The organism is Rhizobium sp. WYJ-E13, from assembly GCF_018987265.1.
In the GTDB taxonomy this organism is placed as follows: Bacteria; Pseudomonadota; Alphaproteobacteria; order Rhizobiales; family Rhizobiaceae; genus Rhizobium.
On record NZ_CP076853.1, the window covers coordinates 4137844 to 4193095 of the forward strand.

Here is a 55252-nt window from a genome sequence, read left to right on the forward strand (position 1 = left end):
AACGAGGTAGCCCGAGGTGGAGTCCGGATCGGCGTAGCCGAGCTTCTTGCCCTTGGCGTCCTTGATTGTCTTGATGCCGGAGGACTTCAGAGCGAGACCGATCGAGTAGTAACCCGTGGAACCGTCCTTCTGCTGCGTCGTCAGGATCGGCGTAACAGCCTTCGGGTCCTTGATATAAACGGACGCGTAGCCGGAAGCGCCGAGTTCGGCGAAGTCGAGCGTGCCGCCGAGGAGACCCTGGATGACGCCGTCATAATCGGCGGCCGGGAAGAGCGAAACCTTCTCGAAGCCGAATTCCTGCTTCAGGTGGTCTGCAAGGCAGGCATAGTTGCGCAGGCGGTCGGTTTCGTTTTCGCCGCCGAGGATGCCGACGCGGAATTCCTTGAGATCAGCGGCATTGGCGGCGCCAACTGCGAGGGACAGGATCGCCGTAGCCGCAAAAAGTGCTTTCTTCAACATGGGTTCTCTCCAGAATGACCGGGGTTCGGTCGTTTTGTTACGAAGAAATCTGCCCTTGACGCGGGCGTTCGATCGCGGCCGCCCCTCTCACAGACCGGCCAGCGCCAGCGGTTGATTGCCGGCGGATTGGTTTTCGGCTCCTTCCGGAGCCATGTTGATTGCGGTCGAGGTCATCGTTTCGTCGATGCCCGCACCGTCCTTGTCCATGCCGTAGATTTCTTTCACGGCCTCGGCGGTCAGCTCGGAGGGCTTTCCGTCGAAAACGACGCGGCCGCCTGCCATGCCGATGATGCGTTCGCAGTAGTTGCGGGCCGTATCGAGCGTGTGCAGGTTGGTGATGACGGTAATGCCTTCGCGCTCATTGATGTCACGCAATGCATCCATGACGATTTTCGCGTTCAGCGGGTCGAGCGAGGCGATTGGCTCATCGGCTAGAACCATCTTCGGGTTCTGCATCAGCGCGCGGGCAATCGCCACGCGCTGCTGCTGACCGCCCGAAAGCGTGCCGGCAGCCTGCAGCGCCGTCTGCTCGATGCCGAGGCGTTCCAATGCAGCAATCGCGTGGATGCGTTCTTCGCGGCTGAAGACGTTGAGCAGGCTAAGGATCGTCGAGCGGTGGTTCAGGCGGCCGAGCATGACGTTGGTGAGCACGTCGAGGCGCGGCACGAGGTTGAACTGCTGGAAGATCATGGCGCAATCGCGCTGCCAGTTGCGCAGTGCCTGACCCCGAAGGCCGGAAACCTCGACACCACCGAAATGGATGGTGCCGGAGGAGGGTTCCTGCAGTCGGTTGATCATGCGCAGGAGCGTGGACTTGCCGGCGCCGGAACGGCCGATGATGCCGACCATCTGACCCTGAGGAATGTCCAGCGTTACGGAGTCGACAGCGAGCTTTTTTCCGAACCGGCGTGTGACATTCTTCAGCTCGAACATCATGCTCTTCCCTCGCATTGCAGGCTTGCTTCCGGGGATCGCATTAGTCCCGCTTCATGAACCTCGCATGTCAGTTTTGTGTAAGTCCTGTCACAAAACCCTGCGCTGCAGCATTCTGCTCAGCCGCCGTATCGGGAGAGGAAGTCTTCGGCGCCAAGTGCCCGGAAATCAGGCAATGCATCGCGCAGCCGGTCGTGTTCCCAGTCCCACCAAGCAAGCCCATCCATGCGCTCGCCGATCTCCTTCGGAAATCGCTCGCGGATGAGCTTGGCCGGCACGCCGCCGACGATCGTGTAGGGAGCGACATCCTTCGAGACGACTGCGCCTGCACCGATCACGGCCCCGTTGCCGACAGTCACGCCGGGCAGGATCGTCGCGCCATGACCGATCCAGACATCATTGCCGATGACGACCCGGTTGGAGCGGCGCCATTCGAAGAATTCCGTCTCCATGTCGGCATCCGGCCAGTAGTCGATGGCACGGTAGGTGAAGTGGTGCAGCGTCGCGCGCCAAGTCGGATGGTTGGTGGCGTTGATGCGCACCGCAGCGGCGATGTTGACGAACTTGCCGATCGTTGCGCACCAGATGGAGCCGTCCTGCATGATGTAGGAATAGTCGCCGAACTCCGCCTCGCTGATCCGGCAGCGCTCGGAGACTTCCGTATAGCGGCCGAAGGTCGAGTTGGAGACGGAGGCGGTCTCGTGGAAATAGGGCTCGATGCCCAGCTTGCGGCTCATGCGGCGATCGCCTTTCGCGGAGAGAATTGCTGAACGTCGAGAATGCGGTCGGCGGTTGCCTCGCGCACTTCCTCATCGTGGAAGATGCCGAGCAGGGCGACGCCCGCCTTCTTCTTTTCCTCGATCATGCCGACGACGACGGCCCGGTTCTTCGCGTCGAGCGAGGCGGTCGGCTCGTCGAGCAGCAGGATCGTATGATCGGTGATGAAGCCACGGGCGATGTTGACGCGCTGCTGCTCGCCGCCGGAGAACGTGGCGGGCGGCAGCTGCCAGAGCGCTTCCGGCAGGTTGAGCTTATCGAGCAGCGCCGCGGCCTTTTCCCTGGCGCTCACGGCATTTTCACCACGAGCGAGCAGGGGTTCGGCGACGACGTCAATCGCCGCAACGCGTGGAACCGTGCGCAGGAACTGGCTGACATAGCCGAGCGTCTGGCGCCGCACGTCGAGAATGGTGCGCGGGTCGGCGGCGGCGAGGTCGACGATCTTGCCGTTGTGATCAACGAGGATCTGTCCGGTATCGACGGCATAATTGCCGTAGATCATCTTGAGCAGCGAGCTTTTGCCGATACCTGAGGGGCCACCGAGCACGACACATTCGCCCGATGCCACCGAGAAGGAGACATCCGAGACAACAGGCAGCTTGATGCCGTCGCGCAGATGCATGATGAAGCTCTTGGCGACTTCTGAAACGACGAGGGGCGTTGCCATGGTTCTTAAACCTGCAGGATCGAGGAAACGAGGAGTTGGGTATAGGGCTCGCGCGGGTCGTCCAGCACGCGGTCGGTCAGACCCTGCTCGATGACAAAGCCGTCCTTCATCACCATCATGCGATGAGAGAGAAGGCGGGCGACGGCGAGGTCATGCGTGACGATGATGGCCGAGAGGCCGAGATCGTTGACGAGGCCGCGCACCAGATCGAGCAGACGCGCCTGCACCGAGACGTCGAGACCGCCGGTCGGCTCGTCCATGAAGACGAGGCGCGGGCCGGTCACGAGGTTGCGGGCGATCTGCAGGCGCTGGCGCATGCCGCCGGAGAAAGCGCGCGGCTGGTCGTCGATGCGGCCGGTATCGATCTCGACACGCTCCAACCAATCGATAGCGGTGGAGCGAATCTTGCCGTAGTGACGGTCGCCGATCGCCATCAGGCGTTCGCCGACATTGGCGCCGGCAGACACCGTCATGCGCAACCCGTCAGCCGGGTTCTGATGCACGAAGCCCCAGTCCGTGCGCATCAGGAAGCGGCGCTCGGCCTCGCTCATGTGGTAGAGGTCGCGGTAATTGCTGTCGCGCATGTGATACTCGACACTACCTGTTGTCGGCATCAGCCGGGTGGAGATGCAGTTGAGCAGCGTCGTCTTGCCCGAGCCGGATTCGCCGACGATGGCGAGCACTTCGCCGGGCCAGAGCTCAAAGGAGACGTTCCGGCAGCCGATGCGGTTGCCGTAGAACTTTGAGAGGTCGTTGACTTTGAGAAGCGGTGTATCGGTCATTCTGCAGCCTCCCGGGCCAGCATTTCGCCGGCATGTCCGTGTGCACGGCGGTCTTCGCAATGGTCGGTATCGGAGCAGACGAACATGCGTCCGCCCTTGTCGTCGAGGATCACCTCGTCGAGGTAGACCTCTTCCGCGCCGCAGAGTGCGCAGGGCTTGCCGAAGCGCTGGATTTCGAAGGGATGGTCTTCGAAATCAAGGCTGACGACGTCGGTGTAGGGCGGCACGGCATAGATGCGCTTTTCGCGGCCGGCGCCGAAAAGCTGCAACGCTTCCGACCTGTGCATTTTCGGATTATCGAATTTCGGCGTCGGCGAGGGATCCATGACATAGCGGCCATGAACCTTGACCGGATAGGCATAGGTCGTGGCGATACGGCCGTTGCGGGCAATGTCCTCGTAGAGCTTCACGTGCATGAGGCCGTACTCCTCAAGCGCATGCATCTTGCGTGTCTCCGTCTCGCGCGGTTCGAGGAAGCGCAGCGGTTCCGGGATCGGCACCTGATAAACGAGCACCTGGCCTTCGCTGAGTTTTTCCTCAGGGATACGGTGGCGCGTCTGGATGATCGTCGCATCCTTGGTGTGGGTCGTAACCGCGACATTGGCGACCTTCTGGAAGAAGCCGCGGATGGAGACGGCATTCGTCGTGTCGTCGGCGCCCTGGTCGATGACCTTGAGAACGTCGTCAGGCCCGATGATGGCGGCCGTTACCTGCACCCCGCCGGTGCCCCAGCCGTAAGGCATCGGCATTTCTCTGCTGGCAAAGGGCACTTGATAGCCGGGAATGGCGATCGCCTTCAGGATCGCGCGTCGGATCATGCGCTTGGTCTGTTCGTCAAGATAGGCGAAATTGTAGGTGGCGAGATCACTCATTCGGCGGCCTCCTTTTGGGTCTCGCCGCTGTTGCGGGCGGCTTCGAATTCGCGGCGCATGCGGCGGACGAGGTCGAGTTCGGCCTGGAAGTCCACATAATGCGGAAGCTTCAGGTGCTCGACGAAGCCGGTCGCCTGTACGTTGTCGGAATGGGAAATGACGAATTCCTCGTCCTGCGCCGGCGCGGTAATGTCCTCGCCGAGCTCTTCAGCCCGCAGCGCACGATCCACCAGCGACATGGCCATCGCCTTGCGTTCGCTCTGGCCGAAGACCAGGCCGTAACCGCGGGTGAACTGCGGCGGCGCCTTGGCCGAACCCTTGAACTGGTTGACCATCTGGCATTCGGTAAGTTGGATCGTGCCGAGCGAGACGGCAAAGCCGAGTTCGGCCACGTCGAATTCCACCTCGACCTCGCCGATGCGGATTTCGCCGGTGAACGGGTGGTTGCGGCCATAGCCGCGCTGGGTCGAATAGCCGAGTGCCAGCAGGAAACCTTCGTCGCCGCGGGCAAGCGCCTGCAGTCGAAGATCCCTGGTCATCGGGAATTCCATCGGCTCGCGCGTCAGGTCGCCCGTCTCGTGATCCTCGGGAAGCTCGCCGTCGTTTTCGATCAGCCCTTCCTGGCCGAGGATTTCGGAGACGCGCATGACGCGGCCGCTCTCCGCCTCGCGCTGCGCCGGCTCTTCCACGGCCTCGTCCGAAAGTAGCGAGGGATCGAGCAGGCGGTGCGTGTAGTCGAAGGTCGGCCCAAGCAGCTGTCCGCCCGGAAGATCCTTGTAGGTGGCGGAGATGCGGCGTTCGATCTGCATATTGGCGGTATCGAGCGGCTTCGAATAGCCGAAGCGCGGCAGCGTCGTGCGATAGGCGCGCAAGAGGAAGATCGCCTCGATCATGTCCCCGCGCGACTGGCGCACGGCAAGGGCGGCGAGCGTCCGGTCATAGAGCGAGGCCTCGGCCATGACGCGGTCGACGGCGAGCGCCAGCTGTTCGACGATCTGCTCGATGCCGATCGCCGGCACGGAGCGGTCGCCGCGCCGGCGGTCGGCGAGCAGGCGGTGGGCATTGGCGATGGCGGCCTCGCCACCCTTGACGGCAACATACATTAGCTCAGATCTCCGTTGCTGTGATCTTGGTGGTGCGCGGCAGGCAAAGGAATCGCTTGCCCGCCGTCAGCACGATGTCGACGCCGCGCGGGAAGAGCGCGCGGTTTTCCGTCCACAGACGCAGGAAGGTCTCCGGCAGGCCAACAGGCGAGATCTCGGTCACGCTCTGGATGCCGGGACCCATCAGGGTGAGCCGGCGGCCGCCTTCGAGGTCGGAGAGTTCGATCACGACAGTCGTGGAACGGTCGGGATATTCTTGCGTGCCGGCGGCAAAGAGGCCGAAGGTGGAAAGCGTCATGCCGGCTTCGACGAAAGCGAAGCGCGCTTCGGCCTTTTCACTGGTCAGCGGTGCGCCGGCGTGGAAGCCCAACCATTCCGGAACCGCCGACTTGGCGAGCCCTGCGGAAAGCCAGACGGGGGTGTCGTGGTCGCAGAGCGTCAGGCCGATCGCGCCGGCGGCGATTCCGAGCGGCGCAGGAGGCACAACGTCAGGCGTGACAGACTGGATCGTGCCGGGCCGGGCCATGCCGTCCATCAGCATCTTGAACACGCTCTGCGCATGGAAAACCGGCTCAGCGAAGCCGCCGGTCAGAACGTCGGTCTTGAGGCCCATCAGTCTTCTCCCCGAACCATGGTGAAGAAGTCGACGCGGGTTGCGGACGTTTCTTCAGCCTTGCGATTGGTGTCATCGGCGACCCGCCGGGCGATCGGCGAAAGCAGCCTTTCCTCCACGAAGCTCCTGGTCGCCTCTTCCTGCCAGAGGGCGTCGAAGATCGCGGAAAGCCGCGCCTTTTCGCGGTCGGTGCCGAGCGCCTGCGCGTGGCCGACCGAGCCGGAGGCAAGGCGCACCGTTGCGCGCGTCACCGTTACTTCGCCGAGGTTGAAGGGCGCCCCGCCGCCGCCGATGCGGCCGCGAACCATGACGAGGCCCGTCTCCGGGCCGCGCACCGGCTGAACGACCGGCTGTTCGGCAAGCGCATCCCACGCCGCCCGCAATTCCTGTGTCTCGGCGCGGGCGAGCAGATCGACGGTGCGTTTACGCCCGTCATCCGTTCGCGCCGCAGCTTCCGTCTTCTCCGCTGCCGCCATCATCTTTTCCTCAAAAATGTCTATTGATATAGACAACTATACAAGCTATATCTATCCCTAAATCGGCGACGTGACAAGCGTGTGACACGGCGCGTCCGAAAATGCTGGGCAGGGGTGCAATGGCAGGAATAAAGCAGCTGCAGCGGCAGACAGGGGTGGCGCTCTGGCGGCAGATCGCCGACAGGATCCGCGAGGCGATCAGCAGCGGTGCCTATGACGAAACGGGCATGGTGCCGCCGGAAACGGCTCTGGCGCTGCAGTTCGGCGTCAACAGGCATACCGTGCGGAGTGCACTTGCCGCCTTGGCACAGGAAGGCATCGTGCGTGCGGTTCAGGGCCGCGGTACGCTGATAGAACGCAAGGAGCGTCTGAATTTTCCGATCAGCCGCCGTACCCGCTTCACCGATGGTATCAGGGATCAGGCGCGTGAGACGCGCGCGCTCCTACTTGGCCATGCCGAGGAGGCGGCGGATTCAGAGGTGGCCCGCTGGCTGCACCTGGAGCAGGGCACGCCGGTGATCCGGCTGGAAATGGTGCGCGAAGCGGATAAACGTCCGGTTTCTCGGGCCACGAGCTGGTTCCCGGCCGCGCGCTTTGCTGGTATCGGGGAAGCCTACCGGACAGCGGGATCTATCACCAAGGCCTTTGCTGCCCTGGGCCTGTCGGATTATGTACGCGCCACGACGGAGATCACCGCCGCTCACGCCGATTCCGGTGATATCGCCGATCTGGGACTGGCGCCGGGCGCTATCCTGCTGATCACCAAGGCGATGAACACCGATCTGGAAGGCGTGCCGGTGCAATATTCGATCAGCCGTTTTGCGGCAGACCGGGTCCAGTTCACGATTGAGAATTGATGGTGGGGTGGGGACGAAAAGGCCGGACGCGTGTTGGATGCCACATATCGAACGACTGACATGCTCGCTCATGTCCTCCGAACAGCAAGTAGCCAGTCACTAAGGGCTCAAAACGACGTCGTCGAGAGCGTCGTGTTTTCACAGCTTCAAGCTCCAAATGATATAGACAAACAGACTGAACTTCTCGACGTAAGTGCCGCCAAACTCGGTGGAGAATATGATGGTTGGGAGACGACTGTTCATCGAGGCAAATAACCACAAACGGCTACCGCCGCCTTCGCCAGATCGGGCCAGACCTGAAAGACTATTTGATGATCACAGCAGCAACCAAGCTGTTCACGAAGAACTATTCAGGAGCATCAAAGCCGGGAATAGGGTTGCCGTCGGCACCCATCGCCACTCCGCCGCTCACGACGACAACGTAGGTGTTTCGTTTGGATGGTACCGGGTCATCCGGATCGCCAGCGAAAAACCTTACACCATTGCCTGAATTATCCGGATCATCCCAACGCCAGCCACGAGAGCTGGATGTTGGCTTCCCGACCCAGTGTGATGGAATTTGCGGCGGTCGGACCTTTCCCGACAAAATATCATCATCCATAAAGAGGTTCCAATTTCAAACGGCGGGAAGAATTTATGATGATGGCATCGGGGGGGCAGCGGCTAGTTTCGCCGCCACCGGCCGGGCATCCGCGCCCGGCCTCGACCCTCATCGCAACTCCGATCGCGTTCAGTGCGCGCCAGACATGTCGCCGAGCACTTCCTTGGAAGCGACTGTGGAATCGGCCTTCAGCTTGTAGACCATCGGCACGCCGGTCGCCAGATTCAGCGAAAGAACCTGCTCGCGGGTAAGGCGGTCGAGAACCATGACGAGCGAACGCAGCGAGTTGCCGTGCGCGGCAACCAGCACCTTTTCGCCACGCAGGACGCGCGGAAGGATTTCCGTGAGATAGTAAGGCCAGACGCGGGCGCCGGTGTCGCGCAGGCTTTCGCCGCCCGGAGGCGGAACGTCATAGGAGCGGCGCCAGACATGCACCTGTTCTTCGCCCCACTTGGCGCGAGCGTCGTCCTTATTGAGGCCGGAGAGATCGCCGTAGTCGCGCTCGTTCAGCGCCTGGTCGCGGATCGTCTCGAGATCAGGCTGGCCGACCTTGTCGAGGACGAGCTTCAGCGTGTGCTGCGCACGCACCAGCGCGGAGGTGAAGGCGATATCGAACTTGATGCCGTAATCGGCAAGCGCCTGGCCGCCGGCCCTCGCTTCCTGGATGCCGAGCTCTGTCAGATCAGGATCCTTCCAGCCGGTGAAGAGATTCTTGAGATTCCAGTCGCTCTGGCCGTGGCGAACGAGGACGAGGGTACCGCTCATGAAAAATGCCTCCGAGAAATGGTCAATGGGAAGAAAGCCCGAGAACGTCGAGCATGGAATAGAGCCCCGGCTTCTTGTCGCGCGCCCAAAGGGCTGCCTTGATGGCGCCACGCGCAAAGATCGAACGGTCGGTCGCGCTGTGGGACAGGGTAACGGTCTCGCCTTCGCCGGCAAAAAGCACGGAATGCTCGCCGATGACGGAGCCGCCGCGCAATGTCGCAAAGCCGATCGTGCCGGCTTCCCGTGCGCCGGTATGGCCGTCACGCACGCGTACGGACTTCGCGCCAAGATCGATATTGCGGCCCTTCGCGGCTGCCTCGCCGAGCAACAATGCCGTACCCGAGGGTGCATCGACCTTGCGCTTGTGATGCATTTCGAGAACTTCGATATCCCAGTCGGCTGAGTCGAGCGCCTGGGCGGCCTGCTGCACGAGAACGCTGAGCAGGTTGACGCCGAGGCTCATATTGCCAGATTTGACAATGCGGGCATGGCGCGCGGCCGCCGCAATCTTTGCATCGTCCTCCTGCGAGCAGCCGGTCGTGCCGACCACATGAACGATGCGGGCCTGCGCCGCAAGACCGGCGAATTCTACCGAACCATCCGGCGAGGTGAAGTCCAGTACGCCCTCGGCATGAAGGAAGGCTGCCAGCGGATCGTCGCCGATAATGATGCCAGTGGCGCCAAGCCCGGCGATTTCACCGGCGTCCTTGCCGACGAAGGGCGAGCCGGGACGCTCAATCGCTGCGTGCAGCGTCACGCCGTCGATGGAATGGATGAGACGGATGAGCGTCTGCCCCATGCGCCCCGCCGCTCCAACCACCACCAGTTTCATCGCAGCGTCGCTCATGTCAGTCCATCATCCCGATCAGTATGAATCAGAAGCCGAAGGCCTCTGCAGATTGTTGAGGCGAGCGTAAAGTCCGTCGTTGACCTTCGCAAGCGTCTCGTGATTGCCTTCTTCGACGACGCGGCCCTGCTGCATCACGATGATCTTGTCGGCGCGCACAACGGTCGAAAGCCGGTGAGCGATGACGACGACCGTTCGGCCGGTCATGGCTTCGTCGAGTGCCTTCTGCACGGCCGCTTCCGATTCCGTATCGAGTGCGGAGGTCGCCTCGTCGAGAAGCAGGATCGGTGCGTTGCGCACCAGCGCACGGGCGATCGACAGCCGCTGGCGCTGGCCGCCGGAAAGCGTCACGCCATTTTCGCCGACGGGCGTATCGTAGCCCTGCGGCTGCGCGAGGATGAAGTCATGCGCATAGGCAAGCCGCGCTGCCTTCTCGATATCCTCGTCCGTGGCTTCAGGGCGGCCATAGCGGATATTGTCGCGGATCGTGCCTTCGAAGAGGTAAGGCTGCTGCGAGACATAGGCGAGCTGCCGGCGCAGCGACTGCTTGGTGATATGGGCGATATCCTGCCCGTCGATCAGGATCTGGCCTTCCTTCGGATCATAGAAACGCGGAATGAGGCTGATGACGGTGGATTTACCGGCGCCGGACGGGCCGACGAGCGCCGTTGTCTTGCCGCCCTCGGCCGTCAGCGTCACGCCATCAAGCACGCGTTCATTGCCATAGGCAAACGAGACGTTGCGGAATTCGATCTTCGCTTCGGTGACAACAAGCGGCTTGGCATCCGGCAGGTCACGCTGGCGCGGTTCCATGTCGAGCAACTCGTAGATCATCCGGGCGTTGACGATGGCGCGCTCCATCTGCACCTGCAGGCGGGCAAGGCGCCGGGCCGGATCGTAAGCGAGCAGCAGCGCCGTGACGAAGGAGAAGAAGGCGCCCGGCGGCACGCCCTGATAGATCGAGCGATAGGCGGCATAGGCAAGCACGCTCGCGACGGCAAAGCCGGCAAAGCTTTCCGTCAGCGGCGAGGTACGCTCGGAAAGCCGCGCGATACGGTTCGCCCGGCCCTCGGCAGCGCCGATCAGCTTGTTGACCTTGTTCTCCAGCGCTTCTTCCATCGTGAAGGCCTTCACGATGGAGATACCCTGGATCGTCTCCTGCATGGCGCCGAGAACATGGCTGTTGAGGTCGACGGCCTCGCGGGTGGCCGAGCGCAGGCGTTTGGAAACGTAGCGCAGTGCATAAAGCAGCGGCGGCGCCAGAATGAAGACGGCAAGGCTCAGCAGCGGATCCTGCAGCACCATGACGCCGATCAGCGAGACGAAGGTCAGGAGATCGCGCACCGTCGAGGTGATGGTGAGGTTCAGGACATCGCGGATGCCGCTGACATTCTGGCTCACCTGGGCCGCGATTTGGGCCGAGCGCGCCTCGTTGAAGAAGCCGACGGAAAGCGTCATCAGGTGCGAATAGAGCCGGCGCTGGTAGCGGGCGACGATGTCGTTGCCGATCCGCGACAGCGCCACACCCTGTCCGTAGCTCGCAAAACCGCGCAGCATGAAGGCGATGAAAATGGAAAGACAGATGATCCAGACGACGTCCGCGCGCCTGTTGGCGAAGGCCTCGTCGATGATCGCCCGCATGATCCAGGCGGTAAATGCCGTCGAAAGTGCCACGATGACAAGGCAGGAGATCGCGAAGACATAGCCCCAGAGATGGTCCCGGCCGTTTTCCGCAATGATGCGCTTCAGGATTCCGGTCACGGTATCGCTGTTGACGTGTGGCTTTCTGCTGGCGGCGGCTTCCAAAAATAGGCTTCCTGTTTCAGGGCCGCATGCCGCAGGCGCGGCACGCATATGCGCGGGCTCTATAAAGAGTTGAGGGGGCTTTGGCTATAGCGCCGTGCGTCCCATGGGGGCGCACAAAGGCCGCTCTAACGCCTTGAAACCATGCTTCAGGCTCAGGCCAGCCAGCGCCGTCCATCCGTCGAAAGGCCGAAGTTTGCAGGCATCCGCGCATAGGAAGAAAGCCCGGCAAGAGCAGCCAGCGGATGCGTCACGACATAGGTCGGGATCGTGCGCAGCAGGGCCGAATGCGGCGCTTTGTCCTCGAAGGCTGCCCGGAATTCCGGCTTTTTCAGCGCCGGAAGGATCTTCTGCGAGATGCCGCCGGAGAGGTAGACGCCGCCGCGGGCCATGAACACCAGTGCCATGTCGCCCGCCACGCGGCCGAGATAGGTCGCAAACAGCGAGACGGTTTCGACGGCGACCTTATCGCTGCCGGCAAGCCCATGCGAGGTGATGTCCGCCGGGTCGCTCATTTCAGGCTCGACGCCATCTGCCGCACAGATGGCGCGGTAGAGGTTGACGATGCCGCGCCCGCAGAGGATCTGCTCGGCCGAAATGCGGCCCTCGATCGTTTCGACATGCGGGAAGATTTCATAGTCGCGTTTGCTGCGCGGCCCGAGATCGACATGCCCGCCTTCGCCGGGAACCGGAATCCAGGTCGACTGGGTGTGAACCAGACCGCCGACGCCAAGGCCGGTGCCGGGTCCGAGCACGACGCGGGACGCCACCATATCGCCCGAGACATTGCCGATGCGCTCGCGGTTTTCGTCGGAGAGTGCCGCGATCGCCAGCGCCTGTGCTTCAAAGTCGTTGACGACGAGTACGTCGACGAGGCCGAGGCCCTCGATCATCCTCTTCGGCCGCACTACCCAGGGGCAGTTGGTCAACGGGATTTCATCCGCCTTGATCGGGCCGGCGACGGCCAGGATCGCGGCGCGCGGCTGTACGGAGGTCTTGTCCAGCACACCCTTCTGGATCGCTTCGTCGATCGTTGCGTAATCGGCCGTGCGGACATTGGGAAACTGCTTCGGCTCCGCATAGGCATCCGTCAGGATGGAGAAGCGGGCATTCGTGCCACCGATGTCGCCGATCAGGATCGGAAAGGGCAAGGGAGTAGAGGATGCAGTCATGGCCGGTTCCGTGCTGTAGCCCGAGGGATCAGGCGTTAAGGGTAGGGAGAAGCTTTTCGGCTGTCGATTCGTTCAGCGCCATCGGAATGTCGTAGACGATCGCAAGCCGCATCAGCGCCTTGACGTCGACATCATGCGGCATTGGCGTCAGCGGGTCCACGAAGAAGATCAGGGCACTGACCTCGCCGGTGGAAATCAGTGCGCCGATCTGCTGATCGCCGCCGAGCGGACCGCTTTTCAGCCTGACAACGTGAAGGTCGGGCGCGGCGTCGAGCACGCGCCCGCCCGTCGTGCCGGTGGCGACGATTTTCCATCGGGAGAGGAGATCCCTGTTACGGCGGGCAAACGCCGCCATGTCGTCCTTCTTCTGGTCATGCGCAATCAATGCGAGGCATTTGTCGCCGGCCATGAACGGGGTTCTCCACGCACGTAATTCAATCGATTTGACCGCTTCTACACCAGGCGTTTGTGATTTGAAAGACAGCCGTCCGCCCCCTGTTTGGCCTGTTCAGCCTATTGCACGACCGGCTTGTCGCTTGGAACCGGGCCGACGGCAGGAAGCGCGCTGCCGGTATCGACAGGTGGTGCGGCCGCCGGGACTGCCGTCAGCGCACTCGCCGCTGAAGGACCGCCATAGGTCCCGGCTTCCGCAGAGGCGATGGACGGCGCGTCGACAACGGCAGAGCAGGCCTTCGGCAGGTCGGAGACCATGACCTCACGCGGCGGCTTCGGCGGCTTTGCACTGGGCTTCGGTGCCGCCCACGGCTCTTTCGTAAACCACCAGGCGAGCGACTTGTCGCAGCCGTCGCCGGCCGCCACCGGCGCCTGCCCTGTACAGCCCTTGGCACCAACAGGGCATTTCATGCGGATGTGGAAATGCGAATCGTGCCCGTATTCGGGCCTGAGCTTGCCGAGATTGGTCCGGTCGCCCGTCCAGGTATCGCACATTTTCTTCTTGATCGCCGGGTTGACGAAGATGCGCTCGACCTGCGGATAGCTTGCCGCCAGCATCAGGAGTTCTGCGCGCTGCTTGCTCCACACTTTCGGGTCGACGGTCAGAAATTTGTCTTTCTGCAACATGGTGGTGAAGGGCAGGTCTTCCCGCTCTTCGTAGCTCAGGCGCTGCGAGGGCATGGGTGTAAACCAGACATCGGCATCCAGCCCGATCTGGTGCGAGGCATGGCCGTTGAACATCGGCCCGCCGCGCGGCTGGGCAATATCGCCGACGAGGATACCCGGCCAGCCGATCCTGGCCCGCGCATCCTGCGAGAATTTTTCCAGAAGCGAGATCATCGCCGGATTGCCCCAGCGCCGGTTGCGCGAAAGGCGCATCGCCTGCCAGGTCGGCCCGTCGGCCGGCAGCGCCTCGGCACCGGTCATGCAGCCCTTGGCGTAAAAGCCGATCGGCTGCGCCGGCCCCTGCGTCGGCAATTTCTCGGAGCCGAAAATCGCCTTGGCGCTGCCGGGGCTCGGCGTCTTCTGCTGGGCGCCGACATCGCCGGCGACAAGGCTTGCGCCCATTGCGCCGGCGAATGTCAGTTTGCCGAAAGTCCTGAAAGCCTGAGCTAAGCCGAAAGCCATGCGTACCTGCCTGTCGAAGTGATTTGCATCGAATCTACCGTGAAAAGCAATTTTGGTGAATCGATGTTTTGGCAGGCGGCGCGCAAAGGCCCTAGCCGTTGGACAGAATCTCGGCCGTTTTGCGCACCCGCGAAAGCCGCGGCAGGATACGCTCACAAGCAAGAGAATGCATGTCGGCGGTGAAGGTGCTCATCGCGTCCTCGACGGCGATGACGGCGTAATTATGGGCATACGCGTCGCGGATCGTCGCTTCGACGCCGAAATTCGTGGCGATACCGGTGAGGATCACGGTCGTAATGCCGCGGCGGCGCAGCTGCAGATCCATCTCCGTGCCATAAAAAGCGCTCCATTGATGTTTGACGATGTGGACATCGACCTCGAGCGCAGCAATTTCCGAAGGAGCCGCAAGCGCGGCTGTCGGAAGGCCGCCTTCGGGGAAAACCGCCGGCTCGTCCACCGGCTGGTTGACAGCATCGGCATAATCCGGGGAGAATCCGACTGTAACGAGGATCACCGTGCCGCCTTCGGACTTCAGCTTTTTGGCGATCGCGGCGGTATTCTCGATCACCTGCTGGGCGGAATGGGGCGCAAGCTGCCGGCTGACGATGAAGCCTTGCAGGTCGATGGAAACGAGTGCCGTGGTCTTTGGATCGTAGAGTGACATGGGAAGCTCCAGGGAAGGAAAATATGAGGGTGTCCTCACAATGACAAATACGAGGATAGCCTCACAAAAATCAAGCCCTGAACCACAAACCCGTGTGCCAAAACGTCAGCGCGGCCATGAGCGCGTCGCTGTTCTCCTCGAAGCGGCGGCTCGGGTTTTTCTCGAAAAGGGCTACGATGCCGCGACCATGACGGAGATTGCCGCAGCCGCCAATTCCTCGATCGGTTCGCTCTATCAGTTCTTTCCGACCAAACTTCTGCTTGCCGAAGCGCTGCACATCGACCGCCTGCAACAGCTGAACGGCGCCCTTGCCGAACTCGCGGAGAAGACCCGCGGCAGGAGTGCTGCCGAGATCGGCGATGCGATCTTCACGCGGTTCGGCCGCTTCATCGAGGATCATCCGGAATTTCCCGCTCTCGCCGCGCGCCGCGATGTGCCCAAGGAGCGCAAGGCAAAATCGCGTGCGGAGCTTCGCGCCAGCATCACGGGGCTCTTGAAGAATGCCGAACCGTCGGTCGAGCGCGATGTCGATCTGCTGGGCGCCCTCGTGCTGGAGCTTCTGCGCATCGTCGTTGCAGCCGCCAATGACCCCGATGGTTCCGGCGATCCGCGGCTGGTCGGGGAGCTGCGACGCATGCTCCGCAAGCGTCTCGAGGAAGTGACGCCCTGCACGTGAGCGATCAGGTCAAATTTCGCGAGCAGCATAAAAACGGAACTCTTTTCTGTTTTTTGCCAGTATTTCCCGTATTCTCGACAATGCAAAAAAGAACAAGGGGTTTGGTGAATGGCATCTTGGACGCCGAAATTTCTTCTGTCTGCGACAACGTCTCTGTTTCTCGCCTTCGGGGCTTTTGCACAGGACGCGGATGGATGGCGGGTCGGGATTGCGACGGTCGGCGATCTCAAGCATCCCCAGGGTTTTGATCATTTCGACTATGTCAACCCGCTGGCGCCGAAGGGCGCCACCCTGCGTCTTTCGGACGAAGGTAACTTCGATACGCTGAACCCATTGCTTGCGCGCGGAGAGGTGGGCGCCGGTCTGGCCACAGTGTTCGATACGCTGCTGACCCCGGCGCTCGACGAGTTGTCGTCGTCCTACGGCCTGTTGGCTGAAGGCGTGAAATATCCGGATGACTTGACCTCGGCGACCTTCCGCCTGCGCATCGAAGCCAAATGGGCCGACGGCCAGCCGGTGACGCCGGAGGATGTCGTTTTCAGCTTCGAGCAGGCGAAGAAAAACGATCCGCAGATGGAGTTCTATTATCGCCACGTGAAGTCGGCCGAAAAGACCGGCGATCGCGAGGTGACCTTCAGTTTCGACGAACCCAACAATCGCGAACTGCCGCAGATCGTCGGCCAACTGGTGATCGTGCCTAAGCACTGGTGGGAGGCGAATGGCGCAGACGGCAAGCCGCGCGACATCTCCCGCACCTCGCTGGAAATTCCCATGGGCTCCGGCCCCTACAAGATGGTTTCGGTGACGCCGGGCTCGAAGATCCGCTACGAGCTGCGTGACGACTATTGGGGCAAGAACCTCAACGTCAATGTCGGCCAGAACAATTTCGGCGCAATCGAATATACCTATTTTGCCGATCGCGACGTGATGTTCGAAGCCTTCCGCTCGAACAATACCGACTATTGGTGGGAAAACGCCGCCAAGCGCTGGGCCACCGCCTATGACTTCCCGGCCGTCAGGGACGGCCGCGTCAAGCGCGAGGAAGTCGAAAACGAGTGGCGCAAGGTCGGAGTCATGGTTGGCTTCATCTTCAACCTGCGCCGAGACAAGTTTGCCGACGAGAGGGTGCGCGAGGCGTTGAACTATGCCTTCGATTTCGAGGAACTGCGCCGCACGATCTTCTATGGCTCCTATGAGCGGATCGACAGTTTCTTCTTCCGCACCGAGCTTGCCTCCACCGGCCTTCCGCAAGGCCGCGAACTCGAAATCCTGAACGAGGTCAAGGACCTGGTTCCGCCGGAGGTTTTTACCAAGCCCTATACCAATCCGGTTGGCGGCGACCCGGCCAAGCTGCGCGACAACCTGCGCACCGCGATCGGCATGCTGAAGGAAGCGGGTTACGAGCTGAAGGGCAACCGCATGGTCAATGTGAAGACCGGCCAGCCGCTCTCCTTCGAAATCCTGCTCAACGGGCCGACCATCGAGCCCGTCGCGCTCGCCTTCTCGCAGAACCTGAAGAAGATCGGCATCGATGCAAGCGTGCGTAGCGTCGAACCGTCGCAATTCACCAACCGCTGGCGCTCACGCGATTTCGACGTCATGTACAATGGCTGGAGCGAAACCATAAATCCCGGCAATGAGCAGGCCGAATACTGGGGTTCCGACGCCGCGAAGCGCGAAGGATCCCAAAATTACAGCGGTATCAGCGATCCAGGTCTCGATGCGCTCATCAAGAAGGTGATCTTCGCCAAGGATCGCGACGAGCTGGTAGCGACGACGCGGGCGCTCGACCGCGTTCTGCTCGCCAAACACATCGTCGTGCCGAGTTATGGCTCGCGCACTTCGCGCCTTGCCTATTGGAACAGCATCACGCATCCGGCGGAATTGCCCGAATATGGGCTCGGCATGCCCGGCGTGTGGTGGTCGACCAGCGCCGGCAGATAAGGAAATCCTTGCCTTCGATGGCCGCGGGCGTCCAAATTATGCGCGAATCAGGCGATAGCCGACGAGGGCGAACAAGAGGAAAGTTGGGAATTGGCGAAATCTGAACGTCGCAGCATCGCGGCTGTCTACCGGATCGGCGGGCGCTGATGGGGGGCTATATCCTTCGCCGCTTGCTCCTGATGATCCCGACGATCGTCGGTATCATGGCAATTTCCTTCATCGTTGTGCAGTTTGCCCCCGGCGGTCCCGTCGAGCAGGTGATCGCCCAATTGACCGGACAGGCCGACAGCGCCGACCAGCGCCTCGGCGGCGGTGGCGATGTGGGCCAGCAATTCGACGATGCCGGCTCGAAATATCGCGGCGCCCAGGGCCTCGATCCCGAACTCATCGCCAAGCTGGAAAAGCAGTTCGGTTTCGACAAGCCGCCGCTGACCCGCTTCGGCGAAATGATGTGGAATTACATCCGCTTCGATTTCGGCGAGAGCTTCTTCCGCAACACGACCGTGCTCAATCTCATCAAGGAGAAGCTGCCGGTCTCGATCTCGCTCGGCATCTGGATCCTGATCTTTTCCTACGCCATCTCCATTCCGCTCGGCATCCGCAAGGCGGTCAAGGACGGCTCCTCCTTCGATGTCTGGACGTCAGGCGTCATCATCGTCGGTTATGCCGTGCCGAGCTTCCTGTTCGGCATCCTGCTGATCGTGCTGTTCGCCGGCGGTTCCTTCTATGACTGGTTTCCGCTGCGCGGCCTGGTCTCGGATAATTTCGACCAGCTTGCCTGGTGGCAGAAACCGCTCGATTATTTCTGGCATCTCACGCTGCCGTTGATCTCGCTGTCGCTGGCATCCTTCGCCACGACGACGCTTCTGACCAAGAATTCCTTCATCGACGAGATCAAGAAGCAATATGTCGTCACCGCGCGTGCCAAGGGCCTGAACGAGCGGCAGGTGCTCTATGGTCACGTGTTCCGCAATGCCATGCTGATCGTCATCGCAAGCTTCCCCAGCGCCTTCATCTCCGCCTTCTTCACAGGCTCGCTCCTGATCGAGAACATCTTCTCGCTCGATGGTCTCGGCCGCCTCGGCTACCTCTCGGTCGTCAACCGCGACTATCCGATCGTCTTTGCAACGCTCTATATTTTCTCCTTGCTGGGCCTCTTCGTCGGCCTGATCTCCGACCTGATCTACACCTGGATCGATCCGCGCATCGATTTCGAGCGGAGGGACGTCTGATGGATGTCGCCGCAAACCCGACGACAGCGCCCGTCCGTCCTCCACGGAAAGGTCTGCTGTCGCCGACCAACATCCGCCGCTGGCGGAATTTCAAGGCCAACAGGCGCGGTTACTGGTCGCTCTGGCTGTTTCTCGTCCTCTTCGTACTCAGCTTGCTTGCCGAGTTCATCGCCAACGACAAGCCGATCATCGCCTCCTACAAGGGCGAGATCCTTTTCCCTGTCGTCATCGATTATCCCGAAGAGAAGTTCGGCGGCTTCCTGGCCGAGACGGACTACCGCTCCTCCGTCATATCGGATGAGATCAATGCCAATGGCTGGATGATCTGGCCGCCGATCCGCTATTCCTACCAGTCGGTCAATTCCAACATCCCGCATTCGGCCCCGACCGCCCCTTTCTGGCTGATGTCGTCGGAGGAGCGCTGCTCGGCCTACCCGCAGGGCGTCAACGATCCCGGCTGCAGGCTCGGCAATCTCAACTGGCTCGGCACCGACGATCAGGCCCGCGACGTTCTTGCCCGCGTCATCTATGGCTTCCGCATTTCCGTTCTCTTCGGCCTGGTGCTCACCATCTGCTCGGCCGTCATCGGTGTGACGGCCGGTGCCATCCAGGGCTATTTCGGTGGCTGGACGGATCTTCTCTTCCAGCGTTTCATCGAGATCTGGTCCTCGATGCCGGTGCTCTACATCCTGCTCATCATCGCCGCCATCCTGCCGCCCGGCTTCTTCGTGCTGCTCGGCATTATGCTGCTCTTCTCCTGGGTGGGCTTCGTCGGCGTCGTGCGCGCCGAATTCCTGCGTGCCCGCAATTTCGAATATGTCCGGGCCGCCCGGGCGCTCGGCGTCAACAACCACACCATCATGTGGCGGCATATGCTGCCGAATGCGATGGTCGCGACGCTGACCTTCCTGCCCTTCATCCTCTCGGGCTCGATCACCACCCTGACCTCGCTCGACTTCCTAGGCTTTGGCATGCCGCCGGGCTCTCCTTCGCTCGGCGAGCTGATCGCCCAGGGCAAGGCCAATCTTCAGGCGCCATGGCTCGGGCTGACGGCTTTCTTCACCATGTCGATCATGCTCTCGCTGCTGATCTTCATCGGCGAGGCGGTGCGCGATGCCTTCGATCCGAGAAAGACGTTCCAATGAGTGAAACACTCCTCTCCGTCCGCGATCTCTCGGTCGCCTTCCACCAGGGCGGCGAAACGTCGCTTGCCGTCGACCGCATCTCCTTCGATATCGGGAAGGGCGAGGTCGTCGCGCTCGTCGGCGAATCCGGTTCCGGCAAGTCGGTCTCAGCCAATTCGGTGCTGCGGCTTCTGCCCTATCCCTCGGCAAGTCATCCTGGCGGCGCGATCTTCTTCAAGGGCAAGGATCTCTTGAAGGCCTCCGACCGCGAACTGCGTGAAGTGCGCGGCAACGACATCACCATGATCTTCCAAGAGCCGATGACATCGCTCAATCCGCTCCACACGATCGAAAAGCAGATTGCCGAAATCCTGGCGTTGCATCAGGGCCTGACCGGGGAGGCGGCGCGCACCCGCGTGCTGGAACTCTTGAACCAGGTTGGCATCCGCGAGCCGGAAAAACGGCTGAAAGCCTATCCGCATGAACTCTCTGGCGGCCAGCGTCAGCGTGTGATGATCGCGATGGCGCTCGCCAACCGTCCGGAGCTTCTGATCGCCGACGAACCGACCACCGCCCTCGACGTCACGGTCCAGGCGCAGATCCTCGAACTCCTGCGCAGGCTGAAGGGCGAGCATGGCATGTCCATGCTCTTCATCACCCACGACCTTGGCATCGTGCGCAAATTTGCCGACCGCGTCTGCGTCATGACCAAGGGCAAGATCGTCGAGACCGGGCCGGTGGAAGAGGTCTTCACCAGTCCGCAGCACGAATACACCCGCCACCTGCTCGCCTCAGAGCCGCGCGGCGAACCGCCGGTGACAGACCCCTCCAAGCCGGTTGTCATGGAAGGCAATGACATCAAGGTCTGGTTCCCGATCAAGGCCGGTTTCATGCGCAAGGTCGTCGATCACGTGAAGGCCGTCGATGGCATCGATTTGACGCTCAGAGCCGGGCAGACGCTCGGCGTCGTCGGCGAATCCGGCTCCGGCAAGACCACGCTCGGGCTGGCGCTGACGCGTCTCATCTCCTCGAAAGGGCGCATCTCCTTCGTCGGAAAAGATATAGCGAGCTATTCATTCACGGATATGCGGCCGCTGCGCAACCAGCTTCAGGTCGTCTTCCAGGATCCCTATGGTTCGCTGAGCCCGCGCATGTCGGTCGGGGATATCGTCGCCGAAGGCCTGAAAGTGCATGAGCGGTCTCTCTCCGCCGAGGAGCGCGACCAGCGCGTCTGCTGGGCGCTCGAAGAAGTCGGCCTCGATCCGCTCACCCGCTGGCGTTTCCCGCATGAATTCTCCGGCGGCCAGCGCCAGCGCATCGCAATTGCCCGTGCCATGGTCTTGAAGCCGCGCTTCGTCATGCTCGACGAGCCAACCTCGGCGCTCGACATGAGCGTGCAGGCGCAGGTCGTGGACCTCTTGCGCGACCTGCAGAAGAAGCACGATCTCGCCTATCTCTTCATCAGCCACGACCTGAGGGTGGTCAAGGCGCTCGCCAATGATGTCATCGTCATGCGTTTCGGCAAGGTCGTGGAGCAGGGGCCGTCATCGGAGATTTTCCGCGCGCCCAGAGATGATTATACCAAAGCGCTGATGGCAGCCGCCTTCAATATCGAGGCGGTGCCGACACCAGCAGTTCAGCAATAAAAACTGCCAGCCGTAAAGAAGATCATGTCATCAAGGCCTCCCATTCTCGTCGACCTCAAGTTCGATCCCGAAAGCACCGCCCGCATCCTGAAGACCGCCTTTGCCGATCGCGGCAGCATCAATGCCGCCGATCTCGCCAGCAAGGGGCTCGACCTGACAGGCGTGGACTATGCGCTGCTCTGGAAGCCGGATGCCGATATCTTCCAGCGCGCGCCGAACCTGAAGGTACTCTTTTCCGGCGGCGCCGGGGTCGACAGCATCCTGTCCATTGCCGATCTGCCTGACATTCCGATCGTCCGTTTCGTCGATCGCAGCCTGACGACGCGCATGAGCGAATGGGTAGTCATGCAGTGCCTCATGCATCTGCGCCTGCAGCGCGAGCATGACCGGCATCAGCGCGACCGTGTCTGGGGCAAGCGCGTCCCGCCGGAAGCCGCCGAAGTGACGGTCGGTGTCATGGGTCTCGGCATTCTCGGCCAGGATGCCGCCACCAAGCTGCGCGTTATGGGTTTCAATGTGATCGGCTGGTCGCGCTCGAAGAAGCAGGTGGACGGCATCGAAACATTCGGCGGTTCGGAATTCGATACGTTCCTGTCGAAGACCGATATCGTCGTCGGACTGCTGCCGCTGACGCCTGACACCACGGGTCTCTACGACAAGGCCTTCTTCGCCAAGCTTCGCCAGGGCGGCGCGCTCGGCAAGCCGGTCTTCATCAATGCGGGTCGCGGCAAGAGCCAGATCCAGGCCGATATCGTCGCCTCGATTGAAAGCGGCGTGCTCGGCGGTGCCTCGCTCGATGTCTTCGAGGTCGAACCGCTGCCGGCGGATGATCCGCTTTGGCATCTGGAGAACGTCTTCATCACGCCGCATGACGCCGCGACTTCCGAAGAGAATGCGCTCTTCCGTCATGTCGAGAGCCAGATAGCCCGCTTCGAACGCGGCGAGCCGCTGCAGTTCGTCGTCGATCGCAAAACGGGATACTGACCTCTTTCGGAACCATCCACCATCGCTTCTCGTTTCTTTCCAGAAGCACTGCAGGCTTGGCTTGCGGTTTACCGGAAGGAGACGATCATGGCGCATATGGGAACGCGTTGGGGAAAGTCCGATCAGAAGCTTCATGAAGAAGCCCAGGTTTCGTCGCTCAAGGCCAGGCAGGGTCGCATGGGCTATCGCATCCTGGCCGTGCTGATTGCCGCGCTGGTGCTGGCCTTTCTCATATGGATTCCAGTCGAGATCTGGGGCCAGAAGGAAGCAGATGACGTTGCCCCGCAGCAGCCCGGTCAAGAGATGCAGTCGCAGGTTCCGGAATCCCAGCAGCAGAATGGCGGCGCTGCCCCAAGTCAGCCCGCTGCACCGGCACAATAGCGATCCGATAGCTGGCATTTAAATGACGTCCCGCAGCCATTCCCGCTACGGGACGTTGCCTGTTGTTTTTTCTGGACTTTGCCGATCTATTTTTCGATAAGAAGGCGCACGAGCCGGTTTCGTGCGCCGGCTGCAAGACGGCCGCACCTGACCGGATTGACGGACAGGCAGGAGCTTCATGGCCAGGACCGATATCGCAAGGCGCGTCTATAATCATACCTGGAAACTCGATCCGATCGTGCGTAGTCTGATCGATACGGATTTCTACAAGCTCCTGATGCTGCAGATGATCTGGAAGCTCTATCCCGACGTCAATGCCTCCTTCACCCTCATCAACCGCACCAAACGCGTGCGCCTCGCAGAACAGATCGACGAGGGCGAACTGCGCGAGCAGCTCGATCATGCGCGCACGCTGAGGCTCGCCAAGAAGGAGATGATCTGGCTTGCCGGTAACAGCTTCTATGGCCGCGCCCAGATCTTCGAGCCGGAATTCCTGGCCTGGCTCTCCAATTTCCAGTTGCCGGAATACGAGCTTTCCAAGAAAGACGGGCAATATGTGCTCGATTTCCATGGGTCGTGGAAGGAAACGACCATGTGGGAAATCCCCGCGCTCGCCATCATCAACGAGATGCGCTCGCGCGCAGCCATGAAGGCGATGGGGCCTTTCACGCTCGATGTTCTCTATGCCCGCGCCAAGGCCAAGATGTGGGCCAAGGTGGAAAAGCTTAAGGAATTGCCGGGCCTGCGTATTTCCGATTTCGGCACCCGCCGCCGCCACAGCTTTCTCTGGCAGCGCTGGTGCGTGGAAGCGCTGAAGGAAGGCATCGGCCCAGCCTTTACTGGCACCAGCAATGTATTGCTGGCTATGGATTCCGATCTCGAAGCCGTTGGCACCAATGCCCACGAGCTGCCGATGGTCGCCGCAGCGCTTGCAGAGACGGACGAGCAGCTCAAGAACGCGCCCTACAAGGTGCTGCGCGACTGGAACAAGCTCTACGGCGGCAACCTGCTGATCGTGCTGCCGGATGCCTTCGGAACCGCCGCCTTCCTGCGCGATGCGCCGGAATGGGTGGCCGACTGGACCGGCTTCCGCCCGGACAGCGCCCCGCCGATCGAAGGCGGAGAAAAGATTATCGACTGGTGGAAGAAGATGGGCCGCGACCCCCGACAGAAGCTTCTGATCTTCTCCGACGGTCTCGATGTCGATGCGATCATCGACACCTACAGGCATTTCGAGGGCCGTGTCCGCATGAGCTTCGGTTGGGGCACAAACCTGACGAATGATTTCGCCGGCTGCGCGCCGAACGACAGTTCCGACTTCCTGCCGATTTCCATCGTCTGCAAGGTCAGCGACGCCAATGGCCGCCCGGCCGTCAAGCTTTCGGACAATCCCCAGAAGGCGACCGGCGAACCGGCCGAGGTCGAGCGCTACCTGCAATTCTTCGGCACCGAGGATCGCACCGATCAGGCCGTGCTGGTCTAAATCAGGGTCCCGACCGCAACGCCGGCCAGTGCTGGCGCGGCTCCTCGACCACCGTCCTGCCGCCACGGCGTGTCGGTTTGACGGCAACACTGTCATCCGGCGGCAGCGCGACGCCGAGCTTCCCGGCGAGCGAACGGGCATCGGTGGGAGCGCGTACCTTCACGTCATTGTCGAAATAGACATAGACATCGCGGCCCTTGGCCGAGCGTTTCAGCGGCGGCTCGACGCGTTTCGCATCATCGGGCTCGATCCCATGCGTCCAGGCATCGATGCGTGCAGCCCAGCGAACAAGCGCTTCGTCATCATAGCCACTGACATAAAGCTGCTCGGGCCCATGCAGGCGGCAATAGACGAAATCCGCCGTCACATCCATCAGCAGCGGCCATTCCACCGTATCGGCAACCACCAGCCCCACCTTGTGTTTGCGCAGCAGTTCGATGAACTCAGGCGTGCAGAAACTATCATGACGGATTTCCAGCGCATGACGCATCGGCTGCGTCCTCTCGCTCGTCGTCCAGGCGCGGCCGTCGAGCCGTTCGTCGTGCCGTTCCGCCATATCGGCCGCAGCATCCGTATCCCTTGGCAGCATTGCCAGAAAATGGTCGAAGAGCTCGGCATCGAATTTCTGCCTTGGCGGAAATTGCCAGAGGATCGGCCCTAATTTCGGCCCCAGTCGCAGCAGGCCCGAGGCGAGGAAATTGGCAAGCGGCGTCTCGACGCCTCGCAGCCGCTTGAGATGGGTGATGTAGCGCGAGCCCTTCACCGAAAAGACGAATCCGTCAGGCGTTTCATCGCGCCAACTGGCGAAAGCATCCGGCTTCTGCAGCCCATAAAACGTGCCGTTGATCTCGATGGAGGGAAACTGCCGCGAGGCAAAGGCAAGCTCGCTCTTCCTGGTCAGTCCCTCGGGATAGAAGACACCGCGCCAGGGCGTATAGGTCCATCCCGATATGCCGATGCGGATCGTGCCTGTCTTTGCCATGGAAAGGGAACGGTGCCGGTGCGTTCTTGTTCCCAAATGAAAAAAGCGTCGCCTGGCCGGCAGCGGCTCGCATCGTCGTCAGCAAATATCAGCCGGTCGGCTTCGCCGCTCCCCTCATGCTGACGGGCTCTGTGATTATATCCTTGCTAAGGTCCGGCCGTATCCGCGCGGCAAATGTTCGCCTGCAGACGGCGGGCCGTTACGGCGGCGGGGCGCGGCTTTTTGCTGAAATGACAGGTCGTCCGGGAGCACTGAAATTCTGACATCTCGCGCAGCCTCCACGAATGCCTTGCGAACCGGTCTTCGCGGGCCTGCCCCTCCGATGCGGTCAGGCGTTGCGCGAGTGCGCAATGCTGCTTAGTGCGCCTCCGCACCGCCCCATCATCTCCTGCTGAGTAACATAGTTATATTATTATATCAGAATAATCTAATTGACATCTTTCTGCGTCAACTTCACAAGTTCTTCTACTCTGGGGGAGGATACTTGAATTGTGGAAGGCTCTAGCAAAAGAACTTACACCGCCGGTGGTCCTTCGTGCAGCAAGGAAGCTTCGACGCCGCGCAGATGACGCGGTTGTCGTTCCTCGCGTCGGCTTCTTCGGCAACTATTCCAGCTACGGTGAAGCCCTGGCGGATTGCGACAAAGACTATCAGTCTGACGGTATTCTCGAAGTTACCCGGCAGAATACGAAGAAGGTGAGGGACTCCGGTCGGGTTGACATTTCACCTCACCTGGCGCCGTTTTTCTCCTCGTTCTTCCTGGCGACAGCAGACTTGGGATCGAGCACTACCAGGGTCATCGACTACGGCGGCGCGATGGGTGCACACTATTTCCATGTTCGCAAGCTGCTGCCGAGTAGGTACAAGTTGCGCTGGCGAGTTGTGGATCTTCCGAGAACGTCGCAGGTCGCGAGCGAGGAATTCGCAAGCGACGAACTCTCCTTTGCCGACAAACTGGACGCAAGTGCGCCCGCAGACGTCATCATTGCAAGCGGTGTGTTTCAGGTCCTTGCCGATCCGCATGATGCCATCAGGAGGCTTCTTTCGATCGAAGGGAAACACTTCATCTTCCCGTTGATTCCGATCGCAGAGAGTGACGAAGACCGCCTGACAGTCGAATATGTTTCTCCTTCTCTGGCTGAGATGTCGATCCCTCATTGGTTCTTCTCGCGGGCGTCAATCGAGCAAAGCTTGTCTTCCCGCCGCCAGCTCGCGACCTGGCGTCATGCTGAATATACCAATCCGCTCGACGGAAAGCCGTGCGAGTATTTCGGATATCACCTGGTTCCGTAGCGGAATCCTCCACCGATGCGTTGTTATCATCTGCGCTAGCTCTCGGCAAAACTGTGCTCGCCGATGAAGGTGGCGAGTCAAGCCCGCTGGCGATTTGAACTGCCGTGTGGAAGGAAGCGCGACGTCGCCGCACGATTTAACCTTCGAATCCAAGGTCCTAAATCTTGGCCTCGGAACGAGAAGTGACTGAGGACATTGTAATTGTGTGCCACAGCGTCTTCCCAGATCAACCACTTCTAATGGCTCGTCATCACGACGTGCCCGCGGTCGACGCAACGTGATTGGTAAATATTAGCGAATTCTCATGGGCTTTTCGCCACCCTCCACTACCTCTGACAGAGACGCACTAGGGGGGAGCGGGAATGAAATATCTAGTTAGACTTGCGAAATCGATCGTGCCGGCAAGCGTGAAAACGGCCGTTGTGAAATGGCGCGATCCGCCTACGCACTATCCAAATTGGGCTGCTGCAGTGGAGGCAGCTAACGAAAGCTATGCGTCTGAAAGTTTGACCGCATTCCGCATCGCCCGCGCCAAGAGGAACGAGGGCCTTGAGGCAGCTATGGTCAATCCCTCGCCGGAGTTCGTCGAGAGTATAAAGGGAGCGTCCTCTTTCGTCGACTTTGGCGGCTCTACCGGCGAATTCTGCATGGTGATTAAACAGAAGCTTCCTCATTGCCAATTTACGGTCGTGGAAAATGCCGCACTTGTTGCAGCAGCAAGAGAACTCAGGCCTGGGATAAGCTTTGCCGACACGCTGCCGGACACCTTCGATGTGTTCTATAGCAGTGGTACGCTCCAATACTTAAAGGAACCATATCTCATATGGAGGGAAGCGCTGTCCCGCACGAGACAAGTTGCCTTCCTCGCAAGAAATGCGTTTTCGTACCGACCTGCTTACACTGTTCAGAAATCAAGGTTGTTCGACAACGGTGCCGGGGCGATACCTGAGGGATTCTCGGACGGTTGGATCCAGTATCCTCACCAAACCATTTCGGAGCAGATCATACACGAGATGGCAGAAGCGCAAGGTTTCAAGTTGCTCCATCGGGAGGGGGGGAAAAACAGTGGCGCCATTGCATCGGATTCATACGGTGCTGACTTGCTGTTTACGCGAATTACCGTCGCACGTTCCATCCGCTGAAGGATGGGGTGGTGGCATTTTCAGAGGTCCAACGCGGCCTTTAAGGCTGCAACGGCCAGCGTGGCGCGCTTTTCTGCGCCTGCTTCATTCAGCTGCGTATTGTCGTAGCGATCAGCGGAGCCAATCGATTCAACGTCCTCGCCGGCAAACACGGTCTGGTTGTCGACGACCGAAGCCTGTGCTGCCAGAACGCCCCTGTTCGTTTTGCCATTGAAATATGCTTCGCGTGCGACGAGAAACGGGCATCCAGGGATAACCCGCTTGAACTCCGCAATCACCTTCTGCAGACTGGCGGCATAGAAGGCTTCGGGTGTGTTGACGATCGTGTCGCTTTCGCCCTGACCCCACATGATAGCGGTACATGGAAGACCCGCATCACGCATCCTGCGACCGACCACGCTGATGTTGTGCCCCAGGAACGGCCAGGTGAACGGGTCGGCCCATTGATCGACACGCGTAGCGCCGACCGCCATCGGGACGAGAATGACGCGGTCGTAATGCCCGTCAGCGATGAGCTTATCGGCCATTCGCATCATCCAGGTCCCGCGCTTGTCGGTGACGGCGCTGCCGGCGACATTGATACCCAGCAGCGGGTCCTTCGCCCTGTAAAGCTTGCCGTCGTAGATGTTGAGTTGATCGATATTCCCGTTGACTGGGACATACGGTGTCGGGATGTTGTTGACGCTCGTTTGGCCGACGAAAACAAGAACGGCGGTTCTTGCGAGATTGCCTGTTGGCACTTCCACTCGGTCCGTCAGGTCGAGGAAAGGATCGGCTCCCGGGATAACGCTTTGCGGAGGGGCTATGTAATAGGCTTTTGGAATTGGGTTGCGGTGATAGTCAGTCGCGGCTCCCACGAACAGCATGACCGGCACGAGCGCGATACCAAGCCAAGCATCCCATTTTAATGACCGCAGGGATGACCACCATTTGTGAATCATGTCTGTGCGCCTCCGTTGCCGCGCTCCAGCCACCGCAATTCATGGTAGCATATTCAGATGTATCCAACATATTTCATCCGCACTGGCAAGACAGGGAATTCATTCGGAGCCGATGCCAGATTCCGCGCCCGTGCGCCAAAGGATGAGGCCTTAGCCACATCATCCGGCAGCAGGGATATTCTAGCTTCCCGGCAAGCTAGGACAAAAGGCTGCCGTGCGCGGTGAGCCCCGTGAGCTTGGCGGGGTGGTGCGGACTACGCCGTGGATCGCGGCCGCAGCAGCGGCTTCGGCAGGCGGCATTTTAAGCAATTGCTGATGCAATGGTGGCATGACAATGCTGCTGAAGTCAAAACAGCTTCTTCAGATCGGGAGGTAACCATGATCGGCAGACTTCGAACACTTGTGATGAGCGGAATGCTGATAGGGCTAACCGCCATAGCTTCGGCTTGCACGCCGCACCAGGCTGCAAATAGTCCGGATTTTCAATACCAGCCCGGGCATTCCGTGAATCCGGCATGTAGCCACGGCTTCAGGCCGACCAACGCGCTATCCTGCAGTTATTGAGCGGTCAGATCGCGGCGACACGCTCCACGGCCTCTTTCTTGGCTACCTTCAGGATTTCCTTGTCGAGCTTCATGAGGCGACCTCGCTGGTCAACATCCAGCAAAGTGGGATCGCGGTAGGGATGCCTTTGCCTGTAGGATAAAAACAAACAAAAACAGCATTGCCAGACCTGAAAGATAGGTGACGTTTTGTACCGGAGACATGGGTTACACTTTTCGATTTTGATCGGGAGGTGTTGATGCCGTGGAGAGAGACTTCGGTCATGGATGAGCGTCTTCGATTTGTCGCCCGTTTGCTGGAGGGCGAAGGGATGAGCGAGGTGTGCCGGGATTTCGGCATCTCGCGCAAGACTGGCTACAAGATCTTCAACCGCTACAAGGAGGACGGGCCGGAGGCCCTGACGGATCGATCGCGGCGGCCGGTGCGTTATGCCAGACGGTGACATGACAGGAACTGAATCTGACAATTCATGTAGAGCGGCGAAAACTGCCCTACATATCCTGCACCCTATGCACCCAGCGAAGATGATCTACTTCGACAGCCAACTTTCGAAATAGTGGCGAACAGCCGCGCCCGCGCCGAAATGATCGGTCGTATCCAGCCTCGCAACCGCGCCCCGCACGACATCCGCCATAACGGCCGCAGGCACGATGCCGGACTTGACCAGGCTTTGAAACAGTTCCTCCACCAGGATGATCGTCCCGATCGCTTCGTCTTCAGCCTTGAAATTCGTCATTGCTGGTCTCCCCTCTGCGTCGTTGGCAATGAAGTGGTTATGCGCTGAAAGCTTGGAGCAGCTTATCGTGTTCGGATGGTGTTGTGGACCACTGAGGGAGTGAGATACGCCGCTGCCGATAGATAGGCGCCAGGAATCTCTACGCGCGCAGAAGCCAGTATTCGCAAGCGCGGCCGGGTTGATGCGGTTAACTACAAAAATATTTTTTACTGCAGACGATTCCATCTTGCGCCCGCAAATGCTATCATTCGCGGGCGCTAGTAGATGGATGGTGCGCTCGACAGGATTCGAACCTGCGACCGGGAACTTAGCATGGACCTGCTCTATCCAACTGAGCTACGAGCGCTTAGGCTTTCGGCCAAGCGTCTGGATAGGTGGTGAAGACCTGTTCAGACGCGAAAGCTTCTGCCTAGTATGACTATTATCCTACTTTAGACCTCCTTCCGCAAGTCACTGATTTGACTCGTCAGTTCTGTATGGGTCCTCGTGCCGCGAAGGCGCGCCGCCGAGGTCGTCAGACGTGACAAACTCGACGCCGTCGATGATGTAACGGCCGTAGCCGACACGACGCATATGTCCCTTCCTCGTTAAATAACCGATAGCGTTGTAGACTTCTTTCGGGGTGGCATCGAGCCCGGCTTCCCGGACGGCGTCTTTGACGTCCTCGACCGTAACTTGCTGCTTCCGTTGCACGAATCTTACTACGGTTCCCAGCACGTCACCTGCGCGCTCAATTGGGATGGGCCTGACGTATTCAGATATTGCCGCCAGGATAGCCTCTCGGCTTTCCTGGGGAACGCTTTCCAAGAGTGCTCTGATTTGGTCCGCGACCTTTTGGGAATCGGATGGTAGCGACTCTTCTCGTGCGTCTGTGGACTTCGGGGAAAATTTTGTCACCTGTGCCATAGCGAGAAGTATGCCACAACGCATACTGCGGAGTCGAATCGAATCGGCTCCGAAACCACCCACCAAAACTGAGCGATTGCCAAGTCATTGGAACACCAATGTGCGCGTGCCGACGACTTCGCCTACCTCGCATCCGACTTCTTCGCGGACATCGCTTTACGGCAGAACGGGAAAAGTGACATTCCTGCTGAAGCGGCTCCGTCCGCCGGCTTTCACGCCGACGACCGGCAGGCTGCTCCTGAAATGAATAGTTACTCTATGACCATCCGAGCTTGATGTCCGCTCCTTCAACTGAGATTCTTTTCAGTTCGAAGTCGTCGATCAACGCTGGATGCGCCATGCCACACACAATCGAAAGCACGTGCTGGCCGCCAGCTATCCGATCAAACGTCACCTTAGGAATTGTAAGCCTGTGCTGCTCAGTGGGATTTCCCGCTACATCCTGAAGGTACCCTATTGTCTCTCCGGCGATCTGCACTTCATGTCGTTGCCATTCTGCAAGTGTCTCAATCGCCGACGTATCAAAGACTAATATAACGTCGCCATTATTGGACGGAATGCGCGTAGGCCGCACAGGCAAATGCAGTTGCAATCCCACGTAAAGCGCGTCGGGGAAAAAATAGCCGAAGGAGTGTCACCCAACTGAAGTGAGGTTTCGAAGAACGTCGTCATTCTCAGTTCTCAATAAAATCTGGCCGATGTTGCACGCTCACGCGTATCAAACAACTCAAGTCATACTGGAATAATCTTCTTTATTAGACAGACCGGTGGTTGTCAAAGGACTCGACTGCCCGCTTAAAATGCTTCATCTTATGTAGGGCAGCTATTTGATGTCACGGGTGGGGGGCGATAGAAATGAAACTTCTTTACGGTATGGTATTTGCGTTCCTGGCAATGATGCTTTGCTGCGGAAATGCATTGGCACAGGGGAGTTGTTCTGGCCTTGAAGGCAACGACCCCGAGATTTCGGGACTATACATCGACAATTTTGCAGGTTGGCATTCGGTCGGTGGTGAAGCTTGGTTTATTGCTGCCGATGGAGGTCAACTGATCTTCCATGTATGTAACGTCGATAATTCAAAGAATTTTCTAATTACTCAGAATGATGTCGGAAACGACTTCAACCCCGGGAAATTCAGTCGATTTGAGTGGTACGAAGATCATGGCAAACTTTTTTATTGCCAACAGGTTTTTGATGCGACCACAGAGACTGACGCGGCTGACTTTGCAAAGACGCCTGCCGCTAATAGTAGCAATGCCAACGACGAGGGTTGCGGCGCGAAAGGACAATTTGCCTGGAGTCAATTAATATTGGTTCGCCAATAAGAACTCTTGGGTCGCCAATAAGAACTCAGAGGATTCAGAATATCGAAGCAAAGAAAACAGTGCTGAAACTGGCCTTTGCCGAGCGCCGGCATATTTGCGGAATTCGGGATTTCGAACCCCAAAAACCACCTTACCATTCAAGGTATTAGGAGGGGTTCGGACGGGGTAAAACAAAATGGCGGACAGAGAGTCCGCCAAACTGTTACCAAATAATGACAACTACTGACATACCTAAGACATAGAAAACAATAACTTATTTCCGGCGCCCATATTTCGCGTTACCCTTCAAGCAGTTACTATCGTGGCATGTGGTTAGGGTAAAAGTTGGGGTAGGCGGGTGGCGATCTCACTCAATAAATTGACCGCGAAGCAGGTCACCAGCATCAAGGAACCCGGTCGTCACAGCGACGGCGGTAGCCTCTATCTCGTTGTCGATAAGTCCGGCGCCAAACGGTGGGTCTTCCTGTATCGTCGAAATGATCGCCAGCGTGAAATGGGCCTGGGTGGCATTGACACCGTAACCCTGGCGAGCGCGCGAGAGCTGGCTGCCGAGGCGCGCCGGAAGCTGCAGGCCGGCATTGATCCGATCGAAGCGAAGAAGGCCGTCATCGACGAAATACCGACCTTTGGTGATTGCGCAGACGACTTCATAGAAACCATGAAGCCATCCTTCCGGAACGCGAAGCATATTGCGCAATGGGAGATGACATTGCGCGAATATGCGAAGCCGCTCCGGTCGAAGGTGGTCAACGAGATCACGACATCTGATGTTCTTGAGGCTCTGAAACCGATCTGGTTGACGAAATCGGAAACAGCCTCTCGGGTGCGTGGCCGCATAGAGCGTGTGCTCGACGCTGCCAAAGCCCAAGGCTATCGGTCGGGCGAGAATCCCGCCCGATGGCGTGGCAATCTTCAGAACTTGTTGCCGAAGCGGAAGAAGCTCGTCCGCGGCCATCACGTCGCGCTTTCATACAAGAACGTGCCGACTTTCATGGCTGCTTTGCGCGAGCGAATAGCAGTCGCCGCCAGGGCGCTCGAATACACGATCCTCACCGCCGCCAGATCGGGCGAGACGTATGGAATGAAGTGGCGGGAGATCGATCGCAAGGAAGCTGTGTGGACCGTGCCGCCGGAGCGCATGAAGGCCTTCCGCGAACACCGGGTGCCGTTGACGCCGCGGGCGCTGGCTATCCTCGACGAAATGGCGCTTTTCGGTACCAATCCCGACGCCTACGTCTTCCCCGGCCAGCAGAAGAAAAAGAAGGGCCGCCCGCTATCGGGCATGGCAATGGAAATGGTACTGCGGCGGATGAAGGTTGACGTCACCGTGCACGGCTTCCGGTCATCTTTCCGCGACTGGTGCGGCGAAGAAACCAGCTTTCCGCGCGAGATCGCGGAAGCCGCTCTTTCCCATGTCGTGGGTGACGAGACGGAACAGGCATACCGCCGCGGCGATGCGCTGGCAAAGCGCCGCCGGCTGATGACGGCGTGGGCGAACTATTGCGAGCCAAAGACCGACAACGTCATTCCGATGAAGCGGCGCGTGGGGACGTGAATGGATCGACAATCGATATTCCTGTTCGGCCTGCTGACGCTTTCCGGTTGCCAGACCGCCGCCGAACACCAAGCGCAGATAGACGCGATGCTTGACGGCCGGCTGGCGCAATACAATGGCCAGTCGATCAGCCAGTTCATGACGGGCACCGGCATGACGCCGGAAGACGCGTACCCGGTCAGCGATGGCCGCGTCTTCGTCTTCAGGACAGCGCCGGTCTACATGACGCTGCCGGCGACAAACGTCACGCCGGCAATCACGCGCAGCGCGCAGTGCCAGCTGCTGGTGCGCACCACGAACGACAGCAAGGCGTCAGGCGCCGATGCATGGATCGTCCGCGGCACGCAGCGCAGCGGGGCCTGCAATAACCTGCCTTAACGATTGGTCAAAAATCGTCCATCGCATCCCACACCCGTAGGGACCACAGCCGGATCAGAATTGCCTTGGAGAACCAATGCTCTTTTCCGGTTGCGAGCGCGGTAGAATACTCGGATCAATTGACACGTGAGCCGACTCGGTTTCTTGTTTTTGCTAGATAACGACGGATCGAAAAAGTGAAATTTTCCGACGTGCAGCTTTTTGGGTACGCAAGCTTTGAAGAGACCGAAATCATTCGGCTTGGGCAAGGGATTAACTTCTTCGTCGGTCAAAATAATACCGGCAAATCAGCGTTGCTGCAAAGCTTTAGGCCGAGCCTTCAGCAAAGCCCTCACCGCAATGTCGACAGCTTTCGACCGGAGCATCTCCGCCCATCAATTCAAGATGCGACAATCCAGTTCTCGGGCATAGAATTGTGGCGTGCATGGCGAAAGGCCGGATGGGAACTTGCCTGGACTTTAGGTGGCGATCGCGAGCACTATTCTCGCGTCGTAAGTGATTTCTTCTCGCAAGCGAGTTGGGCTGCGAAAATCCGGCGTGCAGACGGTACCAATGATCTGACCAACAAGCCTCCTCCGCGCGGGGAAGGTCCGACGGTGGTCAGATTTAGGGCTACAGTGGATGGTCCAGAATTTACGGGGTACGACAACACCAGAGACGTCGAACTTCTTGATGTGATAAACGCGCGATGGGGTGAGGCTGTCTTCTTCTTTGATGCGCAACGTTCCAATGTTGGTAGGTGTCAGATTAATATGTCGGCAATGCTCCTGCCGAACGCTTCTAACCTTCCTGCAGTGTTGATGCGAATGCAGGGCGATCGCGGTGATCTCTTCCGGACACTTGTGCAGCACATGCGAGATATTTTCCCTACCGTCCGGAACTTGAGCATTTCTAGCGAGAGTGGCTCATCCGATCTTGAAATTCTTGTTTGGCCGGTCGTTGAGCAACAATATCGAGAACTGGCTACATCTTTGAATGCAAGCGGCACTGGTCTTTCTCAGGTTCTTGCGATCCTGACGGTTGCGATGACAATGGAAGATGCCGTCATCGTAATCGACGAAATCAGCAGTTTCCTGCATCCAGCGGCAGCCAAGGCCCTGGTTAGAATTCTCGAAAGTCACTACGGCGGACATCAGTACATGATCTCGACGCACTCTCCCGAAGTGCTATCAGCTTGTAGGCCGTCGACCATCCATTTGGTCACGAAAACGGACTTCACTTCGGCTGTGGTGCCAATAAATGTCGAAAACGTCGGCCAATTGCGCGTTCTCACAAACGAGCTTGGCGTATCCATGACGGATGTTTTCGCATCAGACCGGATCATTTGGGTGGAGGGGCCGACCGAGGAACTCGCTTTTCCATATATCTTTGAGGAAACGCGGGACGACAGCTCGGCCGAGCGGCACCAGCGAACACCACAGTTTACGGCCGTCATCGCGACAGGCGATTTCACCGCGAAACGCACACGCCCTGACTTGATCTTCGCTATCTACGATCGCTTGAGCAACGCGGCGTCCGTTCTATCAGGCGCGGCTACCTTTGCCTTCGACGCAGAAGGGCTGAACGAGGGGCAGATGACGGATCTGACGCGACGCGCGAAAGACCGGCTGCTCTTTCTGCCGCGACGCATGTTCGAATGCTACCTGCTTCACCCCGCCGCGATTGCTGCGGTTATGAATGCGTCGCTAGATGATGCGCCGGTGTCGGTCGAAGCGGTCGAAGCGTTCTTGAGCGCCGAAAGCGGTGCGGCGAAATACAAAGCAGTAAAGGAATGGAAGGGAGACTTGCAGGAGGAAAAGTGGTTGGCGAAAGTCGACGCTGCGAACATGCTAAGCGATCTGTTCGATAGCCTTTCTGGCGCCCGGCTCACATTCTCAAAGCGCGTCCACTCTTTCGGGATCTTAAAGGAGATCCTGGCGACAGATCGCGCCCACCTTGATGGCCTCATCCATTTCGTAAAGCAACTCGTTGCTCTGTCTAGGAGCTGATGGAATTACCGATGAAGCTCTTTCCCCCTCAAGAAAAACTTTCAATCTATGAACAAGGGTTCGACGGCGCAGATTTATTAGGACGTCGGGAAGCGGGCCAACGTCTGTCGGAGCTTTTGGAAAAGGTCGAGGACCCTGTCGTTGTCGCAGTCGATGGCCCTTGGGGAAGCGGTAAATCGCATTTCCTGAAGAGGTGGGTGGGCGCGCATCGGTTAGAGAACGGCGGGACAGCAACAACCATTTACTTCGATGCTTTTGCCAATGACTTTCTTGATGACCCGCTTATCGCATTGACCGGTGCAATCGGAGAGCGCCTTCCAGCCGGGAAGGACCAGGACCACTGGAAGACGGCCAAGACGGTGGCCTACAAACTGGCTCGCCCGCTTCTGCGTCTAGGCGCCGCCGCCGCAACGGCCGGCGCTACCGAGATTGCCGGTCCCGTGCTCGATGCAGTCATTGAAGCCGGAGGGAAAGAGGCGGAGAAAGCTGCGGAGGACTTCTGGCGTCGAGAGGATGGTCGTAAAGCGGCTATGCTCAAATTTCAGGAATGCCTCGCCCAATTGACTGAAGCGGGCGCGCCACTAATCGTCGTGATTGACGAACTGGATCGATGCAGGCCAGATTACGCCTTGAGCGTTTTAGAAGTGATAAAACACTTTTTCGCGGTCCCAAGAGTGCACTTTGTGATGGGTGTAAATCTTGACGCCTTGGAACACATTGTTCGGGCGAGATATGGCATCGGCGTCAACGCCCATGATTATCTGAAACGCTTTATCTCCCTGTCGATGCAGCTTCCCGATTGGGTCGGCGGTGCGAACAGCGTCAGAGCTCAAATCAGATATTTCGAGAGCGCGGCTTCGGCCATGGGTGTTGACCAGAAGTTGGCGGGTGAGGTTGCCCGCCACCTTAAGCTGGCCGCGGGGCCGGCTGCGATCTCGTTGAGAGACGTAGAAAAGATTTTGACACGCCTAGTTCTGTTACCAAAGGCTAAAGAAATAAGCGGCTTTTATCACGGCTGGCAAACAGTGATCATTTCGCATGTCCTCTTTCAAGCGGTCAGACCTGAACTGTTTCAGGCTGCGCTGCGCGGATCGCTTTCCTTGGCGGATATCGACAGCTTCTACGGCATCACCAATGCGATGATAGACAGCAGCGCAAAAGGGAGTGGTGAGTACGATCATGTCGCCTTCATAATTCGCGGCGTATGGCAGTTTGCTTTGACGGGCGGTAACGAACCAGCTCAAGACAAAGACAATTTCTCACGGTCATTTGACAGCTTCGGATTGCGGTCGGGGGCTTCAATCTTACCGCAGGTACAGCGTGACTACTTCGGATTATTCCAGGTGAACGACTAAGGCGGCGAAGCCTAGCATTGGGAGTCGCAAAGCCCGATCCCCTTTTTTCCGGCTACAGGGCGTCAACGTGCGGCGCTCGCCAGCACTTTGCTGTTCTCGCCACCCTGGCTCGGTGGCGCCAACGTATCCAGCTTGCGACGTTCGTTGCATAAGCGCCTTCGTTCGCCGAAGTTATGCAGCCATCCGTGACTAAGACCTTTCAAGCGATAAACCGCTTTGTGCTCGTGGGGTATGAGCTCTCGACGGTCGCCCGAGGCCTTATCGGCGCTCTTCTGCTCGCCGCGTATCAGGGCGATCGCCTCGTTTACGTCGGTTCGGTCGGGACGGGCTTTAAAGAGCGCGAAGCCTGGCAATTGCTCGATCTAATGGACAAGCTCAAGACCACGCGCCCGACCGTGAAGTACGATGGGAGCCGCAGGAACGTCGTGTGGCTAGAGCCGACGCTGATTGCCGACGTCGAATATCGCGCCCGGACGCACGACGGGAGGCCGCGTGACGCGAGCTATAAGGGGCACCGAGAAACACAGGGCAACGCCAGCGTCTTCTGGAACGCTCAATCATAAGCTCTCTTTTCGCGTGCGCCTCCAAGCATCCGGATAAAGTGCCTCATATTCTCGAAGTCTAGCTTTTCGCTGGTTCTGCTCCGCAGCATCATCGACTTCGTCAAGAAAGGGCGAGTGCGCGCGTTCCCGGAGGATATCGTCAATTGATTGGGCCTGTTCGGCTTGCGCATCAGAAAACCGTTTGGCCATATTCGCAACTTTACTCCGAATTTCAGGAGGAAGCCGGTCGATCGGAAAGTTGATTAATGCCATTATCCCGCCAGAGACGGCCTCATCACACTCGCCAATGCGCACACGCATCTCACGAAGACGCCTCAAATTTGCGCGATTAAGGTCGACCGCTTCAATCGTGAAATCGCCTGGCTGCGTGAGGCCTTTAAGACGGAGCCCTGTCCGCTCAAAGTGTTCCTCTCGATAATCTTCATCCGGTCGAAAATATCGTAGCCCCTCGCTTCTTGCGCTTTCGGGCGGTGAGCGGCTCCCCTTCCGTGTATTGCATTCGTCACAGGCCCACATCAGATTGCTATAGTTGTTTTCAAGATCAGGCCGAGCTGATCGCGGCTCATAGTGATCAATGGTAAACCGTATAGCCATGGCTTCCGCCTCTGACATCGTGCAATAGGCGCAAGTATGGAAAAAATCTCGACGTAGCGTTTGCCGATATTCGGTGTAAGGCAAACCGCCAGTCACTTCTGATCGCTTAACGAGATTTCCGCGTCCACTCTCGGGCGCAACCAAGTGACTGTCAGTCAACGATTGCGCCCTGTAGCATGCGCATTAACTCTGCTGAGGAAATCAGCCATATCGCGCTGAAGCGCCTCATAGGCCTCGACTTGGCGTTCCAATTGGTCAAGGGATACGCCGTGCACAGCGTCTTCTATCCTGTCCAGTGACCAGCGAACGTATTCGAGGCGATTTGCTTCCGCGCGCGATATTGCCCCGGCAAACTTTTTATCAAGCAGCTGTGCTCGTTCGGCGAGAAGCGTAGCCTTCTCCTCTTCCGATACTGCCAGAGCATTCAAACGGCCGGCCACCTTTGAGGTAACTGCGTAAACGGACCTGTTCCCAAAATTGTGCGTCGCAGCGCTTCCGGTGTTTGAGAAGCTTCCGGGTTCGTCGCCCGCGAGCACCGGCTCGATGGCAGGTTCACGTATCCAGTCGATGTCGTCAGTTCGCGTCGATAAGTTGTTCATCAAACCTGTCTCCCACCGCTAACTCTTCGAAATAAGCCAATGCCGCCTCTCGGCAGCTGGAAACGGCGCGCTGTATGGCGTTCCGCTCCAACGGAACCTTCTTCGCGAGATACCTTTGATAATCGAGCATAATAGTCAATAGCTGCTCGTTGTCGTCTGAGCGTGTAATTGTGTGCAAACAGCGATCGCGGACCTGTTCGTTCTCTTCAAGAGTTGACGTTATTTGGAATTGATAGCTCTGAACTTCTCCTGCCCAAGGTTTACTGACGTAGTCGATAAATCTTCTAATGCCGGGCGGTACATCATCAAGTGATACAAAGGTCGTAGATACTATCCCAATTCGCATAAGAGACCTCTGCCTTTCTTTCGGTAGCAACAATGCGAATTCCGTAATTTTATCTGATGCCTGTTGAAGTAGATCCGAATACACCATCGCTTTCGAAATCAATTCTGCCACCGGGAGGCCTCCGCTGGTGTGGCGGTATTTCATCCGGTGCTGAAACTGCACAGACAGTCTGTTTTGATCAACCGAATAAAGAAACCCGTCGTCATGTTGGAGATCCACCTTGAACGCCTCCAGCGCTGAGACCTGAAACTCCGGCTTTGAAGGCAGGTTCCACTGTTCCGTTTTGTGCCAAGTGTCTAGCAGCGGCGCCATGCTGCCGAGGATCGCTTCGGCGGGTGCAAAATGGGTATCCATTAGAAAACCAATTGTGGGCGTAGAAGCCAGCTTGTCACACCAAGTTGTCATTGCGCTTTCCTCTATCCAGTTACCTCAGCATGGCAGCCTTTCGTAAACTTATTTAGAACATACGCTACGAAGGTTGCCTTGAACTGTTTTGTGCTTAGCACGCTGTTGGGTGACGAGCCCTGCGCGCTCGCGCATGGCAGGGTAAATCAAAAGCGCCCGCCCAAATGCCCATCTTATCCACCTTCGCCGCGGTCTGCTCGCCTGCGAATGCGCCGTGGCTGTATCGAACCCAATCGACCGCGTTGCCGGTACGCACCGGCCAGGCGTTGACGTTCTTGCCGTCAGCGCGGAAGCAGTCGGCAACGATCCTGTGATATCGATCGACGTCGACCGGCTCGCAACGTGTTGACCGTGACGCCGCCAGGAAATCGTCCAGCGCGAAGGCTGCCGCGGTGCCGCATCGATATTCGGTCCCATCTGCCCGCCGGCACTTCTGCCAGCTCTCCGGCGCATCGATGCCGTTGAAGCGAATTCGCGTGCCGCTGATATCGATGGTGTCGCCGTCGACGACGGAAGCCCTGCCGGTAATCGTCTCGGTGCCGAATGCGGGAGACGATATGAGCGCGAGGGCAACAGCAACAAGGCCTAGTTTCATCCGGCGAGATCCTTCATAACTGGTATGACCTTGGCCTTGATACCCACCAAACAGTTGACGTCAATTCCTGCGTTTCGGCTCGTGTCGCTGCTACACGTCAGGCCAGCTGATTGCCGGCAGCTCATTGATAAAAACATCGATCGTCGGCTGCGGCCGCAAGCCGTTACGGACCCTGTCGAGCTCGCCATAGGAATAAGCCCACACCTGGTCGCGCCAGGCCACCAAGGCCTCTGCGTCGGCCCTCCACCGGGATATCGACGACGTGAGATAGGTGGCCGCCGTGACGCCATCGTTGAATTCGCGGGCATTGGCCGTTGCGTCGACATGAGCTTGCACGGCGTTAGCGTAGTCTGTTAGCGACGCGACCTTCTTCGGATTGAGGAAGGTCTGTACTTCGGTGGCATTTTCGTCGATCGCCTCCAGTTGCATGCCGGGCTGGTTGACGCGATCCAGATAGCAGATAGCGCCGTCGACGCGCTTGACGTAAACAGTGGTCATGCAAATAGCCTCCTGCACTGCCAGTCGTGCCAGCCGCAGACATAGGCGTTGATGGCACAAGCCGTGCTGGCTACGACCACCGACCTGAAAAGCTGGCCGGAGCTGTTGGAACGCGCCTTCCCGGCAGATGAAGACTGATCCGGAAAATCACTGCCGGTTACGGCCCTCGTGGCGACCGACGCCGGTGTCGCCGTGACCGCGTTGACCGCCACGGCGTCACTTATGGACCCGCTGCAGCTCTGCGATGGCGCGGCCACCGTCGACTGCAGGATAATCTTGATATCCGTACTCACGCCGATCGGCGTGAAAACCGGCACCGCCAGCCCGGATACCGTGACGTTGGCCTGGAACCAGCTATAGCTGTCGGTATTGACCTCGTTCCCGATCTGCCAGAACGGAACCACCTGCGCCGACGCGTTCGTGACGATGATGCCGACGCGGCTACCGGACAGCAGCTCCCACCCGACGGGCACCGTCGGCGCCAACAGGCTCAACGATATGATATAGTCGCCGTTGCCGGTCGTCACGTTCCGGATCGCATGCAGGAAATACGTCTTGCTGGCCTGAAGCGTACCCGCGTCGAGCCCGCCCGCACCAGTACCGGCCACGAACGTCGCGTTCAGCAACTTCGTCAGTGCCGGCAGAACGAGCCTCTTGCCGCCGAAGAAGCCGACACCTGCCGAAAAACTTATGCTGGTCGCCGAGACGTAAGCCGGCACGCAATCAATGAAATAGTCGAACTGCGCGGCTTGAAGAGCTGCGACTGCCTGGTTCGTCACGTCAATGGCCGCCTGCGTGGCGGTCGAAATCGGTTTGTCGACATCGTGCGTGTTGTCGACATTGCCGAGCCCGAGATTGACGCGGGACTGCGGCTTGTTCGCGAGATCCGACAGATTGAGCGCCGCCAGCATATCACCGGAACCGGTACCGTTGATGCCGCGCGCCGCGATCTTCGTCCAGTTCCCCGGCACGAACAGCGAGGTCGTCAAGTGCGCGACCGCGCAGACGTAGGTCTCGCCCTGGTAGACGACCATCGTGGCGGGCGCGATCGGCGAAGCGTTGATGCCGGCTGCGAAATCGACCACGGGCGCCCACGCCGAGACCGCCCCTCCCGAATAACCAGCCTTTAGGTCGTTGTTCAAGCTGTCGAACGTGACAATCCCGTTGACCAGCTTGCCGTCCGACCGCCGTATCTGGTTCAGAGCCGTGATGGCGGCGTTTAGCGACGTCGAAACGTTCGCGAGCTCGTTGTCGATCTGCGGCGCGGGCAGTGGCTTGGCCGGATTGGCGGCCTGCCAGTTCGAAAACGAATAGCTCGGTGTATAAGGGTTTGGATTTGCCATCTGCTACCTTTGCCTTGCTCCGATGGTTGATTGGACCGCACCACGACCGAATGCCTCTGCGATACCACCGGGCGCGCCGCGTTCGGCCGCTTCGCGGATAAGCTCGACGGAACGCGGGTCGGTGAAGAGCTGCGCGAGCTGGCTGACGCCGCCCCGTAAGGCGGCACGCCGCAATGCGTCGCCCGCGTTAGTGAAGAAGCTGGCGCCGAGCGTACCGATAGCGTTTGCCGCCCGCGACACGAACGGCGCTTGCGACAGATCGGCGTTTGCAGTGCGGTTGAATTCGGTGGCGCTCCCGATCGGCTTGCGTCGGCCAGTGGCTTGCAGCACGTCAAACAGCTCCGGCGCTGCCTCTGCGGCCGCTTGGTCTGGAAGGCCGCGGAAGATCGCGTAAATGAGCTCGTCGCGAGGCTGATTGCCGACCATGTCGCGTCGGAACTTCGCACCGGCGAATTCCCGGTTACCTTCCATGGTATCGATAGCCGCTTTCGCATAGCGATCGGCCACCGTCTGACGGATGAGGGCCGACGTTGTTTCCGGATCTTGCCCGATGAGCCGGCGAACAGCGTCGATCGTCTCGTCGCCGGAGCCGGTCAGTGGATTTTGCGGGATAAGCGCGTTGCCCGCGGAGCCGGTCGTATCGGCTGCAGCAACACGGCCGAGCGGACCTTCGGAAATCGGTTCGACCGTGTTGCGGGTGATGTCCGCATACTGCTGCTTGCCCGCCGCGAAGTTCGGGCTGGCGTTCTCCATCGCATTGTCGATCTGATCAAGGATGGCGCTAACCGCGGCGTTTTGCTCCTTGGTAATCGCGTCCTGGCCGATCTGCGGCAGGTCCATTCGATCACGGAAGTATTTGCGGACACGGTCGAGATTGCCCACGTCCACTACTGGCACTTCGGGCGTGCCTGGAACCGCGGGCGTCATCGTGTAGCGGGTGATCTGGCCGTCTGGACCGGTTACAGGCGTGCGCACGGACGGCTGGCCGGCGCGGGCCGGCTCGGCGATCAGCCGGTTCCGCAGATCGCCCAACACGCCGCCTAGAATGCCGGTCTGGTCGCCCGCGACAGCGTTGTCGATGTTTGCAAGAATGCCCCTGACAACATCTTCTGGCACCAGGTCGGCGTTCGCCGCAGCGTACGTCGGCTGCACCGCGGCCGTTCGCGCCCGCTCGACGTCGCGGATCGCGTTGGTAGCGGCTTCCGATGCGCGAGGGCCGAGAACGGACGGATTGCCATTCTGCGGAGCGATGAGGTCGAGCAGATTGTAGACTGCGGTATCGACCTGCGCCGGCCGCTCCGCGAAGAACGGCGCCGTTAGGGCGCGGCCGGCATTCGATCCTTCGACCAGGCGCTGCACGTTCGGCAAGGCGGTTCCGCCATTGGAAGCCTGCGTGATCGCTTCCGGACCAGTCAGCCGGACACCGGTGCTGTTGTTCTGGAGCTGCGTCGCGCGATCCCAATCGATCAGGTTCGGATCGCCGATCGCGCTGCGAAGCACTCGCTCAGGAGCGCGGGCAGCGCTCGCCATCGTGGCGCCGACATTGCCCGCAATGGCGCCGGCCGCGCGGGCGATCGGTTCAAATGGCGTTCCTTCCGTCAGCTGCCCGGCGGTTTCGGAGACGACGCCGGGCACCACGACATTGCGCGTAAGGTCACCGGCATAGCTGGCAGCACGGCGGGCCACGCCTTCAGCAAGTTGCGTTCCCCGCGATGGCAGACCGCCCGGCGCGGCGAATTCGGAAATTGTCTCGGCGTATTTGCCCGGCGTAGTCTTTGGCTCGTAGAGATAATCGTCCATCACGCCGCGGACGGCGTCTTGCGCCTTGGCGATCGGACCTTCTTCCGTGGTTTGGGGATGCAAGAAGGTCTGGCGTTGTTCCTCCGTATGCTGCGGCTCGCCCTTCCACGAACGCACCCAACCGTCGATCGTGTCGACGAGATAGCGCGAGGCCGCGTCCTGCATTTCGCCAGTCATGCGACCGAGCGTGACAGGCAACATCGCCGTTTCCGCAGCGCCGCGCACGACGCCGCTCGGAATGGATTTTGCGACATCGCCCGCGACGGTTGGCGGGTTCTTCGGCGGCACCAGATCGTCAAACGATACGGCCGGCGTCGTGGGCTGCTTCGGAACCAGATCGTCGAAAGAGATATCAGCCATCACAGTCCCACCGGATCGATCCCGTTGTCACGAAGTCGCTTGATCACAGCGTCACGCGGCGCGCCGTCGGCAATAGCTTTTCGCGCTCTCGCGATCGGATCGTCGACCGCCGGGGGCGAGGCTACGGACGAGTTGGCGGCGGGCGCCTGATTTCCCGCTGTTGCGGCCTGCTGCGCTGCCTGCATGTGCGCGAGCATTTCCGGCGGCACGTCGACGCCGTTTGCCTGCATGATGCGCGTGATCTGGTCGGCTGCGCCGGCAGAAGATCCCTGCAGCGCCGCAAGCGCAGTTGCGCGGGCAGTTGCCTTGCTTGCGAGCGTATCGGGATCGTCGCCAGGGATTGGGATGAAAACGCGAGAATAGTTCTGGAATTCCTCGCGGCTGAATGCAGCCCCTGTATCCGGCCGAAGGATGGACAGCATGAAATTCATGGCGCTGTTGTAGAACTGGCGGCCATCTGGAGAGACGAGATTGTTGGACAGCGAAAGCGGCAGTAGATCGCCCGCCTTGCCGAGCATCATTTCGAAGTCTCGGGCGTTCGGCACATAGCCTTTTTCATTCTGAAGCTTTGTCAGGTTTGCGTCCGCGGACGCCGCGCGATTATAGAACATCGCATTCTTCTGCGTGAATTCGGTAGGCTTCATGCCGAGCTGTTCATTCGTTCCCGTTGGCTTTGCCTTGTCGTAGACCTGAACATCGGCCGGCACCGGCTTACCGTCGGCCATGAAATAGGCGCTTTCACCAGGTTTGCGGAAGACTTGGACGCTCTTTCCGTCGATAACGGTGGTGCCCTCGACGAGGGACTTGTCCGCGCTCGGATTGTAGGGCTCGGCCCCACTCAGCACCGCCGCGCCGGGTGTCATGAACTGCGGTTTGCCGTTGGGGCCGATCGCCTGCACCGGTGTCTTGTCGCCGACAATGGCGCCGAGCAGCATTTGATCGGTGAGCGTGCCGCCCTGCCGAAGGCGCTCGTTCTGCTGCGCCTGCCATTCGGTTTCGGTCAGCGGTTTCGGCACTCCGTTCGCCTGCTCGATCGCCGGTAGCCCGACGTGAGCGGCGATATCGGCCGGAACGGCCGGGCGGATCTGGCCTTCGTTCAGGGGGCCGAAGAGCGACGTAATAGACTGGCGCTCGTTGTCCATTGCGCCGATTTTGAGAGCTCGCTCGTTATCTGCGGCGTTCGTCTGAATAGCGCGAGCGTTGTCGGCCGTGTTGTTGGCGCGGCTAGTCTCGGCTGTGATGTCCTGCCCGCGGCGCACGGTTTCAGCACCGACGTCGACGCCATAGTAACCGGTCGAAGGGGTCCACTGGCCGGATGCCTGGCCAAGACGATCGAAAGTCGACTGGTTGAAATCCTGCGAATGAGCATAATCGAAGAGATCCGCAAGGCGCTGCGCCTCTTCCTTTTTGGCTTTCGCTGTTGCGTACCCCGCGAGGTCGCTGCCGCTAGGAGGCTGGAAAATCTGAGAAAGCGACTGGAAGGCAGCGCCAAGGGCGGGATCATTGAACCGGGGATTTGCTGTAACAGGCAACGTCGGATCTCCTCACTGCAGCCGGTGTTCGGTGTGGTCGTATTCGCTCCACGCGCGCGCAGCGGTTATCATCTTGGCCAAAGGATCGCCTCGCTGTGCAATCTCGCGCCGAACCAGCGTCGCCGCCAGATCACAGCTCAACAGAGACGCATAGCAATGCTGATCGTACCGAAAGGGATGGTCTGAAGGTGTTGTTACAAGAGCGGTCGCCGCAGCCATTCCCATTTGCGTCAGTTCCCGCGTGATCCACTTCGCGGCTGCTTCCGCTATAATCGGCGTGACCTGCTGCATGACCGTTGCGAGCGCGTCAGCCAGCTCCGGAAATGCCGCCGGGTTCCCCGCGGTCACCGCGCGCAATATAGCCTGGACACCACCAAACCCGTTTTCCAACGGATCACCGCCCGTCGCGATGTTCGTGAAACAACGCTCTGCGTCTGTAAGATGAATGCCGAGATCCGTGAGGCTCATTTGCCCGCTCCCGAATTGATTTTGATCGTCGCGACGAGCCTGTCGCGGCGGGTGCCTGCGCTTTCGTCGAGCTCGTCGATGATGGAAAGATTGTGAAGCGCGTTCTGGAGCCAGCGCACGCGCAAACGGTGCTCGCGGCTGACATAAGACGGCTGCACCCTTCTCTGGTCTTTCGATAGCGCCCACCAGGTGACGAACTTTTCGGCCGAGATCAGGCCGGCGGTCACATGCCGCTGATCGCCATCCGCAAAGAACGGAAGGAGCGCGTCGCGGGCCAACTGCAGCCGGGCGCGAAGCCTGGCAGCCTGCCGGCGGGAGATAGGAAGCAAATCGCGTTGACCAATCTGCTGGCTAAGAAGCGCGATAGCGTGGGAGCCGTGATAGCAGACATCGTCGTCATCACGGCACACGACGGTCAGCTCGTCGTCGATCCTGTCGACGCAATGGTCGCGTTCGCTTTCTTCCGGGTTCGGTTCGGGCGGCGAAAACGGTGGGTCGGTGTCTTCGAAGCACGTGTCTTCGGCCTTGGGCGGAATGGCGTTCAGTGTCGACGTGAGCAGTTTTTGCATCGAAGTTCCGACAAAGCGGGCCACAGGTGTAACGGGGTGGCCGGGTTCGTTGACACGTTCCCTCGACATTCGAGAGCGTTGGCGCGGGCTTCCGAGTTCCGCCTTTGTCGGATGATGGGAATATAGCCGGGTCGAGCGCGCGAAAATACCCGGTCGAAAGGGGTCCAGATCGCGCGCTTGTCGGTTCAAAAGTTCCAGCCGGGCGGATTTTTCTTCTGACGTCGGACGCAGTTTTCAGCGCGCGCGGCGGACTATAGCCAGGGGTCGGGTCCGGAGTCCGGTCAGGTGGCGGCCCGCGGCGTGGCCGGCGAAGGCATGGGCCATCGATCTCGTGCGCTCCGCGGCCGCGGCGTGTCCGCTGGGGTATACGAAAGCGGACAGCAGAAAATATTCGTGAATGATGTACGTACGGGTTGACACTAGATCAACGTACAGGCATCTTTACGTACATAGCCAATACGTACATGAGGAACGTAAGATGCAAACCGAAACACAGGTCAATGAACTCCGCGTTTACATGGTCGTCCAGTCGGAATTGCGCGACGCAATCCGCCGCCAGGACAAAGAAGCGGCCATGTTCGCGATCGAAGAGCTGCTTTGCATCGAGGCCTATTCATCCTGGCCCCGCCTCCGCGCGCGCTGCGCGGCGACTATCGCCGAATTTCAATGAGGTTCTATCGTGAAAACCATCCTCTACGCTCGCGTGTCCACCGTTGATCAGACGGCAGATCACCAGCTTACCCAAGCCCGCCAGGCAGGTTTCGAGATCGACGAGGTCGTCGTCGATCAAGGCGTGTCAGGCGTCAACGTTCCACTCGCCGAGAGGCCGGAAGGGCGTCGGCTGTTCGATATGCTTCGGAAAGGCGATACCCTTGTCGTTAGATGGGTTGACCGCCTGGGGCGCAACTACGCCGACGTAACTGACGCTGTTCGCCACTTCATCCGCAAGGGCGTGATCATCAAGACGGTGATCAACAACCTGACTTTCGACGGCACGACAACAGAGCCTATGCAGATGGCAATGCGCGACGCGATGATAGGCTTCATGGCTGGCGCTGCTCAATCGCAAGCGGAAGCTCTCAAGATCGCGCAGCGGGCCGGCATCGATCACGCCAAGGCGCAGAACAAGCCGCGGACCTACAAAGGCCGGAAACCTTCATACACGCGGGCGCAGTTCGATACGATCGCGCGAATGCTAGCAGAGGGCGGCGGGGCGTCGGAGATCAGCAAGGCAACTGGTTTGACACGGCAAACAATCCTTCGCATTCGAACCGACCCATCGGCGGCTAACGACGCGTTGGCGGATTGGGGACTGTAACATCAAACTTCCTTGAAGTTGGCGCCCTTAAGCGCCAACGCCAGCGCTTTCGCGGTTACTGCCGGCTCATGAAAGCGGAATATCACGAAGTCGCGCTGATCGGTGTCGAAAACCAGTTCGGCAGGGAGGTTCAGATATGCGCCCACTTGAGACACAAGATGCGACCGTCTGCGTGACGTCAACACTTCCACCGTGAACACGTCTTCGCGATCCGGCGAACTAAACACTCTGAAAACGGGCCTCAAGCCCTCTGATGCAATCTCCGTTTCCGAGAAATCTTCCTCACTGTCTGATGTGATCGTAAACATATAGGGCCTCCTTTTCGGCGGAGGTTCGCGGCCAAGTACGTGTCTGTCAAGGAGATTACGGTCGGTCGCCAAGACGGACAAAACCTACAAAATCAATGACTTGACAGACACGCGTAGTGTCCGTCACGCTATCCGCAATCCCGCTGTGGGATTGAAAGGGGAGACTCGTATGAAACTCATCACCGATCAGGAAGCGGCTGAGATCTTCAGGTGCAGCACTGACAAGATCAAACGCCTGCGCTTGTCAGGCAAGTTGGCGTATATCCCCGGCCGACCCGTCAAGATCAACGAAGCTGACCTATTGGCTTTCATCGAAGCGAGCACAATACGTTCGGTCCCGCCCGATCCTCCGACGGCTCCCAAACCAGACGCAGACGCCAGCGCGAGAGCATGGGCGCTGAAGGCCATGTTGAAGCCAAAGCGAGCGCCCCGTTCGAAGTGAACTGGCATCACTATTCGAAGATATTGGGCGGCCGGCGCTTGTGAAGTTGCGACAAGCGCTTGATCTCAGACCGCAGCTCTTCCGGCGACATTTCGTGGGGCTCCTTATGGGGGCTCTGATCTTTCCGATCAAAGTACCCCGCGACACGGAACAATGTGGCCGACGCTGTCGACTTCGCCGGCGCAGGAGCCTTCGGATCGCGGCACACCGCAAGCGCCGTCTCGTATGCGACCCGCACGCCCTCAGTCTGAATTCTATGCAACAACTCGCGTTGCGCTTCTTCTGCGTCTTCCGTCATTGTGATCACCTATCCGAAAATATCTGTTTGTCCTTCGATCTCGCGCACGAGCGCTTTCAACCGATCGATCTCTTTCTGCAGCGCCAAGGCTTCACCCGAAAGCACGGTCGGCACGCTCAAAGTAGCCGCGATCTCGTCGGCGAGACGCTTGTCAGATTGGCGCCGTTTGCGCTCTGACGCTGGACCTGGCGCGTGGCTTCGCTGCCAAGCACGATAGCGTTCCAACTCATCGGGCGTCATGGCCGCGAGCTTCCGCGCCAAGGCTTTCGCGGTTGCCTTGCGTTTCTTTTCAACCCTCGCAATCCGCATGTCGACGCTATTGGCAGGCTTCGGCCATTGCGGAACATGCCAAGCCACGGCTTTTGGCGTCTTGCCCCCGTGGCGATGGCAACGGCCGTTCTCCATTGCGATCTGTTGGCATGGCTCGCCATCACGGCGGCGTTTCGCACCGCATTTGGCTAGCCCCGGTCGCACCTTGCGCTGCCAGTCACTCAGATTCTTAGCGGCCGCAAGGCGCTGTGTGATCGATCCCACTACCGGACCCCGTTCTGGAAAATATTGGCGTTGAGGTATCCGCAAAAAGTCAGCCCTTTCAGATCGGACAACCTGTCCGCCGACGGCTGATCGATTGCCTCCGTCCGATTTCTTTGTGATTTGATATTCTTTACATCCGCACCAAGCACGACCGGAGGGCGCCGCTTGTCGGCGAGAGCGTCCTCCGTAGGAGCGATAAGCGCGACAAGCCGATAAGCATTGATTTTATTGAGTTTTTTCTGAGCTTGTCGCTTGTTTTCTCGCGACAAGCGCGACAAGCAAGCCGAATTCGCAGATAAATCACTGAATCTAAAAGGCTTTTTGCTTGTCGCCGACAAGCTGCCGATAAGCGCGACAAGCTTCATGGCTGCTTCTCCGCGACAAGCGAAATCCGTTCGATAAGCCAGGGTGCAGTCTGTGAAGCAGACTTTTTAGAAGCTCGAATAAGGACAGTTTGTCCGTCAATTGAGATCTCGCAACCCGTTCCCCCAAGCGCAGCCGTAATTTCTCCTGTTACCGCCGGCCGTGTCTTGGCTTCGCATAGGCCAGACGCTCGCATCTTCACCCCAATCGGTGCCCATAAGCCAGGCAATGGCAGCGCGTCGTTCTCGCCCATGAGCTCATGTGCTATCCGCGCAATCGCTTCAGCCTTCTCCTTGTCGACATTCGCGCCCTTCCGACTGGCGACCAGCGTTTCGACTTTCACGATATCGAGTACGGGGGCGTAATCGCCGGAGGCAATCAGGGCCTCCCGCGGGCTCTCGTCGAACAACGCGGCGGCTGCGGCTGCATTCGCTCCCGAGCCATTGCCCACGGCAACATTGGCACGCCTGAAAACGATCGGCGCCGTCGGTTTTCGGTCGTGGCTGATCTTTGCATAATCGAGGCGAATCAATCCGTCCCCACGCGATACGCCCCAACTTTCTTCCTCGCCTTCCCCGGTAACGTTGACGAGTGTGAAAGCCGAACGAACCTTGCCGACAGCTGCAAAGCCGCCGCGGCCAGCGGCCATGTCCCCTTTATTCTGGCGCGCTTGCTTGGACGTATGATGGACGACGGTGATAGAGCACCGGCTTTCCGCGGCCATGATGGCAAGTTCCTGCAGCAGTGTGTCCGCGTCGTCGTTCGAATTCTCGTGGGCGCCTGCCGTGAGGCTGATTTGCGGGTCTAGCGCGACAAACACGATACCGTGCTGGCGGATAACCTTTTGAAGGACGTCGGCCCCCGGCGCGCGTTTCAATGCCGATCGGTCGTTCTCCCGCGCTGCAATGGTGAGCTTCAGCCCATCCACGCCAGACCATAGAAGAATAGGGTGCCCGGTTACATCAACACCCCAATGGCGCTGCGCAGCCGCGAGACGGCGCTCCATTTCATCGAGACGATCTTCCGCGTTGTAGATCAGCACAGGGCCGGATCTGTGCAAACGCTCGGGAGTGATGGGATTGCCGAGCTCATCCTTTCCGCGAAGGATATCTTCGCGCCCGGACGCAATCGCCAGGGCATCACGGAGCATGAGCGTGGATTTCGAGACGCCGGGCTCGCCGACGCACTGTGCGACGTCGCCGCAAGGCAGCCGCGGGCTGACAATCCATTCGCGCACGGGAATGTGCTTCGGATCAATCCGGCTGTTGACGAACTTGAGGTTCGGCCCGCTGCGATCCGGCCGCCCGGCTGGCCGCATGTCGAATATGTCGGATGTGTCGACGTCGCCGACATCCGTCCGCAGGGTGTAGAGCGGATCCGCCTTGCGCATTTCGAAAAGCAGGCTGCGATCTGAAAGGTTGTTCGGTGGCGACGAGGAATAATGGTCCCATCGCGCTTCCGCGGCCGCCTCGTCGTGCTTCTGACTTTTTTCAGACCAGCGTAAGAACGCCTCGTAACCTTCGACGCTACCGTGAGACGCGTCATAGAACGTCATCCCTAACCGGTTCCAATCATCCCAATCCAGATCGGTGTTGGGAATGAGCCGGGCGGCGTCGAACAAGGCTTCCTCGCTCCACGCCTTTTCAGTCTTAAAGCCGCCCGTTGACGGTGCGCCAGAACCGCCGGGCGTCTGCAGGCCGTGGTCAGCCAGCGCCTTCTGCAGCGCTTCGGCCGCAATATCGAGATCGATTTCCGCATAATTGTCTTCTTCGACGATCTTGCACATGCGCACCGACGTCGTCTTGGTGTGCCAGCTGCCGGGCCACCGCATCGGATGCACCAGGGGCGACGCACTCTTATCGGCATCAACGAGCATGGCCGCAGCTCGTCGCACTGCTTTCAGCTTTCGGAGCTCGTCAGGTCGTGTCGCCGGATATGTAAGCCGCCAATGAGCGTGGATCTTGTTTTCCTGCCGGCCCTCCGGCGACGTCCACATGCCACCCGAATGGATCATCATGGTAGGCTTGCCCAACACCGCGACCAGTTCGCGCAAAGCTTCATTTGGCCGGGCATCGATCTCAACCGACAGAACCGGGCAGCATGAAACGTTTGCCTCGTCGGCCTTCGTCTCGGTCTTGAACAGGGCGATCGGTGGGGCGAATACCGCGCTGTGCTCAATGGGGCGCCGGGCGATCTTCGAAGCAGCCTCTGCAGCGCGTTCCGCAAGACCCGCGTCGAACGGCGCCCACTCATTCAACACGCAGGTGCCAGCCTGGTTATGCTCGAAAGCCCGGAAGGCAATGCTGCCCAGTTCGAACGCGCAGTGTTTGAACGCGAGCGCGACGAAGCGCTGCATCTGCTGGAGATCGGCTTTCAGTTCGGTTGGCTGCTGGACATCGGCGAGTTTCGCCGGTGCGGGTTCTCTGGTTCGGATTTTCTCGCCGAGCAGATCGCCGAGCACGGTTCCGCCGCCACCAGTAGATTGATTTCTCGACGGGTTATCTATATGTTGATGTTGCATGAGTTTCCTATCGGCCGGGCGCATTCGCAGTGCGTGCCGGCCTTTATTTTGTGTTGTCGACGACAAGCCGGAGCGCGGGCGGCTGTCTGCTCGCCGCCGCTCTCGACCGCTCATGAATGAACCGCTGCAGGGCGTTCACGCTGGCCTCTGTAACCAGGAACGGGCGCCGCCCGGCAGGATGCAAAGTCTTCAATCTGCCGCCCGCGATCTCGTCGCGGACCCATGATGTCGAGCGGCCGAAGAGAGCAGCGGTTTCGGAAACCGTCAGAACCTTCTGGTCGCGGGGGTGTTCGGTGGAGAGCATGGATTTGCCTTTCGTTGTCGGTGGCAAATCGTCCCGCGAATGGCGGCGCGAAAATAGCCCCGGTTTGAACCGCGAAATCGCGCGTTATGCGGCCAGGGCGCCGACCGGGCGCGGGCATGCCAGATCCAATGTAACGAGCGAGAGAACGGTCCGAAGCGGAAGGCCGGCGCTATCGTCCAGTGCGTTCGCAGCGTCGAGCGTCCGGCGCCACAGGGGTTGCTGCTCCTCGATCGCCTTGACCAGCGCCTGCCCGCGAAGGCGCCGGAAGCGAGGATCTTGTTTCGCATCCTCCCGTACTTTCTGAAGAGCGAGAAAGAGAAGCGTGTCGACTTCGGTGATCGCAACGAGAATGTTGATGCCGGGGAGATTGAAAGCTGCAAGCCACGCCTTGAGCGCCCGTGCGTATCGAATGCGAGCCCGCGTGACGTGGTGGCGTGTCAGAACCTTGGTAAAAGGCGCGCTGTTTTTTCCAAGAAGGCGGGCGGCTGCGGTTGGACTTCCGGCGATCCGGCTGGCTGCAGACATCACGCGTAGGAAGGCCGGAATGCGCTCGCCCGCCCCGCCAGCACCATACGCGTATTCCAAAACCGACCTGATAGAAGCGAGACGGCCGGCGGCGAGTTCAGCGGCAAGCGCATCGATCGCGGCGGGAAGGGCTGCAGGCTGATCAGCAGCAAGCAGGCCGGCGTTGACCATCTCCGCAATGACCTCCCATCGTTTGGCGTCGCGCAGCATCGCGACATAGCCCGCGAACGGTCCTGAAGGCTGTCCCGGCGTGGCGAGGGCCGCCAGCAGCTCGGGCATGTACGGCTTTTTTGCCAGGATCTCGAAACCGGCGGTGTAGAATTCAAAGTCGGAATTGGGGGTCGGCCTGCTGGCCGAGATCTCGTATTGAGCCATTTGTTCGCTTCCCTTGATCAATGTGTTCGATCGGGTAAGCCGCGACGTGAGAAGCGAGGAAAGCCAGGCAAGACAGGAAAGAGTGGCGTAGCGGCTTTTGCCGGTATGCTATGCGAAGATATCGATAGATGGTGCGACCGGCCGCGGCCGCTGTTGACGTGGGCGAGGTTTGAAGTCTTCGGCTGCTTTTTCCAGCATGGTGTCGATATCGACGCGACGGATCAGTCGCCGGTGTCCGGCACGAACCGATGTCAGCTCCCCGCGACGGAGCAGATTATAGACGTGTTCCCGCGAGGCCCTGAGATAATCAGCGGCTTCATCGATCGATAAGACGGGCGGAATTGCCGTGTTTGCGCTCATGTTCGTTCCTCGAAAGCTGTTGCGTGTAATAGCGTGGACATGAGACGAATACGCTGTCAAGGGAAAATATAAGTAAAATCAATAGCTTAGTGACATACAAGTGCCATACCCCTGTCGGCTAAGCCATTGATTGAACAAATTAAACGCGGCCATAGCGGCCAAAATGGTACGCCCACGGCAATGGGCAAGAAATCTTGAGTTAGGGTAGCCGCTAGGGTAGCCAGAAACGGCATCCGCAGAAATCGTTTTAAATCAATGAGTTAATGATAGGAAAATGGCGGACAGAGAGGGATTCGAACCCTCGGTACGCTTTCACGTACACACGCGTTCCAGGCGTGCGCCTTCAACCACTCGGCCACCTGTCCATTTTGCGTTTCGCACCGGATAGGAGCAAATCGTCGGAACGGCGCGATATATACCGAGGAATTTTTGCCGATCAACCCAAATCTAACAGTTTTTTGACTTCTTCCGATAAAACTGCGCGCATGCCGTCCATTGCGCCGTGCCCGCTCCAAGCCTATCTCTGGGTTTGAGTGGAAAATGGCGCGGCTCGCCGGACATCGAGGCACACCCGTCGTCGGAGGATTTGATGCGTTTCTTGTTGCGTCTTGCCAGTCTGTGTGC

At 59.4% G+C, this 55252-nt stretch carries 60 protein-coding genes, 2 tRNA genes and 1 pseudogene (2 of these 63 running past the window's edge); 22 read left to right on the forward strand and 41 right to left on the reverse strand.

All coding sequences use genetic code 11. The annotated features are described in order from the left end of the window. From phnD to phnG, 9 genes are all read right to left on the reverse strand, one after another. On the reverse strand, window positions 1-459 hold the 5' portion of the coding sequence (gene phnD, locus KQ933_RS20415) for a phosphonate ABC transporter substrate-binding protein (RefSeq protein WP_216756537.1). The gene continues 450 nt to the left of window position 1, outside the view; only the first 459 of its 909 coding nucleotides appear in the window; it begins with the start codon at window positions 457-459; the stop codon falls past the left edge of the window. A gap of 87 nt (window positions 460-546) precedes the next feature. Next, window positions 547-1392: a phosphonate ABC transporter ATP-binding protein gene (gene phnC, locus KQ933_RS20420; protein ID WP_216758960.1), complete on the reverse strand. Its 846-nt coding sequence runs from the start codon at window positions 1390-1392 to the stop codon at window positions 547-549. Window positions 1393-1511: 119 nt separating this feature from the next. After that, window positions 1512-2129, reverse strand: a complete 618-nt coding sequence (locus KQ933_RS20425; protein WP_216756538.1) for a DapH/DapD/GlmU-related protein — start codon at window positions 2127-2129, stop codon at window positions 1512-1514. Beyond that, entirely contained in the window at window positions 2126-2836 is a 711-nt protein-coding gene (gene phnL, locus KQ933_RS20430; protein ID WP_216756540.1) for a phosphonate C-P lyase system protein PhnL, read from the reverse strand. The genes KQ933_RS20425 and phnL overlap by 4 nt, the downstream gene beginning before the upstream one ends. 5 nt (window positions 2837-2841) lie before the next feature. Further along, entirely contained in the window at window positions 2842-3618 is a 777-nt protein-coding gene (gene phnK, locus KQ933_RS20435) for a phosphonate C-P lyase system protein PhnK (RefSeq protein ID WP_216756541.1), read from the reverse strand. Beyond that, on the reverse strand, window positions 3615-4490 hold the full coding sequence (locus KQ933_RS20440; RefSeq protein ID WP_216756543.1) for an alpha-D-ribose 1-methylphosphonate 5-phosphate C-P-lyase PhnJ: 876 nt from the start codon (window positions 4488-4490) through the stop codon (window positions 3615-3617). Before KQ933_RS20440 ends, phnK begins: the two co-directional genes overlap by 4 nt. Continuing rightward, on the reverse strand, window positions 4487-5593 hold the full coding sequence (locus KQ933_RS20445) for a carbon-phosphorus lyase complex subunit PhnI (RefSeq protein ID WP_216756544.1): 1107 nt from the start codon (window positions 5591-5593) through the stop codon (window positions 4487-4489). The genes KQ933_RS20440 and KQ933_RS20445 overlap by 4 nt, the downstream gene beginning before the upstream one ends. A 4-nt stretch (window positions 5594-5597) precedes the next feature. Continuing rightward, the gene (gene phnH / locus KQ933_RS20450) at window positions 5598-6206 is read right to left on the reverse strand and encodes a phosphonate C-P lyase system protein PhnH (protein WP_216756546.1); all 609 of its coding nucleotides are present in this window, start codon (window positions 6204-6206) and stop codon (window positions 5598-5600) included. Further along, window positions 6206-6682, reverse strand: coding sequence for a phosphonate C-P lyase system protein PhnG (gene phnG, locus KQ933_RS20455; RefSeq protein ID WP_216756547.1), 477 nt, complete (start codon window positions 6680-6682; stop codon window positions 6206-6208). The genes phnH and phnG overlap by 1 nt, the downstream gene beginning before the upstream one ends. A gap of 119 nt (window positions 6683-6801) precedes the next feature. On the opposite strand from phnG, the gene phnF reads away from it, so the two are divergent. After that, a complete protein-coding gene (phnF, locus tag KQ933_RS20460; RefSeq protein ID WP_216756548.1) occupies window positions 6802-7539 on the forward strand; it encodes a phosphonate metabolism transcriptional regulator PhnF in 738 nt (245 codons plus the stop codon). A 346-nt stretch (window positions 7540-7885) separates the two neighbouring features. On the opposite strand, the gene KQ933_RS20470 is transcribed toward phnF, so the two are convergent. The 8 genes from KQ933_RS20470 to KQ933_RS20505 all read right to left on the reverse strand — a co-directional run bounded on the left by KQ933_RS20470 (window position 7886) and on the right by KQ933_RS20505 (window position 14972). After that, window positions 7886-8140, reverse strand: a complete 255-nt coding sequence (locus KQ933_RS20470) for a hypothetical protein (protein WP_216756551.1) — start codon at window positions 8138-8140, stop codon at window positions 7886-7888. A 129-nt stretch (window positions 8141-8269) separates the two neighbouring features. After that, the gene (locus KQ933_RS20475) at window positions 8270-8905 is read right to left on the reverse strand and encodes a 2,3-bisphosphoglycerate-dependent phosphoglycerate mutase (RefSeq protein WP_216756553.1); all 636 of its coding nucleotides are present in this window, start codon (window positions 8903-8905) and stop codon (window positions 8270-8272) included. A 22-nt stretch (window positions 8906-8927) separates the two neighbouring features. Next, window positions 8928-9752, reverse strand: a complete 825-nt coding sequence (gene dapB, locus KQ933_RS20480) for a 4-hydroxy-tetrahydrodipicolinate reductase (RefSeq protein ID WP_216756554.1) — start codon at window positions 9750-9752, stop codon at window positions 8928-8930. An 18-nt stretch (window positions 9753-9770) separates the two neighbouring features. Next, window positions 9771-11558, reverse strand: coding sequence for an ABC transporter ATP-binding protein (locus tag KQ933_RS20485; protein WP_216756555.1), 1788 nt, complete (start codon window positions 11556-11558; stop codon window positions 9771-9773). 152 nt (window positions 11559-11710) lie between these two features. Beyond that, window positions 11711-12727 carry a glucokinase gene (locus KQ933_RS20490; RefSeq protein ID WP_216756556.1) on the reverse strand — a complete coding sequence of 339 codons (1017 nt, stop codon included), beginning with the start codon at window positions 12725-12727 and terminating at the stop codon, window positions 11711-11713. A 28-nt stretch (window positions 12728-12755) separates the two neighbouring features. After that, the gene (locus KQ933_RS20495; RefSeq protein ID WP_216756558.1) at window positions 12756-13136 is read right to left on the reverse strand and encodes a methylglyoxal synthase; all 381 of its coding nucleotides are present in this window, start codon (window positions 13134-13136) and stop codon (window positions 12756-12758) included. A gap of 104 nt (window positions 13137-13240) precedes the next feature. Beyond that, on the reverse strand, window positions 13241-14308 hold the full coding sequence (gene mepA / locus KQ933_RS20500) for a penicillin-insensitive murein endopeptidase (RefSeq protein ID WP_216756559.1): 1068 nt from the start codon (window positions 14306-14308) through the stop codon (window positions 13241-13243). A 91-nt stretch (window positions 14309-14399) separates the two neighbouring features. Continuing rightward, entirely contained in the window at window positions 14400-14972 is a 573-nt protein-coding gene (locus tag KQ933_RS20505) for a hydrolase (RefSeq protein WP_216756560.1), read from the reverse strand. Between the two features lie 40 nt (window positions 14973-15012). On the opposite strand from KQ933_RS20505, the gene KQ933_RS20510 reads away from it, so the two are divergent. The 8 genes from KQ933_RS20510 (at window position 15013) to pncB (ending at window position 24442) form a co-directional block, all read left to right on the forward strand. Next, complete coding sequence (locus KQ933_RS20510; RefSeq protein ID WP_216756561.1) at window positions 15013-15648, forward strand: TetR/AcrR family transcriptional regulator; 636 nt, start codon at window positions 15013-15015, stop codon at window positions 15646-15648. Window positions 15649-15756: 108 nt separating this feature from the next. Beyond that, window positions 15757-17592 carry an extracellular solute-binding protein gene (locus tag KQ933_RS20515; protein WP_216756562.1) on the forward strand — a complete coding sequence of 612 codons (1836 nt, stop codon included), beginning with the start codon at window positions 15757-15759 and terminating at the stop codon, window positions 17590-17592. 146 nt (window positions 17593-17738) lie between these two features. Further along, window positions 17739-18824, forward strand: a complete 1086-nt coding sequence (locus KQ933_RS20520) for a microcin C ABC transporter permease YejB (RefSeq protein WP_216756564.1) — start codon at window positions 17739-17741, stop codon at window positions 18822-18824. Further along, window positions 18824-19969 carry an ABC transporter permease gene (locus KQ933_RS20525; RefSeq protein ID WP_216756565.1) on the forward strand — a complete coding sequence of 382 codons (1146 nt, stop codon included), beginning with the start codon at window positions 18824-18826 and terminating at the stop codon, window positions 19967-19969. The genes KQ933_RS20520 and KQ933_RS20525 overlap by 1 nt, the downstream gene beginning before the upstream one ends. Next, on the forward strand, window positions 19966-21594 hold the full coding sequence (locus KQ933_RS20530) for an ABC transporter ATP-binding protein (protein ID WP_216756566.1): 1629 nt from the start codon (window positions 19966-19968) through the stop codon (window positions 21592-21594). Before KQ933_RS20525 ends, KQ933_RS20530 begins: the two co-directional genes overlap by 4 nt. A gap of 24 nt (window positions 21595-21618) precedes the next feature. Continuing rightward, window positions 21619-22578, forward strand: coding sequence for a glyoxylate/hydroxypyruvate reductase A (locus KQ933_RS20535; protein ID WP_216756568.1), 960 nt, complete (start codon window positions 21619-21621; stop codon window positions 22576-22578). 87 nt (window positions 22579-22665) lie between these two features. Next, window positions 22666-22959 (forward strand): hypothetical protein, encoded by a 294-nt coding sequence (locus KQ933_RS20540; protein ID WP_216756569.1) that lies wholly within the window; start codon window positions 22666-22668, stop codon window positions 22957-22959. 178 nt (window positions 22960-23137) lie between these two features. After that, on the forward strand, window positions 23138-24442 hold the full coding sequence (gene pncB / locus KQ933_RS20545) for a nicotinate phosphoribosyltransferase (RefSeq protein WP_216756571.1): 1305 nt from the start codon (window positions 23138-23140) through the stop codon (window positions 24440-24442). A 1-nt stretch (window position 24443) separates the two neighbouring features. Here pncB and KQ933_RS20550 read toward each other — a convergent pair whose 3' ends face one another. Further along, window positions 24444-25424: a DUF72 domain-containing protein gene (locus KQ933_RS20550; protein ID WP_216756572.1), complete on the reverse strand. Its 981-nt coding sequence runs from the start codon at window positions 25422-25424 to the stop codon at window positions 24444-24446. Between the two features lie 489 nt (window positions 25425-25913). On the opposite strand from KQ933_RS20550, the gene KQ933_RS20555 reads away from it, so the two are divergent. Then, window positions 25914-26717 (forward strand): methyltransferase, TIGR04325 family, encoded by an 804-nt coding sequence (locus KQ933_RS20555; RefSeq protein WP_216756573.1) that lies wholly within the window; start codon window positions 25914-25916, stop codon window positions 26715-26717. Window positions 26718-27079: 362 nt separating this feature from the next. Beyond that, entirely contained in the window at window positions 27080-27859 is a 780-nt protein-coding gene (locus tag KQ933_RS20560) for a hypothetical protein (protein WP_216756575.1), read from the forward strand. Window positions 27860-27879: 20 nt separating this feature from the next. On the opposite strand, the gene KQ933_RS20565 is transcribed toward KQ933_RS20560, so the two are convergent. Beyond that, entirely contained in the window at window positions 27880-28800 is a 921-nt protein-coding gene (locus KQ933_RS20565) for a sialate O-acetylesterase (RefSeq protein WP_216756576.1), read from the reverse strand. 826 nt (window positions 28801-29626) lie between these two features. Between KQ933_RS20565 and KQ933_RS20570 the strand changes: the two are divergent. After that, window positions 29627-29785 (forward strand): annotated as a pseudogene (locus tag KQ933_RS20570) (helix-turn-helix domain-containing protein); the annotation flags it as partial. A gap of 108 nt (window positions 29786-29893) precedes the next feature. Here the strand turns inward: KQ933_RS20570 and KQ933_RS20575 are convergent. From KQ933_RS20575 to KQ933_RS20585, 3 genes are all read right to left on the reverse strand, one after another. Continuing rightward, window positions 29894-30100 (reverse strand): hypothetical protein, encoded by a 207-nt coding sequence (locus tag KQ933_RS20575; protein WP_007827331.1) that lies wholly within the window; start codon window positions 30098-30100, stop codon window positions 29894-29896. Window positions 30101-30369: 269 nt separating this feature from the next. After that, window positions 30370-30446 (reverse strand) — tRNA-Ser (locus KQ933_RS20580). Window positions 30447-30550: 104 nt separating this feature from the next. Next, window positions 30551-31006 carry a hypothetical protein gene (locus KQ933_RS20585; RefSeq protein ID WP_216756578.1) on the reverse strand — a complete coding sequence of 152 codons (456 nt, stop codon included), beginning with the start codon at window positions 31004-31006 and terminating at the stop codon, window positions 30551-30553. A gap of 855 nt (window positions 31007-31861) precedes the next feature. Between KQ933_RS20585 and KQ933_RS20590 the strand changes: the two genes are divergently transcribed. The 6 genes from KQ933_RS20590 to KQ933_RS20615 all read left to right on the forward strand — a co-directional run bounded on the left by KQ933_RS20590 (window position 31862) and on the right by KQ933_RS20615 (window position 38171). Then, on the forward strand, window positions 31862-32332 hold the full coding sequence (locus tag KQ933_RS20590) for a hypothetical protein (protein WP_216756580.1): 471 nt from the start codon (window positions 31862-31864) through the stop codon (window positions 32330-32332). A 337-nt stretch (window positions 32333-32669) separates the two neighbouring features. Beyond that, window positions 32670-33887, forward strand: a complete 1218-nt coding sequence (locus KQ933_RS20595) for a site-specific integrase (protein WP_216756581.1) — start codon at window positions 32670-32672, stop codon at window positions 33885-33887. Continuing rightward, entirely contained in the window at window positions 33888-34265 is a 378-nt protein-coding gene (locus tag KQ933_RS20600; RefSeq protein ID WP_216756583.1) for a hypothetical protein, read from the forward strand. Window positions 34266-34441: 176 nt separating this feature from the next. Further along, window positions 34442-36253: an AAA family ATPase gene (locus KQ933_RS20605; RefSeq protein WP_216756585.1), complete on the forward strand. Its 1812-nt coding sequence runs from the start codon at window positions 34442-34444 to the stop codon at window positions 36251-36253. A gap of 11 nt (window positions 36254-36264) precedes the next feature. Beyond that, window positions 36265-37608 (forward strand): P-loop NTPase fold protein, encoded by a 1344-nt coding sequence (locus KQ933_RS20610; RefSeq protein WP_216756586.1) that lies wholly within the window; start codon window positions 36265-36267, stop codon window positions 37606-37608. A 185-nt stretch (window positions 37609-37793) separates the two neighbouring features. Then, window positions 37794-38171: a hypothetical protein gene (locus KQ933_RS20615; protein ID WP_253958261.1), complete on the forward strand. Its 378-nt coding sequence runs from the start codon at window positions 37794-37796 to the stop codon at window positions 38169-38171. Here KQ933_RS20615 and KQ933_RS20620 read toward each other — a convergent pair. From KQ933_RS20620 to KQ933_RS20665, 10 genes are all read right to left on the reverse strand, one after another. Then, on the reverse strand, window positions 38166-38765 hold the full coding sequence (locus KQ933_RS20620; RefSeq protein WP_216756589.1) for an HNH endonuclease: 600 nt from the start codon (window positions 38763-38765) through the stop codon (window positions 38166-38168). The genes KQ933_RS20615 and KQ933_RS20620 overlap by 6 nt on opposite strands. A 155-nt stretch (window positions 38766-38920) precedes the next feature. Then, entirely contained in the window at window positions 38921-39364 is a 444-nt protein-coding gene (locus KQ933_RS20625; protein ID WP_216756591.1) for a hypothetical protein, read from the reverse strand. Next, window positions 39339-40115 carry a hypothetical protein gene (locus KQ933_RS20630; RefSeq protein WP_216756592.1) on the reverse strand — a complete coding sequence of 259 codons (777 nt, stop codon included), beginning with the start codon at window positions 40113-40115 and terminating at the stop codon, window positions 39339-39341. Before KQ933_RS20630 ends, KQ933_RS20625 begins: the two co-directional genes overlap by 26 nt. Before the next feature lie 94 nt (window positions 40116-40209). Continuing rightward, a complete protein-coding gene (locus KQ933_RS20635; protein WP_216756593.1) occupies window positions 40210-40710 on the reverse strand; it encodes a thermonuclease family protein in 501 nt (166 codons plus the stop codon). Between the two features lie 90 nt (window positions 40711-40800). Further along, on the reverse strand, window positions 40801-41208 hold the full coding sequence (locus tag KQ933_RS20640) for a hypothetical protein (protein WP_216756595.1): 408 nt from the start codon (window positions 41206-41208) through the stop codon (window positions 40801-40803). Continuing rightward, window positions 41205-42551, reverse strand: coding sequence for a hypothetical protein (locus KQ933_RS20645; RefSeq protein WP_216756596.1), 1347 nt, complete (start codon window positions 42549-42551; stop codon window positions 41205-41207). The genes KQ933_RS20640 and KQ933_RS20645 overlap by 4 nt, the downstream gene beginning before the upstream one ends. Before the next feature lie 3 nt (window positions 42552-42554). After that, window positions 42555-44711 carry a hypothetical protein gene (locus KQ933_RS20650; RefSeq protein WP_216756598.1) on the reverse strand — a complete coding sequence of 719 codons (2157 nt, stop codon included), beginning with the start codon at window positions 44709-44711 and terminating at the stop codon, window positions 42555-42557. Further along, complete coding sequence (locus tag KQ933_RS20655) at window positions 44711-46243, reverse strand: hypothetical protein (RefSeq protein WP_216756599.1); 1533 nt, start codon at window positions 46241-46243, stop codon at window positions 44711-44713. The genes KQ933_RS20650 and KQ933_RS20655 overlap by 1 nt, the downstream gene beginning before the upstream one ends. Before the next feature lie 12 nt (window positions 46244-46255). Then, window positions 46256-46711 carry a hypothetical protein gene (locus tag KQ933_RS20660; RefSeq protein ID WP_216756601.1) on the reverse strand — a complete coding sequence of 152 codons (456 nt, stop codon included), beginning with the start codon at window positions 46709-46711 and terminating at the stop codon, window positions 46256-46258. Next, window positions 46708-47304, reverse strand: coding sequence for a hypothetical protein (locus KQ933_RS20665; protein WP_216756602.1), 597 nt, complete (start codon window positions 47302-47304; stop codon window positions 46708-46710). The genes KQ933_RS20660 and KQ933_RS20665 overlap by 4 nt, the downstream gene beginning before the upstream one ends. Before the next feature lie 454 nt (window positions 47305-47758). On the opposite strand from KQ933_RS20665, the gene KQ933_RS20670 reads away from it, so the two are divergent. Together KQ933_RS20670 and KQ933_RS20675 are read left to right on the forward strand one after the other, a co-directional pair. Next, window positions 47759-47950: a hypothetical protein gene (locus tag KQ933_RS20670; RefSeq protein WP_216756604.1), complete on the forward strand. Its 192-nt coding sequence runs from the start codon at window positions 47759-47761 to the stop codon at window positions 47948-47950. Between the two features lie 9 nt (window positions 47951-47959). Beyond that, complete coding sequence (locus KQ933_RS20675; protein WP_216756605.1) at window positions 47960-48598, forward strand: recombinase family protein; 639 nt, start codon at window positions 47960-47962, stop codon at window positions 48596-48598. A gap of 2 nt (window positions 48599-48600) precedes the next feature. Here the strand turns inward: KQ933_RS20675 and KQ933_RS20680 are convergent, their stop codons facing one another. Then, on the reverse strand, window positions 48601-48906 hold the full coding sequence (locus tag KQ933_RS20680; RefSeq protein WP_216756606.1) for a hypothetical protein: 306 nt from the start codon (window positions 48904-48906) through the stop codon (window positions 48601-48603). Window positions 48907-49075: 169 nt separating this feature from the next. Between KQ933_RS20680 and KQ933_RS20685 the strand changes: the two genes are divergently transcribed. Next, entirely contained in the window at window positions 49076-49348 is a 273-nt protein-coding gene (locus KQ933_RS20685) for a helix-turn-helix domain-containing protein (protein ID WP_216756607.1), read from the forward strand. A 10-nt stretch (window positions 49349-49358) separates the two neighbouring features. On the opposite strand, the gene KQ933_RS20690 is transcribed toward KQ933_RS20685, so the two are convergent. The 8 genes from KQ933_RS20690 to KQ933_RS20725 form a co-directional block, all read right to left on the reverse strand. Further along, complete coding sequence (locus tag KQ933_RS20690) at window positions 49359-49646, reverse strand: hypothetical protein (RefSeq protein ID WP_216756608.1); 288 nt, start codon at window positions 49644-49646, stop codon at window positions 49359-49361. Between the two features lie 9 nt (window positions 49647-49655). Next, window positions 49656-50180 carry an HGGxSTG domain-containing protein gene (locus KQ933_RS20695; protein ID WP_216756610.1) on the reverse strand — a complete coding sequence of 175 codons (525 nt, stop codon included), beginning with the start codon at window positions 50178-50180 and terminating at the stop codon, window positions 49656-49658. Further along, window positions 50180-50545 (reverse strand): hypothetical protein, encoded by a 366-nt coding sequence (locus tag KQ933_RS20700; protein ID WP_216756612.1) that lies wholly within the window; start codon window positions 50543-50545, stop codon window positions 50180-50182. The genes KQ933_RS20695 and KQ933_RS20700 overlap by 1 nt, the downstream gene beginning before the upstream one ends. Then, window positions 50542-53064 carry an AAA family ATPase gene (locus tag KQ933_RS20705; RefSeq protein ID WP_216756613.1) on the reverse strand — a complete coding sequence of 841 codons (2523 nt, stop codon included), beginning with the start codon at window positions 53062-53064 and terminating at the stop codon, window positions 50542-50544. Before KQ933_RS20705 ends, KQ933_RS20700 begins: the two co-directional genes overlap by 4 nt. 43 nt (window positions 53065-53107) lie before the next feature. Continuing rightward, a complete protein-coding gene (locus tag KQ933_RS20710; protein WP_216756614.1) occupies window positions 53108-53368 on the reverse strand; it encodes a hypothetical protein in 261 nt (86 codons plus the stop codon). An 84-nt stretch (window positions 53369-53452) separates the two neighbouring features. Next, window positions 53453-54268, reverse strand: a complete 816-nt coding sequence (locus KQ933_RS20715) for a hypothetical protein (protein WP_216756615.1) — start codon at window positions 54266-54268, stop codon at window positions 53453-53455. 108 nt (window positions 54269-54376) lie between these two features. Then, entirely contained in the window at window positions 54377-54628 is a 252-nt protein-coding gene (locus tag KQ933_RS20720) for a helix-turn-helix domain-containing protein (RefSeq protein ID WP_216756616.1), read from the reverse strand. A 275-nt stretch (window positions 54629-54903) separates the two neighbouring features. Further along, a tRNA-Ser gene (locus tag KQ933_RS20725) sits at window positions 54904-54993 on the reverse strand. A 224-nt stretch (window positions 54994-55217) separates the two neighbouring features. On the opposite strand from KQ933_RS20725, the gene KQ933_RS20730 reads away from it, so the two are divergent. Continuing rightward, window positions 55218-55252: the beginning of a hypothetical protein gene (locus KQ933_RS20730; RefSeq protein ID WP_216756617.1), read on the forward strand. Its footprint extends 283 nt past the window's final position; the window shows 35 of its 318 coding nt (coding positions 1-35); its start codon is at window positions 55218-55220; its stop codon lies beyond the right edge, outside the window.

Bases quoted from the DNA above. Each gene is read 5' to 3' on its own strand.
- phnC (WP_216758960.1), bottom strand. From the start codon at position 1,392: ATGTTCGAGCTGAAGAATGTCACACGCCGGTTCGGAAAAAAGCTCGCT.
- KQ933_RS20425 (WP_216756538.1), bottom strand. From the start codon at position 2,129: ATGAGCCGCAAGCTGGGCATCGAGCCCTATTTCCACGAGACCGCCTCC.
- phnL (WP_216756540.1), bottom strand. From the start codon at position 2,836: ATGGCAACGCCCCTCGTCGTTTCAGAAGTCGCCAAGAGCTTCATCATG.
- phnK (WP_216756541.1), bottom strand. From the start codon at position 3,618: ATGACCGATACACCGCTTCTCAAAGTCAACGACCTCTCAAAGTTCTAC.
- KQ933_RS20440 (WP_216756543.1), bottom strand. From the start codon at position 4,490: ATGAGTGATCTCGCCACCTACAATTTCGCCTATCTTGACGAACAGACC.
- KQ933_RS20445 (WP_216756544.1), bottom strand. From the start codon at position 5,593: ATGTATGTTGCCGTCAAGGGTGGCGAGGCCGCCATCGCCAATGCCCAC.
- phnH (WP_216756546.1), bottom strand. From the start codon at position 6,206: ATGGGCCTCAAGACCGACGTTCTGACCGGCGGCTTCGCTGAGCCGGTT.
- phnG (WP_216756547.1), bottom strand. From the start codon at position 6,682: ATGGCGGCAGCGGAGAAGACGGAAGCTGCGGCGCGAACGGATGACGGG.
- phnF (WP_216756548.1), top strand. From the start codon at position 6,802: ATGGCAGGAATAAAGCAGCTGCAGCGGCAGACAGGGGTGGCGCTCTGG.
- KQ933_RS20470 (WP_216756551.1), bottom strand. From the start codon at position 8,140: ATGGATGATGATATTTTGTCGGGAAAGGTCCGACCGCCGCAAATTCCA.
- KQ933_RS20475 (WP_216756553.1), bottom strand. From the start codon at position 8,905: ATGAGCGGTACCCTCGTCCTCGTTCGCCACGGCCAGAGCGACTGGAAT.
- dapB (WP_216756554.1), bottom strand. From the start codon at position 9,752: ATGAGCGACGCTGCGATGAAACTGGTGGTGGTTGGAGCGGCGGGGCGC.
- KQ933_RS20490 (WP_216756556.1), bottom strand. From the start codon at position 12,727: ATGACTGCATCCTCTACTCCCTTGCCCTTTCCGATCCTGATCGGCGAC.
- KQ933_RS20495 (WP_216756558.1), bottom strand. From the start codon at position 13,136: ATGGCCGGCGACAAATGCCTCGCATTGATTGCGCATGACCAGAAGAAG.
- mepA (WP_216756559.1), bottom strand. From the start codon at position 14,308: ATGGCTTTCGGCTTAGCTCAGGCTTTCAGGACTTTCGGCAAACTGACA.
- KQ933_RS20505 (WP_216756560.1), bottom strand. From the start codon at position 14,972: ATGTCACTCTACGATCCAAAGACCACGGCACTCGTTTCCATCGACCTG.
- KQ933_RS20510 (WP_216756561.1), top strand. From the start codon at position 15,013: ATGACAAATACGAGGATAGCCTCACAAAAATCAAGCCCTGAACCACAA.
- KQ933_RS20515 (WP_216756562.1), top strand. From the start codon at position 15,757: ATGGCATCTTGGACGCCGAAATTTCTTCTGTCTGCGACAACGTCTCTG.
- KQ933_RS20520 (WP_216756564.1), top strand. From the start codon at position 17,739: ATGGGGGGCTATATCCTTCGCCGCTTGCTCCTGATGATCCCGACGATC.
- KQ933_RS20525 (WP_216756565.1), top strand. From the start codon at position 18,824: ATGGATGTCGCCGCAAACCCGACGACAGCGCCCGTCCGTCCTCCACGG.
- KQ933_RS20530 (WP_216756566.1), top strand. From the start codon at position 19,966: ATGAGTGAAACACTCCTCTCCGTCCGCGATCTCTCGGTCGCCTTCCAC.
- KQ933_RS20535 (WP_216756568.1), top strand. From the start codon at position 21,619: ATGTCATCAAGGCCTCCCATTCTCGTCGACCTCAAGTTCGATCCCGAA.
- KQ933_RS20540 (WP_216756569.1), top strand. From the start codon at position 22,666: ATGGCGCATATGGGAACGCGTTGGGGAAAGTCCGATCAGAAGCTTCAT.
- pncB (WP_216756571.1), top strand. From the start codon at position 23,138: ATGGCCAGGACCGATATCGCAAGGCGCGTCTATAATCATACCTGGAAA.
- KQ933_RS20550 (WP_216756572.1), bottom strand. From the start codon at position 25,424: ATGGCAAAGACAGGCACGATCCGCATCGGCATATCGGGATGGACCTAT.
- KQ933_RS20560 (WP_216756575.1), top strand. From the start codon at position 27,080: ATGAAATATCTAGTTAGACTTGCGAAATCGATCGTGCCGGCAAGCGTG.
- KQ933_RS20565 (WP_216756576.1), bottom strand. From the start codon at position 28,800: ATGATTCACAAATGGTGGTCATCCCTGCGGTCATTAAAATGGGATGCT.
- KQ933_RS20575 (WP_007827331.1), bottom strand. From the start codon at position 30,100: ATGACGAATTTCAAGGCTGAAGACGAAGCGATCGGGACGATCATCCTG.
- KQ933_RS20585 (WP_216756578.1), bottom strand. From the start codon at position 31,006: ATGGCACAGGTGACAAAATTTTCCCCGAAGTCCACAGACGCACGAGAA.
- KQ933_RS20590 (WP_216756580.1), top strand. From the start codon at position 31,862: ATGAAACTTCTTTACGGTATGGTATTTGCGTTCCTGGCAATGATGCTT.
- KQ933_RS20600 (WP_216756583.1), top strand. From the start codon at position 33,888: ATGGATCGACAATCGATATTCCTGTTCGGCCTGCTGACGCTTTCCGGT.
- KQ933_RS20610 (WP_216756586.1), top strand. From the start codon at position 36,265: ATGAAGCTCTTTCCCCCTCAAGAAAAACTTTCAATCTATGAACAAGGG.
- KQ933_RS20620 (WP_216756589.1), bottom strand. From the start codon at position 38,765: ATGGCTATACGGTTTACCATTGATCACTATGAGCCGCGATCAGCTCGG.
- KQ933_RS20625 (WP_216756591.1), bottom strand. From the start codon at position 39,364: ATGAACAACTTATCGACGCGAACTGACGACATCGACTGGATACGTGAA.
- KQ933_RS20630 (WP_216756592.1), bottom strand. From the start codon at position 40,115: ATGACAACTTGGTGTGACAAGCTGGCTTCTACGCCCACAATTGGTTTT.
- KQ933_RS20635 (WP_216756593.1), bottom strand. From the start codon at position 40,710: ATGAAACTAGGCCTTGTTGCTGTTGCCCTCGCGCTCATATCGTCTCCC.
- KQ933_RS20640 (WP_216756595.1), bottom strand. From the start codon at position 41,208: ATGACCACTGTTTACGTCAAGCGCGTCGACGGCGCTATCTGCTATCTG.
- KQ933_RS20645 (WP_216756596.1), bottom strand. From the start codon at position 42,551: ATGGCAAATCCAAACCCTTATACACCGAGCTATTCGTTTTCGAACTGG.
- KQ933_RS20650 (WP_216756598.1), bottom strand. From the start codon at position 44,711: ATGGCTGATATCTCTTTCGACGATCTGGTTCCGAAGCAGCCCACGACG.
- KQ933_RS20660 (WP_216756601.1), bottom strand. From the start codon at position 46,711: ATGAGCCTCACGGATCTCGGCATTCATCTTACAGACGCAGAGCGTTGT.
- KQ933_RS20670 (WP_216756604.1), top strand. From the start codon at position 47,759: ATGCAAACCGAAACACAGGTCAATGAACTCCGCGTTTACATGGTCGTC.
- KQ933_RS20680 (WP_216756606.1), bottom strand. From the start codon at position 48,906: ATGTTTACGATCACATCAGACAGTGAGGAAGATTTCTCGGAAACGGAG.
- KQ933_RS20685 (WP_216756607.1), top strand. From the start codon at position 49,076: ATGAAACTCATCACCGATCAGGAAGCGGCTGAGATCTTCAGGTGCAGC.
- KQ933_RS20690 (WP_216756608.1), bottom strand. From the start codon at position 49,646: ATGACGGAAGACGCAGAAGAAGCGCAACGCGAGTTGTTGCATAGAATT.
- KQ933_RS20700 (WP_216756612.1), bottom strand. From the start codon at position 50,545: ATGAAGCTTGTCGCGCTTATCGGCAGCTTGTCGGCGACAAGCAAAAAG.
- KQ933_RS20705 (WP_216756613.1), bottom strand. From the start codon at position 53,064: ATGCAACATCAACATATAGATAACCCGTCGAGAAATCAATCTACTGGT.
- KQ933_RS20710 (WP_216756614.1), bottom strand. From the start codon at position 53,368: ATGCTCTCCACCGAACACCCCCGCGACCAGAAGGTTCTGACGGTTTCC.
- KQ933_RS20715 (WP_216756615.1), bottom strand. From the start codon at position 54,268: ATGGCTCAATACGAGATCTCGGCCAGCAGGCCGACCCCCAATTCCGAC.
- KQ933_RS20720 (WP_216756616.1), bottom strand. From the start codon at position 54,628: ATGAGCGCAAACACGGCAATTCCGCCCGTCTTATCGATCGATGAAGCC.